Genomic DNA, 52,249 nt, shown 5'->3' on the forward strand with positions numbered 1-52,249 from the left:
GAGTTCATAGGGAATCTCACTTTTAAAAACGAACTTGATTGCGAAGTTTTGAGACAGCAATAGAAAAGAATTTTTAGCGCGGATTCGAACAAGAAGAGTTCTTAAACGTAAAAGCTATACGTCAGAAACCAAAAAGCCCGAACATTTCTGTTCGGGCTTTTTAATTTGGAGCGATACATCGGGTTCGAACCGATGACCTCAACCTTGGCAAGGTTGCGCTCTACCAACTGAGCTAGTATCGCATTTGCTTTATCGAGATAAAGACTTTAATAGATGGTGCCCCGGGCCGGACTTGAACCGGCACAGCGCGAACGCCGAGGGATTTTAAATCCCTTGTGTCTACCAATTCCACCACCAGGGCACGCAATTCTTTATTGCGATGCCGATTACTGAAAAGTAAAACACCATCTTAATGCTGACGCCAATCAACATTACAAAATTTGGAGCGATACATCGGGTTCGAACCGATGACCTCAACCTTGGCAAGGTTGCGCTCTACCAACTGAGCTAGTATCGCATTTTCATTCAAATTCTTTCTAGAAGAAAGAGAGAATGGAGGCGCCTCCCGGAGTCGAACCGAGGTCCACGGATTTGCAATCCGCTGCATAGCCACTCTGCCAAGGCGCCTTAGTAACTCCAATTGAATCGCTCATTGCCATCCTCTTGGGTACGGGATGCATTCTACGGATTCAGGCGATTGAGTCAATATTATTTTTGTATTTTTAATTCGTTTGAATAGATTTCATACGAAACAAGCCAAATAGCTGACTTTATGTTCAAAACACACTGTGAGCGGGTTATTCAAAGGAGATCTATATCACATTAGATATCCACTATTGATAACTTAACCTTAGGTTAAAGATCAAAAAAGCGAGCCTCAGCTCGCTTCTTCATCAATGATGTTTTTCGTCCAACAAATCGTCTTTGGCGGCCATCAAGTATTGTGCCATTGACCAGTAAGTAAGTACGGTTGCGACATAGAGCGCAATGTATCCGACCCATACCATCCAATCGTCATAGCGCCAGATAAGTACCCAAAGGGCGAACATCTGAGAAACCGTTTTTACTTTACCAACCCAAGATACCGCAACACTTGCGCGTTTACCGATTTCAGCCATCCATTCACGAAGCGCTGAAATGATGATCTCACGAGCAATCATGGTCACGGCTGGAATAGTTATCCAAATAGAGTGGTAATGCTCTGTAATCAGGATAAGAGCCGTAGCGACCAACACTTTGTCAGCCACAGGGTCAATGAAGGCACCGAAGCGAGACGTTTGCCCTAACTTACGAGCTAGCATGCCATCTAGCCAATCAGTGAAACCGGCTACCCAAAACACCATCGCAGCAGCGAAAGGAGCCCATTGATAAGGTAGATAGAAAACGACAACGAATACTGGGATCAAAAATAGTCTCAGTAAGGACAAAATGTTAGGTATATTCAAACGCATATTATTGGGCTCTTATTAATTGCGCTTTAATGGTGCGGGATTTTTACTATTGTTTCAATGCTTGATAAATGTTTTCTGCCAAAGAATGACTAATGCCCGGCACTTTGGCTATTTCTTCGACAGTTGCACGCTTAAGTTCTTGTAAGCCACCCATATATTTCAGCAAAGCTTGACGACGTTTAGGTCCTACCCCTTCAATTCCTTCCAAAGCACTGGTTCTGCGCGTTTTACCACGTTTCGCCCTGTGCCCTGCAATCGCATGATTATGGCTCTCATCACGAATGTGCTGGATAAGATGCAGCGCTGGTGCATCGCTAGGTAAATTAAACTCTTCACCTTCAAGGGTTACCAAAGTTTCTAAACCCGGTTTACGCGTCACGCCTTTCGCAATACCCATCATTCTTGGTCTAAACGGCCAATCACCCCAATATTGAGAAATGATCTCATGAGCGCGGTTTAGCTGACCTTTACCACCATCGATAAAGATGATGTCTGGGATCTTGTCGACATCGAGTTGCTTCGAATAACGTCTCTCAAGCGCCTGAGCCATCGCTGCATAATCATCGCCACCTGTAATGCCGGTGATGTTGTAACGACGGTACTCTGGTTTAACCGGGCCTTCTTGATTGAACACCACACACGACGCAATCGTGCTTTCACCCATGGTATGACTGATATCAAAACATTCCATGCGCTTGATAGCATCCATCGACAGCACTTCTTGGAGCTCTTTGAAGCGCTGATTAATCGTCATCTTGTGATTAATCTTGGTGGTAATAGCCGTCAATGCATTGGTATTAGACAATTTAAGGTAACGACCTCGAGTACCTGAAGGGTTGGTATTGAAGTGAATCTTACGACCCGCTACTTCACACAAGGCTTCTTGAATCGGTGTGACATCTTCCATCAAATCGGCATTGAGAATCAAACGGGTTGGGATGGTTCTCGCTTCACTATGCGCAAGATAGTATTGGCTTAAAAAGCTCGAAAAGACCTCTTCTCGCACCGTATTGTTGGGAATTTTAGGGAAATGGCTTCTACTGCCTAAAACCTTGCCTTGGCGAATCATCAAGATATGAATACACGCTACGCCATTCTCTTGAGCAAATCCCAACACGTCCATATCTTCCATTGAATCGTCAGATACGTATTGTTGTTCTTGCACACGTCGAATCGCTTGGATTTGATCACGGAAAGCGGCAGCTTGTTCAAAACGAAGCTCACGGCTTGCCTTGTCCATTTTGTCGATGAGCGTCTCAAGGACTAATTTGTCTTTCCCTTGCAGGAACAGACGAACGTAGTCGATAAGTTCACTGTACTCTTCATCAGAGATGATTGAGCTAACACATGGCGCAGCACAACGACCAATCTGATACATCAAACACGGGCGCGTTCTATTGGCATAAACCGTATCTTCACACTGGCGGGCAGGGAAAATCTTTTGGATTAGGTGTAGCGTCTCACGCACAGCGCCGGAATCAGGGTAAGGACCAAAGTATTCGCCCTTTTTCTTCTTAGCACCACGGTGCATCGACAAACGAGGATGCTTGTGACCGCTAATAAAAATATAAGGGTACGACTTATCATCACGCAAAAGTACGTTGTATTTAGGCAAGTACTGCTTGATGTAGTTGTGCTCAAGAATGAGCGCTTCTGTTTCCGTGTGCGTTACAGTGACATCGATCTTGTCAATATTACTAACTAGAGCGCGTGTTTTTTCACTGTCGACTTTTTTACGGAAATAACTGGAAAGGCGTTTTTTGAGGTTCTTAGCTTTACCGACGTAAATAACGGCAGCCTCGGCGTTATACATTCGATAAACGCCGGGCTGCTCTGTTACTGTCTTGAGGAATGAGACTGAGTCAAACAAGTTGGTCACTATACGATCTCAGTGTTAAAGGGTCTCAGTGTCTAACATTCCATGTCTAATCGCTAAATGCGTCAGCTCTACATCGCCACTGATATCCAGCTTACTGAACAAGCGGTAGCGGTAACTGTTGACTGTTTTAGGACTTAGATTGAGTTGTTCTGAAATATCCGTCACTTTCTGACCTTTGGTAATCATCATCATGATTTGAAGTTCACGTTCAGATAAGTCTGCGAATGGATTTTCAGACGCAGGCGAGAATTGGCTCAAAGCCATCTGCTGCGCAATTTCTGGTGAAATGTATCGTTGGCCACTATTAACCACTCGAATTGCATTTACCATTTCATCCGGACCTGCCCCTTTAGTAAGGTAACCAGCAGCTCCAGCTTGCATCACTTTAGTTGGAAACGGATTTTCCGTATGAACAGTTAAAACGATGATTTTAACATCAGGGTTGAAACGCAAGATCTTCTTGGTTGCTTCTAAGCCACCAATACCAGGCATATTCATATCCATCAAAATAACGTCAGTATTGTTAGTACGACACCATTTTGCAGCATCTTCACCGCTTTCAGCTTCCCCTGCTACGTTCATTCCACGGACGTCTTCAATAATACGTCGTATCCCTGTGCGAACCAGCTCGTGATCATCTACAAGGAAAACATTTATCAAACTTGTATCTCCACACTATTAATTGGCTCTGCAACCACTGTGTCATTTCATCTGTTTGAAACAATTGAACAAAGGAACAGTGGATCGCAGCATTGAGTACATCTTAACTTAATTACTAAAAAAAAGCTCTGTTGAATATGTGCTGAAACACGAACTTTAGCAAGTACTTATTAACAAATAAGCTAACTAAAACAACAAGCTTTTTCTAAAAATCAACCAGTTAAAACAACACCCAATAAAATTACATAAGATAAAGATATTTTCAATACCATTGAATAACCATTCGCGACAATTTCACTTATTTGCTTATAGAGTCCCGTTATTTGCCTCTACTAACTAGAATTTAGTTAGTATTTTTACTGCCTTTTGTGCGCAGAGGGTCGCTAGATGGTAGTATTCGATTCCCCATTTCAATAGGTTACTACATTGGATATTCAGCAAGGCTTTGTACTCACAAGACAAGCAAGAGATTTTTCAGGGCGCACACAAATCGACTTGTGGTTAAGCACCCCTCAAGGCCCTACTCTGCTGACGATTCAAAATGAAAAACCGGTATTTTTTGTCGCTCAATCTGACGTTGAGGCATGTCAGGCAATCGCAGCGAAAGAGTCGATCGATTGCCAATTTAAGCCTCTAGAATTAGCCACATTCGAGCAAACACCTCTCGCCGCGTGTTACACCTCACTGTCGAGAAGCAGCTTTGGTTTAGCGCAAGCCTTTCACAACGAAGAAATCCAAACCTTTGAAAGCGATATTCGACTCGCCGATCGATTCTTGATGGAACGTTTTATCAAGGGAAGTATTGAGTTCACCGGATCTGCTGTGCAAAAAAATCAGCATCGTCGAGTCTCAAACGCAAAATGCCGAGCAGGTGATTACTTACCCAGTCTATCTGTGGTCTCGCTTGATATTGAGTGTTCGGAAAAAGGCGTGCTTTATTCAATTGGCCTAGACAGCCCGATGGACAGCCAAGTAATCATGGTCGGTGAAGCACAACAAGCTGAAACCAATATCCAATGGGTTGCCAACGAGAAAGCGCTACTTGAAGCCATGATAGCTTGGTTCTCTGAATTTGATCCTGACATCATCATTGGCTGGAATGTTATCGACTTCGATTTTAGGCTGCTGCACAAACGTTCAGAATGGAACGAAGTGAAGCTCAACATCGGCAGAGACAACCAACCGAGCTTTTTCCGCAGTTCTGCTCAAAATCAGCAAGGTTTTATCACGATTCCGGGACGCGTTGTCTTGGATGGTATTGATATGCTCAAGACAGCGACCTACCACTTCCGTTCTTGGTCTCTTGAGTCGGTATCGCAAGAGCTGCTTGGGGAAGGCAAAGACATCCATAACGTTCATGACCGTATGGATGAGATAAACCGAATGTTTAAGTTCGATAAACCCTCACTCGCTAAGTACAACCTTCAAGACTGCGTACTGGTAAACAGCATCTTCGAGCACACTCACCTACTCGACTTCGCGATTGAGCGCTCTCGATTAACCGGTGTTGAGCTGGATCGCGTTGGTGGCTCTGTTGCGGCCTTTACTAACTTATATCTGCCTCAAATCCACAGAGCGGGTTATGTCGCACCGAACTTAGAGCCAGAGAATTGGATTGCGAGCCCCGGCGGTTATGTGATGGATTCAATTCCCAATCTTTACGACTCGGTTTTGGTACTCGATTTTAAGAGCCTGTATCCATCGATCATTCGCTCGTTTCTGATTGACCCTATGGGACTAATTGAAGGGTTGAAGCTTGAACTAGGCCCAGCAGAAAACCAAGCCGTTGATGGCTTTCGAGGTGGGCAATTCCACCGCTCTAAACACTTCTTGCCCGAGATGATCGAAAACCTTTGGGCTGCACGTGATGTGGCGAAGAAGAACAACGAGAAAGCGTTCTCTCAGGCGATTAAGATCATCATGAACTCATTCTATGGTGTGTTAGGTTCGTCTGGTTGTCGTTTCTTCGATACCCGGTTAGCGTCTTCAATTACCATGCGTGGACATGAGATCATGAAGCAAACCAAGGTTCTGATCGAAGACAAAGGCTATCAAGTGATTTACGGCGATACCGATTCAACCTTCGTGTCTCTGAACGGCAGTTATGATCAGCAAAAAGCAGACGAGATCGGGAACACACTGGTCGCTTACATCAACGATTGGTGGACGAATCACTTAAAAGAGACCCACAACCTAACCTCAATACTCGAATTGGAATACGAGACTCACTATCGCAAGTTTCTAATGCCGACCATTAGAGGTTCAGAAACCGGTTCGAAGAAACGTTATGCCGGATTAATCACTCAAGGCGATAAAGAAAAGATCATATTTAAAGGGCTTGAGAGTGCACGCACCGATTGGACACCTCTCGCACAGCAATTCCAACAAACCTTGTATGAGATGGTGTTTCACGATCAAGATCCAACCGACTACGTCAGACAGTTTGTTGATGAAACCTCTGCTGGCAAACATGATGATTTATTGGTGTATCAAAAGCGCTTACGCCGCAAATTACATGAATACCAAAAGAACATTCCACCACAAGTTCGAGCAGCTAGAATGGCAGATGAGGTCAATGCAAAACTAGGGCGCCCACTTCAATACCAAAATAAAGGACGTATTGAATACTTAATTACCTTGAATGGCCCAGAGCCTAAAGAGTATTTGAAGAGTGCTATCGATTATCAGCATTATATCGATAAGCAGATTAAGCCGGTGGCTGAAGCGATTTTGCCTTTTATTGGATTAGATTTTGAGAGAGTTAGCGGGCAGCAATTAGGTTTATTCTAAGATTCTTGTCTGAGTTTAATCAGAACAAAAAAAGCAGAGGAGTGTTCAATTCGCTCTGCTTTTTTGTATCTGTAGAGTATGAAGATCTACCCTATTCGAAATTCAGTTTTCTGATACTGCTTAACCAGCCATTCCCCAAACCCATCCAGAATGCCTATCACTGAACGTTTCGGAATCGGTCGACCTGAAAGTAAAATACCCAACCTTTGAATTTCGACTTCTCGATCTGGGTGATACTTCAAGAACTGTTGGCCACATTCAACAGGATCATCGTACCAATATTTATCGCGGTACATCACCAGTGAGTAACTCGCCCGTAGAAGCTTCTTGGCAATAATCACCTGCGCAGCGACTTGTTGTTCTGGCGTTGTCGCTCGTGCGATCTTGTTGCGATACACCGCCAACCAGTTTTCCGCATCCATATTCCAGTGCTTAGCGATTTCCCAACTTGTTTCAAAATCACCATAGCAGTCTGATAAGTCTTCACCATGCACACACACGGCTAAATGCTTGAGCATAAAACCCCAAGTGAAGATATTGTCGAAATCGACTATCTCACTCACTAAGGTAGTTTTTATCGCCACTTGAGTTACCTGCGGGAAGCTCTTTTGGAAACGCCATTTGATGGTGTTCAACAAAGTGGTTCGTTGGTCAGGAAACGGTCGATGGGTCACCACAACCACATCTAGATTGGAGCGACCGAAGACGGCTTGCTTACGAGCCACACTGCCATAAATATAAATACTGTGCAGATTAGATCCTAACCCACCTTTTAGAAAGGTAATCAGATCGTTAACCACAGGTTGAAATTCAGGTTGAAAAGGCTGTGTTGGGTCAATAACGGGTAGCTGCATAGGTCGTTTCGGTAAATAAAATAATGATTTAACTATAACTCTATGATCGCCTAGGTGACTTTATGATTCAAGCTATTCCTATTTATAGCATCTCCGAGATATAATCAGCGGATAGACCCACTAAGGACAAACACAAAATGCCTAGAGCAAGTGAAATTAAAAAAGGTTTTGCTATCACAGTAGAAAGCAAAACAGTGATCGTTAAAGATATCGAAGTAACAACACCAGGCGGCCGTGGCGGCCAAAAGATTTACCGCTTCCGTGGTAACGATGTAGCAACTGGCGTTAAAACTGAAGTTCGCCACAAGGCTGACGAAATTGTTGAAACTATTGACGTAACTAAGCGTGCAGTAATGTTCTCTTACGTTGATGGCAACGAGTACATCTTCATGGACAACGAAGATTACACACAATTCATCTTCAACGGTGAGACTATCGAAGACGAACTACTGTTCATCAACGAAGAAACTCAAGGCATGTACGCGATCCTTATCGACGGCAACGCTGCAACGCTTGAGCTACCAACATCTGTTGAACTAGTTATCGAAGAGACTGATCCTTCAATCAAAGGTGCATCAGCGTCTGCTCGTACTAAGCCTGCTCGTCTTTCTACAGGTCTTACTATTCAAGTGCCTGAATACATCGCGACTGGCGACAAAGTAGTAGTAAACACTGCTGAACGTAAATACATGAACCGCGCAAGCTAAGATACTTATTATGACCGAAGCTAACGACCTAATGTCTTATGACGACGCAATTGACACTGCATACGACATCTTCCTAGAGATGGCACCTGACAACCTAGAGCCTGCAGACGTGATTCTTTTCACTGCTCAGTTTGAAGATCGTGGCGCAGCAGAGCTTGTTGAAACTGGCGATGATTGGGTTGAACATGTTGGCTTTGAAGTCGACAAAGAGATCTACGCTGAAGTGCGCATTGGTCTTGTGAATGAAGCTGATGACGTTCTAGACGACGTATTTGCTCGCATGTTAATCAGCCGTGATCCAGAACATAAGTTCTGTCACATGCTGTGGAAACGCGACTAATACCGCTGTTGACGCTCATCTGCATGAGTAAACAAGTATTCATGTAAGCGAGTTAAAAGTTAGCCGAGCCCATTGCTCGGCTATTTTTATCACGCTATTTTCCATCGTGATTCATCACTTTCATCATCAACGTTAGATTCACTGATTATGACCAAAGCAAAAACAGACACACAATCAAAAGGCTATGCCTGCATTGGCCTAGTTAACCCAAAGACGCCAGAAAACGTAGGCTCAGTGATGCGAGCAGCTGGCTGCTACGGCGCCAACTCTGTGTTTTACACTGGCACACGCTACGACCATGCGCGAAAATTCCATACCGATACCAAAGAAAAGCACTTAGCCCTGCCTTTGATTGGTGTTGAAGAGCTGAAAGATATTATTCCAGTAGGCTGCGTGCCGGTTGCTGTTGATCTGATTGAAGGTGCTAAGCCTCTACCTGATTACAAGCACCCACCACGCGCGTTTTACATTTTTGGCCCAGAAGATGGCACGCTAAAGAAAGAGATCACAGATTTCTGTCGTGAGACGATTTACGTTCCGACCAACGGCTGCATGAACCTAGCAGCATCAGTGAATGTAGTGCTTTACGACCGATTAGCGAAAGGCGATAACTTCTCGAATCATAAGTAAATAGAACGAGATACGAGATGCGAAAAGATTTATAGATACGTGTAAACGAGATAAGAGATGCGAAGAGCATGCTTACTGCCGATTATGGCAGTATGTTTTCGATACTCGATTACTCGCATCCCGCATCTGCTATTTCTCCAGACGTAAAAAAACCTGCTCAATGAGCAGGTTTTTTAGTATTCAGTGCTTTCAGCTAATGAAGCTTTACGCGTAAGAAATTACGTAATTACTGACGTGTTCTTGGCTTAGCTGGTTTAGCCGGACGACCGTTGTTCAGTTTAGGCTTACTTTTGTTAGCCTGAGGTTTGCCTTTGTTTGCAGCTGGAGCGCTACGACCTGAATCAGGTGTTGTAGAACCGCGAGTTGCAGGCTTCTTACGCTTAGTTTGGTTGCTACGGCCTTTTGGTGCGTTTGCACGCTCTTCGTGACGTTTAACAGCACGACGAATTTTTTGGCTACGAGAACGCTCACGCTTACGAGAAGTGTTTGAAGGATCAAGATCCAACAGTGTCTCTTTCTCAGGCTTAAGCTCAACAAGCTCACGCAAGTAGTTAACTTCTTGAAGATCTAGCTCTTTCCAACCGCCACGAGGCAGTTTCTTATCAAGGTAGATATCACCGTAACGTACACGTTTCAGGCGGCTTACTGTTGTTTCTTGTGATTCCCAAAGACGACGAACTTCACGGTTACGACCTTCGTTAATCGCTACATAGAAAGTATGGTTCATACCTTCACCACCAGCGTAAACCACATCTTCAAAACGAGCCATGCCGTCTTCTAGTTGTACGCCACGAGTAACGTTTTTAACTTTCTGCTCAGTCACTTCACCGAATACACGTACTAGGTACTCACGTTCAACCTGACGGCTTGGGTGCATTAGACGGTTTGCAAGCTCACCATCAGTAGTGAAAAGCAAAAGGCCTGATGTGTTTGCATCAAGACGACCAACTGAAATCCAACGAGAACCACGGATCTTAGGTAGACGATCGAAAACAGTACGGCGGCCTTCAGGATCGTGACGAGTACAAAGCTCACCTTCAGGTTTGTAGTAAGCAAGTACACGACAAACCACTTCTTCAGAAGCCTTGCCTGAAACAGTATGGCCATCGATACGGATCACTGAGTTCTCGTCTTCAAGACGCTCGCCCAGTTTCGCAACTTGACCGTTAACACTTACACGACCAGATTTGATTAAACCTTCTAGTTCACGACGAGAACCGTGACCAGCTCGCGCTAAAACCTTCTGTAATTTTTCGCTCATTTACTCTTTTCTACCTAATTGTCGTCTTCACAGACGTCGAATGAATTTTTCGCGACCAAATCGCGGTCGCGTATTATCGCAAATAACCTGCCAAAAAGCACTTGTTATTTACTGTGGCAGGTTTGCTGTATCGTTACAGACTGTTAATCAGTAAAGCGATTATTCAAACGGCGCAGGATCGCCAGCACCACGACGTAGAACCACGGCATCATCGTCACTGAAGTCAATAACCGTCGTCGGTTGCTCACCTAAGTAACCGCCATTCAAAATGACATCAACCGCATGTTCTAGGCTGTCACGAATTTCTTCTGGATCCGACTCCGTAGTCTCGTTACCCGGCAGAATCAGAGACGTCGACATTAATGGTTCACCCATCGCTTCCAAAAGGTCGAGTGCAATCTTGTTGTCTGGGACACGAATACCAATCGTTTTACGCTTGGCGTTCATCAAACGCTTTGGCACTTCTTTGGTTGCTTTAAAGATAAACGTGTAAGCACCTGGTGTATGTGCTTTCAGTAGACGGAAAGCCACGTTATCGACGCGTGCATACAGTGATAATTCAGAAAGATCACGACATAACAAGGTGAAATTGTGCTTGTCATCGATGCGACGAATTTTACAGATACGTTCAAGTGCTTGTTTGTTTTCAAGCTGACAGCCCAGCGCATAACCGGAATCTGTTGGATAAACCACAACGCCGCCATTGCGAATAATCGCAACCGCTTGAGTAATTAAGCGTGCTTGTGGGTTATCTGGGTGTACATAAAAAAACTGGCTCATTGTTGATCCTCGTTATCGAATCTCTCGACTCTATCATCAGAAGGAGCTGGCTCACCTAAAGACTATTCAGATGGTGAAACCGTTTGAAACTCCCAATCTTTCCATACTTCTTCGACCCCAGAAGGTAGCCAGAGATTGCGTCCAAGTTCCATCCACGGAGATGGGTAATGGAAATCACTGCCTTGGGAGGCTAATAGTTTGTATTGTATAGCATAATCCGCGAGTGTGCGTCTTTCTTGTTGCGCTTGCTGAGGTTGAGCTACTTCCATCGCATCCCCTTTCGCTTCAACAAATGCCGCTAGCAGGCGCTTAACCCACTTGGCTGTAAGTCCATATCGCCCAGGGTGAGCGAGTACGGCTTGTCCACCAGCAGCATGAATAGCCGTGACAGCATCACTCATTGAACACCAAGTTGGCGGCACATAACCTGGGTTATTACGAGTAAGAAACTTTTTAAACACCTGCTGCATAGTTTTCGCATAGCCATTGTCGACTAGCCACTTAGCAAAGTGAGCGCGAGTGATTGGTGCATCACCCGCAATCAATTTAACTTCTTCTAACACCCCTTCACGAGTCGCTTTCTCAAGACGGTGAGCGATCATCTCAGCACGCCCAATACGGTGTTGCTTCTGTTGTTCAATGAGCGCTTTGAGTTCTGGTGACTCAGGATCAACGTTTAACCCAACAATATGGATATCTTTGTTTTGCCAAACAGTCGAAATCTCAATGCCGTTGATCAGCTGAATAGGAAGATTGTTATCAGCAATATAGTTGCGTGCTTCAGCAAGCCCATCAGTCGTGTCATGATCTGTAATCGCTAGCGCTTCGATGTTAAAGCCAAGCGCTCGGTCAATTAGCTCAGGTGGAGTAAGTCGGCCATCTGAGGCTGTTGTATGACTATGTAGATCAATTCTCATATATTCTTTTTCATTGTTTTCAATTTTTATCGTTATATTTGTGTCAACACACTTGACCCGCAAGCATAAAACTAGTTAACTAGTACACAAATACGAAGTATCACATTTGATAGGTTCACCATGTTACAAGAATTTAACCAAAACCATAAAGATAAAGTTTTAGAACTTTCTTCAGTAGAAGCAAGTTCAGAGCTTAATTGGTGGCGCACTTGGACAAGTTCTTGGTGGGCTAACGTGTACTTCTAGTTAAACAGTTTGTTTATAAAAAAGTTATCACTAAGCCCGCTTTAATAGCGGGCTTTTTAATTTGTCGAACATCTCACATTCAACTGACTAACAAATCATCGAATTGACCATATTCTAGATTGGGTGAAAGGTATCTTTATGCGACTATGTACGGCAGGAAATTTAAAGAATCATAAAGGAGGTCTTGTGAACAAGGCCATTGAAATCAAAAAGCTGGGAACCATTGAGGTCATCAATTCCTCAGTTCCTTACTCGCAAGATCCAACCAGCGTTTTTCATACTTTGTGTGAAAACAAAACTGATAGTCTTTTGTTGGAATCTGCCGAGATTGAATCTAAACAGAACCTGACAAGCCTACTCCTTATCGACTCTGCTGTTCGCATCGTATGTCGCGGACATGAAGTAACCTTTCAAGCATTGACTGAAAACGGTCAAGCGCTTATCGAACATCTCACTCAAAACGTGAAAGCAGAAATTAAATCTGACCTTACTGATAACGTTTTGACGCTGACTTTTATCGAACCAAGCAACGAATTAGACGAAGACTCACGTTTAAGAGAAGCCTCTTCATTCGATGCACTGCGTTTGGTTCAGCACAGCTTTGAGCAAGACGCGGATAACAAACACGCATTATTCATGGCGGGCTTATTCGCTTACGACATCGTGGCAAACTTTGAGCCACTAGGTGATGCTGAAGCAACCAACAATTGTCCTGACTTTGTATTCTACGTAGCTGAAACACTATTGCGTTTCGATCACCAAGAGAACGAAGGCCTACTTCACGCGAGCTTATTTGCTCAAGATGACAACATCAAAGTGCAATTAACTGACCGTCTAGCCGACATTCAAACTCAGTGTCAGTCCCTGAAAGCCATCACTGAAGTAACGCCGTTAGACAACGTTGAAGCTGTACCTAGCGTTTCAGATGAAGACTTCTGCCAAACGGTTCGTGATTTAAAAGAGTACGTAGTTAAAGGCGATGTATTCCAAGTGGTACCTTCACGCCGCTTCACTCTACCTTGCCCTGCCCCACTGGCGGCTTATAAAGAACTCAAACAAAGCAACCCAAGCCCTTACATGTTCTACATGCAAGACGAGCTGTTTACTCTGTTCGGTGCATCTCCAGAAAGCGCGCTGAAATACGAGACAGAAACCAACCAAATCGAGATCTACCCGATTGCTGGTACTCGTCGTCGTGGTAAGCGCCCTGACGGTCAAATCGATTTCGACCTAGACAGCCGTATCGAGCTTGAACTGCGTACCGACAAGAAAGAAAACGCCGAGCACATGATGCTAGTTGACCTAGCGCGTAACGATGTGGCACGTATTGCCGAAGCTGGCACTCGCCACGTAGCAGACTTACTGAAAGTAGACCGCTACAGCCATGTAATGCACTTGGTTTCTCGTGTTGTTGGTCAGCTCCGTGAAGACTTAGATGCTCTGCACGCTTACCAAGCTTGTATGAACATGGGCACGCTAACGGGCGCACCAAAAATCCGCGCAATGCAGCTTATTCGTGACGTAGAAAAAACGCGTCGTGGTAGCTACGGTGGTGCAGTCGGTTATCTAACCGGTGAAGGGACTCTAGATACTTGTATCGTAATTCGCTCTGCTTACGTTGAAGATGGCGTAGCACAAGTACAAGCTGGCGCTGGTGTGGTATTCGATTCAGACCCACAAGCAGAAGCCGATGAAACTCGCGGCAAGGCACAAGCGGTTATCTCAGCGATTCAAGCAGCTCATACTAAGAACCTAACAAATAAGAAGGAGTCGTAATCATGGCTGATATTGTATTCATCGATAACTTCGACTCGTTCACTTACAACCTTGTAGACCAATTTCGTTCATTAGGTCACAGCGTAAAAATTTACCGTAACAACATTCCTGCAAAAGTAGTTGAAGCGGCGATCAACGAACTAGACAACCCTGTTGCACTGCTTTCACCAGGCCCTGGCGCTCCAGCAGATGCGGGCTGTATGCCAGAGCTGATTCAGCTTCTAAAAGGTAAAGTGCCAATGATTGGTATTTGCTTAGGCCACCAAGCGATTGTTGAAGCCTATGGCGGCACCGTTGCAGGCGCTGGCGAAATCATTCATGGTAAGGTGTCGATGATGGAACACCAAAACCATGCGACTTACCAAGGCTTACCTTCGCCATTGGCTATCGCTCGCTACCACTCTTTAGTGGCAACGCATGTATCTGATAGCCTAACGGTGACCGCTGAAGTAGATGATTTGGTGATGTCTGTGGTTCAAGAACAAGACAAGGTGTGTGGATTCCAATTCCACCCTGAATCAATTATGACGACCTACGGTGCAACGCTTCTAGCAAACGCTATCGAATGGGCTCTTGAGAAAAAGACGATATAGGAAACGATCATGGAACAGATTAATAAACTTTACGAACAGCAGTCTCTTACTCAAGAAGAAAGCCAACAGTTATTTGATGTGATCATCAAGGGTGAACTAGACCCAATCTTGATGGCTTCTGCGCTAACTGCACTGAAAATCAAAGGCGAAACGCCCGATGAAATTGCAGGTGCAGCAAAAGCACTACTTGCGAATGCAAACCCGTTCCCGCGCCCTGATTACGATTTCGCAGACATCGTAGGTACAGGTGGCGACGGTCACAACACCATCAATATCTCGACGACTTCTGCATTTGTTGCCGCAGCGTGTGGCTTAAAAGTCGCGAAGCACGGTAACCGCAGCGTATCGAGCAAATCAGGCTCTTCTGACCTACTGGATTCGTTCGGTATCAACCTAGCGATGACAGCTGAAGACACACGTACGGCTGTTGATGAACTTGGCGTAGCATTCCTATTTGCTCCGCAATATCACGTTGGTGTACGTCACGCGATGCCGGTTCGTCAAACAATGAAAACGCGCACTATCTTCAATATTCTTGGCCCACTGATTAACCCTGCTCGCCCTAACATCGAGCTAATGGGTGTTTACAGCAAAGAGCTGGTACGCCCTATCGCAGAAACCATGCTGCAAATGGGCATGAAGCGCGCGGCGGTTGTTCACGGTAGCGGCCTTGATGAAGTAGCGATTCACGGCGAAACCATGGTTGCTGAAATCAAAGATGGCACAATTCACGAATACACAGTGACACCAGCAGACTTTGGTTTGAACACTCACCCTCTTGAAGCAATCAAGGGCGGCGAGCCAGAAGAGAACAAAGCCATCACAACCGATATCCTGACGGGTAAAGGCACTGATGGTCAAGTTGGCGCAGTGGCAGTCAACGTTGCTCTACTGATGCGTCTGTTTGGTCACGAAGACCTAAAAGCCAACGCACAGCAAGCAATTGACGCGATGAACTCTGGCAAAGCATACGAGCTTGTACAAAAGCTTGCTGCACACGCCTAACGAACGACGAATCGAGACAAAGAACATGACACAGACTACCGATAAACTGTCGACCCACGTTTCAGTCAAAGAAGCTGAAATGGCGGAAGTATTAGCAAAAATCGTTCGTGATAAATACCAATGGGTTGAAGCACGTAAGCAGACTCAACCATTAGACGAGTTTAAAGCGTCACTAACTGCAACAGACCGCAGCTTTTATGACGCTCTGAGCGGAGAACAAACGGTTTTCATCACTGAATGTAAAAAGGCCTCTCCGTCAAAAGGTTTAATCCGTGACGAGTTTGACCTCGACTACATTGCTTCTGTTTACAACAACCACGCAAACGCGATTTCTGTGCTGACAGACGAGAAGTACTTCCAAGGTGACTTTGAGTTTTTACCTAAAGTTCGCAGCATTGCTAAGCAGCCTATCCTGTGTAAAGACTTCATGGTTGATACCTACCAAGTGTATCTAGCTCGTCATTACTCAGCTGATGCTATCTTGTTAATGCTATCGGTATTAGATGACGAAGAGTACAAAGCGCTGGCGGAAGTCGCTCACTCACTCAACATGGGTGTATTGACCGAAGTCAGCAACGAAGAAGAGCTTCACCGTGCAGTCGCTCTAAACGCTAAGGTGATCGGCATTAACAACCGTAATCTTCGTGACCTTTCGACTGATTTGAACCGTACTAAAGAGTTGGCGCCGCTGATTCGCGAACTGGCTCCAAACGCAGTTGTGATTTCAGAGTCTGGCATCTACACACATCAACAAGTTCGTGACCTTTCAACGTTTGCAGATGGCTTCCTAATCGGTAGCTCTCTAATGGCAGAGAAGAACCTCGAGCTTGCGGTACGCAAAGTAACACTGGGTGAAAACAAGGTGTGTGGTTTAACTCACTCTGACGATGCAGCAAAGGCTTATCAAGCTGGTGCGGTATTCGGTGGTCTGATATTCGTTGAAGCATCTAAGCGTCATGTGGATATCGAAGCGGCTCGTTTGACTATGAGCGGCGCACCTTTGAACTACGTGGGTGTGTTCCAAAACCACAGCGTTACTGACGTTGCGAAAACGGTTTCTGAGCTAGGCCTGTTCGCTGTGCAATTGCACGGTGATGAGTCTCAAGCGTTTGTCGATGAGCTAAAACAGTCACTACCTGAAAGCGTTGAGATTTGGAAAGCTTACGGTGTTTCTCCCGATGCTGAGAGCTCGCTACCAGAATTACTGGAAAGCAACGTGACTCGTCACCTGCTAGATACTAAAGTGGGTTCTCAAACTGGTGGCACAGGCCAAGTGTTCGATTGGAACCTAATCAACAACCAAAGCGCAATCATGTTGGCGGGTGGTCTAACCCCAGAAAATGCTAACCAAGCGGCTAAGTTGGGTTGCTTAGGATTAGACCTAAACTCTGGTGTTGAATCTGCTCCAGGCAAAAAAGACGCAGACAAACTGCAACGTGCTTTTGCTGCGATTCGTAATTACTAGTCCAAGCTCGGCGCTAGAAATTAGAAAGCAGAAACTAAAAACATATTTGTGAGCTTTGCCTTTTGCGAAGCTCAAACAAGATTAAATGACTTGGTGTGAATACACATCAGTAGAATTGAAGGAATAACACAATGGCTAAACTCGATGCCTACTTTGGTGAATACGGTGGTCAATACGTACCGCAGATCCTAGTGCCAGCACTAGACCAACTTGAACAAGCATTTATCGATGCACAAGCCGATCCTGAGTTCCGCAGCGAATTCATGACGCTTCTTCAAGAGTACGCTGGTCGTCCAACGGCACTAACGCTAGCACGCAACCTAACAAAAGGTACAAAAACAAAACTGTACCTAAAGCGTGAAGATCTACTTCACGGCGGTGCTCACAAGACAAACCAAGTTCTTGGTCAAGCATTGCTAGCAAAACGTATGGGTAAGCAGGAAATCATCGCTGAAACTGGCGCAGGCCAACACGGTGTGGCAACGGCTCTAGCGTGTGCTCTACTAGGTCTTAAGTGTCGTGTTTACATGGGTGCAAAAGACGTTGAACGTCAAAGCCCGAACGTGTTCCGTATGAAGCTAATGGGCGCAGAGGTTATCCCTGTTCATTCTGGCTCTTCAACGCTAAAAGATGCGTGTAACGAAGCGCTACGTGACTGGTCTGCAACTTATGAAGACGCGCATTACCTATTGGGTACTGCAGCGGGCCCTCACCCATTCCCAACGATTGTTCGTGATTTCCAACGCATGATTGGTGAAGAAACGAAGAACCAAATTCTAGCTCGTGAAGGTCGCCTTCCTGATGCGGTTATCGCTTGTGTCGGCGGTGGTTCGAACGCTATCGGTATGTTTGCGGATTTCATTGAAGAAGAAACTGTTCGCCTAATCGGTGTAGAGCCGGCTGGTAAAGGTATTGATACCGACCAACACGGCGCGCCGCTTAAGCACGGTAAAACCGGTATCTTCTTCGGCATGAAAGCGCCACTGATGCAAGATGAGAACGGCCAAGTAGAAGAGTCTTACTCTGTATCTGCGGGTCTAGACTTCCCATCAGTTGGTCCTCAACACGCGCACCTAAATGCTATTGGCCGTGCTGAATACGACAACGTGACCGACGACGAAGCGCTAGAAGCGTTCCAATTGATTGCACGTAAAGAAGGTATTATCGCAGCGCTAGAGTCATCTCATGCTTTGGCTCATGCTGTTAAAATGGCTCACGATGACCCAGAGAAAGAACAGCTATTAGTGGTTAATCTATCTGGTCGTGGTGATAAAGACATCTTCTCTGTACACGACATTCTTAAAGAGAAAGGAGCATTATAATGGATCGCTATCAATCACTCTTCACTCGCTTAGCTGAAAAGAATCAGGGCGCATTTGTACCATTCGTAACGGTTGGCGATCCTAACCCTCAGCAGTCTCTTAAGATCATGGAAACACTCGTTGAAGCGGGTGCTGATGCACTTGAACTTGGTATTCCATTCTCAGATCCGCTTGCAGATGGCCCGACAATCCAAGGTGCAAACATTCGTGCGTTAGATTCAAAAGTAACGCCAGATGTGTGTTTTGATCTTATTGGTCAAATTCGTGCTAAATACCCAGATCTGCCAATCGGCCTACTGATGTACGCAAACTTGGTGTACGCACGTGGTATCGAGAACTTCTACAAGCGTTGTGCGAATGCAGGTATCGATTCAGTATTGATTGCTGATGTACCAACCAACGAGAGTGGCGAGTTTGTTGCTGCAGCTAAGAAGTTTGGCGTTCACCCAATCTTTATTGCTCCACCAACAGCAAGTGATGAGACGCTTCAATCGGTTTCTGAGCTAGGTGGTGGTTACACTTACCTACTTTCTCGTGCTGGCGTAACGGGTGCAGAAACCAAAGCAAACATGCCTGTGACTGCCCTACTTGATCGTTTGAACAAGTTTGATGCGCCACCAGCACTGCTTGGTTTCGGTATCTCGGCTCCTGAACAAGTGAAAGAAGCAATTGTAGCTGGCGCTGCTGGTGCTATCTCTGGCTCAGCAGTTGTGAAAATCATTGAAAACAACGTTGAACAACCAGAAGCAATGCTTAAAGCACTTGCTGAGTTTGTTACACCAATGAAAGCGGCAACGCAAAAATAATAAATAGGCTCCCACTAGTGCGATAATTTGCGCTGTGGGAGTTTTTCTCCGAGAACACGTCCAAACCCTCTCAATTGTTAAATTTCTGATAAAAACAACACCTCATACAAACCTGTAGCACATCTATAATACCCCACCCAAATATCACTACCATTTATAAAAATAATGATAAATCAAAAAGCAATCGTTTGCTTTAGCGTAAAAAATCATCAAATGACATTTGATTACTGCTTTTTGGTGTTCTTTCATCTCTGCTCATATTGATAAATGTAAAGGATACGTGTAAAACTTCTCGCGAAATATTAATCCAATGGTACATCGTACATTGGTGAGTAGTTCTGGGATTTTTATATTTAGTAGCACAGAGGTTATGGAAGTGTTAAAAGAAAAGAGTTTACTAAGCAACATCGGCGTTCAAGTCGTTATTGCAATGATCATCGGTACCCTAGTCGGTGCGATGATGGGTGACAGCGCAACTATGTTCGCTCCACTGGGTGCTATCTTCATCAATTTGATCAAGATGCTGGTTATCCCTCTAGTCGCGGTTGCCCTAATTTCAGGTGCTGCTGGTCTAGGCAACAGCTCATCAGCAGGTAAAGTGGGCGTGACCACTCTAGGTTACTTTGCACTAACGTCTGCACTTGCTGTAGCACTAGCGCTAGTAATGGGTGAAATATTCGAACCAGGTCGTGGTATCGATGTTTCTGGCGTTGAAGGCATGTTCTCTTCTGAATACGCTGCGAAAGGTGAACTTCCAACGTTCTGGGCAACCATCACAGGCATGATCCCGACCAACGTTTTCCAATCACTGAATGAAGCAAACATTCTGCAAATTCTAGTTTTCTGCTTATTCTTCGGTATTGCGATTTCTAAACAAGCGAAAGAGAAACGTGACCCTATCATCAATGGCGTAAACGCGATTGTTGACGCTATGGTTTGGATGATCAACAAGGTTATGATCATTGCACCACTAGGCGTATTCGGCCTAATGGCAGAAGCTGTGGGTACATTCGGCTTTGGCGCACTTATGGTTGTGTTCAAACTGTTCGTTGTCTACATCGCTGCGATTCTGATCTTCGGCTTTGTTGCTTACCCGCTAATGATTCAAATCTTCACTAAGACTTCTGCTAAGAAGTTCCTAGTGGCAATGAAGAAGCCTCAAGCGGTTGCACTATCAACAGCATCTTCAATGGCGACACTGCCAGTAACAATGGAAACGGTAGAGAAAGAACTTGGCGTTCGTAACTCTACGGCTTCATTCGTTCTGCCACTTGGTGCGACGATCAACATGTCTGGTAACGCAATTTACTATGGCCTAGTTGCTATCTTCTTCGCACAGCTGTTCAACATCGACCTGTCTATGGGTGCTTACGTTGCTATCATCGTAACGTCTACGCTTGGCGCAGTTGGTCAAGCGGGTGTGCCAGGTCCTTCTTTCCTAGTGGTTGCGGTTCTTCTAGCAGCTGGTATCCCTATCGAAGGTCTACCTCTGTTGTTCGCTTTAGACCGTATCTTCGACATGATTCGTACTGCTCTAAACATCACTGGTGATGCTGCATGTGCAGTCATCGTTGATTCTCTAATCGAAGACGAAGCGAAAGAAGCTGAGCTACAAAAACAGCAAGCGTAATATTAAGCTTCAGTTTGATTGATAAATAAAACCGCCTTCATGAGGCGGTTTTTTTATTAGGTAATGATCGATATTGATTCGGTAAATCTTACCCTTGTCAGGCTAATTGATGAGTCCAAACGCACGAGGCAGAGCCAAACTAATTTCAGGAATAAAAGTAATGGCCAACAGTGTGACGATCAATACGGCACAAAACGGCATGATACTTCTTATAACGTTTTCAATCTTAGAGCCACTGACACTACAACCCACAAATAGCGCCGTACCAACGGGTGGCGTTGCAATGCCAATACATAAGTTGAAGATAATCATCATCGCGAAGTGAATTGGATGCATGCCTAAATGCTCAGCAATCGGCATAAAGATAGGGGTAAAGACCAATACGGCTGGCGTAAGGTCCATAAACATACCCACAATCAGTAGAATCAGGTTCATCAGAATAAAGATGATAATTGGATTGTCTGAAATAGAGAGCATCCAATCGCTGATCATGGTTGGTAGACCGGTAAACGCCATAGCCCATGACATGATGGTAGAAGCACCAATCAAAAACAGCATAATGCCAGTGACCTGAACGGTTTCTCTACAAATTATCGGGAAGTGTGCCCATTTGAGGGTTCGGTAACAGAGTGACAGTATAAAAGAGTAAAGAACCGCTATACATGCCCCTTCTGTTGCAGTGAAAACACCACCAATAATACCGCCAATAACCACTACAATAAGCCCTAAGCTGGGCGTTGCTTGCCAAACAATATTCAGCACATCTTTCGCTGTGAAGCCGTCATTGGCACTTGTTTTATAGCCTTTCTTTTTAGCGATGAAATAGGCGACGACCATACAACTTAAGCCCATTAGAATACCTGGGACATAACCTGCGATAAACAACGCCGCAACGGATGTTCCGCCCGATACTACTGAAAATACGATCAGTGAATTACTCGGCGGTATTAGTAAGCCTGCTGGGCAGGATGCAACGTTTACTGCTGTTGCTAAGTTTTTATCATAACCATCTTTTTCTAATTCAGGACCTAAGGTTTTACCAACCGCAGCCGCTGCTGCAACGGCTGATCCTGAAACCGCGCCAAACATCATATTGGCGAAGATGTTGACGTGAAAAAGTGAGCCCGGAATCCAACCAACCAAGAGCTTTGCAAGGTTGATGAGTCGACTCGCGATGCCACCTACATTCATTATATTCCCCGCGAGGATAAAGAAAGGGATGGCTAATAAACTGAAACTATCAATACCGGTAATGATTTTTTGACCCGCAGTAATACTGGCGACTTCAAACGGTAAGATGAAATACATGATGGTTAAAGATGACATGGCAATTGCAATCGCAATCGGCATGCTTATCGCGATCATGAATAAGAATAGGCCTAGCAGCCAAACACCAATGGACAAATCCATAATATAGAGTCCTTTTAAAACTTATTTTTTGTTGGGTTCACAAAAAAGATCAAACGTATTCATGACCAAATAAATGAGGATAATAACGGCTGAAATCGGCAATATTGAATACACCGTCGACATCGGTAATTGCAGTGCTGGAGAGAGTTGTTGTGTGGTTCTTCCCATTAGGGCGATGCCACCTTGAAGCATTGCTAGAAATACAAATGCGCCAGAAATGATATTGATGAGTACATGTAATGCGATATGTGCTTTACCCTTAAGATAACCATCCAATAACGTTATTGCTAAGTGTCCTTTGATACCGAATAAGTAGCTTGCTCCTAATAAGCCAAGCCATACCATCGCATAACGAGCAAGTTCATCAGTCCAGTTACTTGGATCATTCAAAACATAACGACTAAAGACCTGCCAAGTGACAGTAACGACAAGTAACATTAGTGCAAAAGAAGAGACAAAAAGAATCAGCCTATCAAGTAGGTTTCTGAAAGTTGCTAACATGGTGTGATACCTCAAAAAATTTTGCCTTAGCAAAGCCAAGGCAAAATTATATTTTCACTAAGACTGATTAAAGAGCTTCAATTTTTTCAATGAATGGAGCTAGTTTTGGATCTTTTTTCGCCTCATCAATCATAGGTTTAACAGCTGCACGGAAAGGGGCTTTATCAACTTCAACAAACGTGACACCTTCTTTCATTCCTTTCTCTTTGTTCATGTCATCTGTTGCATCCCAGATTTTGATCTGCTCTTCAAGAGACTCAGCAGCAGCTTCTTTTAAGATCTTTTGCTCTTCTGCCGTTAATGAACCCCATTTGTATTCTGAAATGATGATCACGTCAGGTGTCATCATGTGCTGGTCCATAGAGTAAAATTTGGCAACTTCGCTGTGTTTCATTTCAACTAAGCTAGAAATATTATTTTCAGCACCGTCAATTACGCCTTGTTGCAGCGCCGTGTATACCTCATTGAAAGGTACAGGCGTTGCTTTACCACCTAATAGGTTAACCATTTCCATCATGGTTGGAGAACCCGGAACTCGAACTTTCATACCAGCGAGATCAGCCGGTGAGTTAATGGCTTTTTTAGCGTAGAAGCTACGTGTGCCTGAGTCATAGAATGTAAGACCGATGAAGCCTTTACCTTCGCTTGAAAGCAGCATCTCTTGTGCAGCTTCACTTCGCATGAAGGTTCTCATATGTGGAACGTCACGGAATAAGAAAGGCAGTGCATTAACCTTAAACGTTGGTTCAAAAGATTCGGCTAACCCACCATTGATTTTGGCCATATCAATCGCGCCAGTAACAACTTGCTCCGCTTGGTCACGTTCAGAGCCTAATTGACCGTTTGGAAAGATCTTAATCGTAAGTTCACCATTCGATTTTTCTTTAACTTTATCAGCCATGATCACCATGCCTTGGTGAGCTGCGCTTTCTAATGACATTGCATGCCCTAACGTCAAAGTTTTTGCTTGAGCGCCAAATGCCATAAGAATTGAAGCCGCTGCAATCGTCAGTAGGTGTTTTTTCATGTTCTTCTCCAGAATCCATTTTGTAAGAGGTACAGTTTTTATATGCAACGCTATAGCTAAGTTTGAAATCTAACGTTCAATTGCACATCGCTCATAGCAGTAACGTTTCATTACAATATTCTTACCCTATGAATTTTGTATTACAATACTATATGTATATTTTGTGAACTAAGGTTTATCTATTGGCCTGAGAACCTAATTGATTGTGATACCAATCATATTTGGGACTAATTAGACCATTAATCAGTTCTACTTTGGATTTTTTTGTAATTTCGATTACTTTCAACTGCTTTAAGAACAATCTCTTAGTAAAAGAGTATCGATCTATTTATGTTATTTTAAGACATTAAATTCAGTTATGGAGCACGACAAAGAAGGTCTCCTCGCTCGAAAACGCGAGTCGTGAACAGTGCTTTGTGAGGTGATGAAGGCAAGGTTTTCGGTTGGATTTAGGTAACAAGAATAGATAAAGGCAATAGAGAGAAGCTTGAGAGGATGAATTGTTTGTAACAAAAATCCGAGAGCCTTACAGCCCTCGGATTTTTGTTTTTGGTGTTCTAATTTTTAGGCGTTAAACGAATTACAAATCAGCGCCATAGATATCAAACGTGAAGTACTTAGCGGCGATCTTGTCGTAAGTACCGTTTGCTCTGATCTCTTCAATCGCAGCATTGAATTGTTTCGCCAATTTTGAATCCTGCTTTCTTAATGCTAACGCCGTACCCTCACCGATGTAGGCTTTGTCGGTAACGGCTTTGCCTTTGAACTCAAAACCCTCGCCTTCTTTCTTATCTAAGAAAGCCAATGACAGTTGATCTGAGTTGCCGAAGGTTAGATCTAAGCGACCATTTTGCAGATCCAGATACACTTCATCTTGCCCTGTGTAACGCTTAATGTTGGCCACACTGCCAAACTTGTCGGTTACGTAGCGATCGTGAATCGTACCTTGTTGAACACCTATAGTTTTGCCCGCCAAGCCCGCCTCATCAACGCTGAACTCCGCGCTTTTAGCAGCAACAAACACGGCTGGAGTTTGGTAGTACTTATCAGTAAATAAGATCTTACGCTTACGCTCTTCGGTGATACGCATTGACGCCATAATCACATCTGACTTTCTTGCCAACAAACTTGGAATTAGCGAATCCCAGCTTTGTGAAACCCAAGTACAATCGAGTTTAGCTTGCTCACACAAGGCATCAGCTATCTCAATATCAAACCCGACAGGCACACCGTCGCTGTTTTTATAGTTGAATGGCGGATACGTAAAGTCCGACGCCAAACGGATTTCTTTCGCCTGTACCGTTGTACCAAGTAAAGCGACCGCACAAGCGAGTCCTAGTATTATCTTTTTCATCATTGCCATCCTAGATATGATCTTTATCGAGTTGAGATTGAGTTTCTTTATGTTGAGCTTGTTGAATGTGTTTGCCTTGTTGACTCTGTTCTAATTCGGTTTGGTAACGTGTTAGTGACGTTATCACTTCTAGCATGCTCTCTTGGCTACCAATACTGATTCGAACACAGTTACGCAAAGCCGGTTCATGGTTTTGGTTCCTTGTCACAATGCCGTCCTTCGCCAAGACACTGAACACTTGATGCCCAGCTTTTTGACGCAGCAAAATGAAGTTTGTCGATGAAGGGTAAACAGACTCGATGAAATCAAACTGCGTTAACTCACAAGCAAACCAGTTACGCAGCTCAACCAGATTCTGCGTCGCATCTTGCATCACTGAGACTCGTTCATCAGACAACGCGTCTAATACAATTTGAGATGAGCAATCTGGCATCGGATAAGGTGGAATCAGCTTCGCGACATACTGCATCACATTTTGACTCGCTAAGATAAAACCACAACGAACTGCAGCCAGTCCAAATGCCTTAGACAAAGTGCGAATCACAACCAAGTGCGGATAACGCTCAATAAGGCTAACGGCTGACGTTTGTGGTTCAAATTCGATATACGCTTCATCGACGACCACTAGAGATTTTCCAGTCGTGCCTTCCAGTACCTGAATCAAATCCGATTTAGGAATCACATTGCCCGTTGGATTGTTTGGTGAGCAAAGAAACACGATATTCGCCAGTTTTGCCTTATTCACAATATCAGCGACGTTCAGGCTAAAGTCTTCCTGCAATGGAGAGTCCAAGGTATTAATCGCCAATGCATCAGCGCAAAACTCATACATCGCATACGTTGGAGAGCAGATAAGTATGTTGTCGCACGCCGGTTTACAGAATGTTCTGATCAGCAAATCAATCGCTTCATCTGCACCACGAACAGCCACAGTCGCGGCATCGGTACTACAGTAATCTTGATAAGCCTTAGCAATATCTTGTGGTAAGAAGTCTGGGTATCGGTTGTGACTTGCTTCTCCTTGAAACAGCGAGCTTTCCAATTCATTGGCGTTTAGCCAGACACGTCCATCACCACCAATTCTTCTTGCCGATTGATAAGGTATTAATTTTTTTACAGCCTGAGGCACTAAACTATCAATAAAAGATGTCAAGAAGCTATCCCTTTCACAAAATCACAATGTCTTCATCATTGCCTTCATATTCAAAAAATGTGACTTATACACATATTGAATCACAAATGATGATTAAGTATTTACATTCAAACAGAACACTATTGATAAATGAATCGAAATAATCACATAATAGCCATGATAAAAAGTCATAGGTAAAGATATGAATCGCACACTTCCTTCTACCAAAACCTTGCTCGCGTTTTTGTCTACGGCAAGGCACCTCAACTTTACACGCGCGGCACATGAGCTCAATGTTACGCAAGGTGCAGTGAGTCGTCAGGTATTGTCGTTTGAAGAAAGCCTTGGCTGTGATCTCTTCTATCGCCATGCTCGCGGATTGTCTTTAACGCCGAAAGGAGAAGAACTGGTTCCCCTGATACAAGGAACGATTCATCAGCTGCAATCGGCTCTAAATCAAGTGGCTAGCTCTCCGTCTAAGATCAAACTCAACGCACCGAGCTGTATTACCTCTTGGCTACTACCTAAGTTGATGTCTTTTCAGCAAGCCTATCCTGAAATTGATGTCGAACTGACGTCGACCATCAAGCACGTCTTCGAACCAAGCTTTGATCCGTTTGACGCCGTAATTACCTATGGTAAGAAGCCAAACCAACAATCGATTATCAGCCAATTATTGTTTAACGAGCAGCTAGCGCCCGTTTGCCAAGCACAAAGCATTACACAGAGCCATCTTGTCGACGACGCATCGACCATCATCAAGCCACACAAGCTTGCCCAATACACTTGGCTACACGCCAACAATGAGCAAAGTGATTGGCGACTTTGGTTAGAGCACATAGGCAGCCACGACCTTTCAAGCAAGAACAACCAACAATTCGCAACACTCGATCAAGCTATGAACGCCGCCATTCAAGGGTTTGGCATTGCCATAGGCGACATCACACTGGCCAAGCAAGATATTGATTTAGGTAGATTGGTAAAAGTGAGCGAAGGCAGTGTTTTCTCTGGAAATGGTTACTTCTTGCTGCAACCCAAGAATCGACAAAATACATCCTTATCTACGCTTGTTGATTGGCTCGTCGATTAGCGGCAATCATTGTTGGTAGGCCTCTTTATAAGCGGCAGGAGAGCGTCATAATGAGAATTTTTCCGTTCTCAAAATGAAACTATTTGATGTCTGTTTCGTATTGATTGTCAGAGAATAGAACGTACCTTCCTTTAACTATTTGAAAAGAAGTTCAATTCTATTTAGCCGGGAATTTATTCTGTTCCGTTGGAGAAAATGGCATTCGAGTTGCTTTGTCATAGATAACCCAACCAATATACAGCAGGTTGCACCAGTTTCACTGCAGCTTGTCACGGAGGATAGGCTATGACCTTACAAAGACATACGTATTACGGCTTGATTCACCATGGAATTAAAACCCTATTAATGGACAGAATTGGCCACTTCACAGAGCGTGAATATCACGAGTATCTCGACTTAACGACCGGTAAATCGACATGTTTTGCCATGAGTGAGCAAGAGCTCGAAAACACCTTAGACAGCTTAAAGAGCGAAGGTTACCTTGAAGATATCAAAAAGCTGATACCTCGCTATCAAACCTCGTCAATGCGATAACCTACTTCAACTCTTTAAACACGATGAGTGGTTAGATTGAATTAATTGGCACCCAATTGTCTCGAGCTATTTAGCATCGAGACAGTTTTCGTTAGACTGTCAGCAACTCAACTAACTGGATAGTCAGTGTCTCATGAAACAAATTCTTGATTTCATTCCTCTCATTATTTTCTTTGCGCTTTATAAGATGTACGACATCTATACCGCGACCGGCGCTTTGATCGTTGCCTCTGCAGTTCAAATTATTTTGACTTATTTCATCTACAAGAAAGTCGAAAAAATGCAGGTCATCACCTTTCTAATAGTTGCCGTATTTGGTGGCATGACCATCTTCTTGCACGATGACAACTTCATTAAATGGAAAGTCACCATCGTTTACGCACTGTTTGCGATTGGCCTGACGGTCAGTCACATCATGGGCAAATCAGCGATTAAAGGTATGTTAGGCAAAGAGATCACACTGCCTGATTCGGTATGGGGCAAGATCAACTGGGCATGGACGCTGTTCTTTACCCTATGTGCCGTTCTCAACGTTTACGTTGCTTTCAGCCTACCGTTGGATGTTTGGGTCAACTTCAAAGTGTTTGGTCTACTCATCGCGACCTTGCTCTTCACCTTGCTCACTGGTGTTTATATCTATAAGCATCTACCAAAAGACCAGCAGAAAGAGTTAACGGATAAAAATACCGACGAGAAATAGCCCTTAGGGATGAGTCCTCATACCCTATTTGATACAATTATTATCAATATGCGATTGGCCAATGATACTCGTGATCATTGGCCGCTGATTATTTGTGTTCGGTGAAGACGTTAAAAATTAGACCACCACGAGTCTCGTAAACACATCTATTTAAATTTAAAACAATCAATACCATTAAGAGTACGACAATGACTATTCAATCAACTTTGAACCCGATTGGTTCTTTACTTCTTCGCACATTAGCGATGCCTTCTGATACAAATGCAGCAGGCCAGATTTTCGGTGGTTGGATAATGTCACAGCTTGACCTTGCTGGCGGCATACTGGCAAAAGAGATATCTAACGGCAAGATAGTCACGGTTTCAGTATCGAGTATCGAGTTCAAACAGCCGGTTTCAGTGGGTGATGTTGTGTGTGTTTATGGTGACTGCACTAAGATTGGTCGCAGCTCGATGAATATCGACCTAGAAGTCTGGGTTAAGCCTGTACTTGATCACGGTATCGGCGACCGCTACAAGGTTTGTGGCGCGACATTCAACTACGTTGCGGTTGATGAAAGTGGTAAGCCTCGCCCAATCAACAAATAACACCTTTTATTAAGCGTGTGGCACCGATGGTCTTTAGTTTTTATAAATGAAATTACTAGGGCGTATTGACCTTTCGAGCTGACTTTTGCAGCGAATTGCTGGGTATTTATACAAGGCAGAGGCTTTGATGTGTAGCTAGCCTCCATAAGAAGCCGATAACGTAGTAGAAATGACCAGCAAACGCTGCCCGAAGGGTTCAGCTAAAAGCGTTTTACTCTTTGTTGAGGGAGATTTGCTTAGAATGACTAGGCTACTTCCCCCTCGCCGCGATTAAAACGCTTTTGACTAGGCGTCCCCACCCGAACAAAATTTAACCACGAAAGGTCAACACGCCCTAACGACCATACAACTCTCTCGCACCAATTCACAATTTCTTATCATTAGCCCTTCCAATACCAATTAGTTCGCGTAAATTAGCAAGATAGCGAATTTAAACGCCCCAAATTTAGTGAAGTAAAATAAGGATATCTCAATATGTGGTACGTGATTTTTTCTCAAGACGTCGAAAATTCATTAGAAAAACGCCTAAGTGTTCGCCCACAACATCTAGAACGCCTACAAACACTTCACGATGAAGGCCGACTGTTAACAGCAGGTCCAATGCCAGCGATTGATTCAGATAACCCTGGCGAAGCAGGCTTTACAGGTTCAACTGTGATTGCTGAATTTAACTCTTTGGAAGATGCACAAGCATGGGCAGACGCTGACCCGTACATTGATGCTGGCGTTTACCAAAATGTGATTGTAAAACCATTCAAGAAAGTATTTTAACGTGAAAAAATGGATTATTGGCTCACTGGCTTTAGCTCTGCTTGCAGGCTGTGCTTCAAGTGAGCAAGACGAACAAAGACAGCTAGAGATGATGGCGCAGCACCGAGCTGGCGTTTTATCTGCAGGCCTGCCGATTGAGTATGGCCCACTGTCGGTCATGCGCGTGCTAGCAAAAAACACGGTTATCGAAATCATGATGATCTACAACCAAGATGCAAAAGGTGCTAAGCCTTTAAACCAAGTTGTAGACATGAGTGTGAATAGCTACTGCACCAACTCTGAAGTGAGAGCAAACCTTGATATGGGCTTGGCTTACAACATCAAGATTCGCAACACTCGCGGACAACTGATGGTTGAGAAGTTGATCAGCAAAGAGACGTGTCAGAGCAGCAGCTAGATTCTAGCTCGAGATTCGAACAAGTATAAAACCAGAAGGCCTCGCAAATGCGAGGCCTTTGTTTTATGAAGCAATCAAAATCCTAAGCTGAATTATGCCTCGGTTGATTCCCACTCTTTACGCAGTGCTTTAGTTGCCGAAACTAAGTTAGTCAGCGCCGCTTCCGTCTCTGCCCAGTTCCGTGTCTTCAGCCCACAATCAGGGTTTGCCCACAAACGTTCCGCTGGAATTTTCTCTGCCGCTTTCTTAAGTAAATCAACAATCCACTCTTCTGACGGGATGTTTGGTGAGTGAATGTCATAAACGCCAGGTCCAATCGCATTCGGGTAGTTGAACTCTTCAAATGCTTTCAGCAGTTCCATGTTCGAGCGAGAAGTCTCAATGGTAATCACATCGGCATCTAGCGCGGCTACTGAATCAATGATCTCGTTGAACTCGCTGTAACACATATGGGTATGGATCTGAGTTTCAGGTTTCGCACTTGCCGCTGAAATCTTAAAGGCATCGACCGCCCACTCTAGGTATTCTGCGTGGTCACGCTTTTTCAGTGGCAAACCTTCACGAATGGCTGGTTCATCGATTTGGATAATGTTGATGCCGGCGTCTTGCAAATCAGACACTTCATCTCGCAGCGCAAATGCCAATTGATTAGTGATCTCTTTGCGTGAAATGTCTTCACGTGGGAATGTCCAACATAAGATAGTGACTGGGCCTGTCAGCATCCCTTTCATCTGCTTCGAGGTCAGAGATTGGGCATAGGTCGACCATTCTACGGTCATCGGCTTCTCACGCTCTATATCCGCGACCACAATCGCCGGCTTCACGCAGCGTGAGCCATAGCTTTGTACCCAACCAAACTTAGTGGTTTGAAAGCCTGCTAGGTTTTCTGCAAAGTACTCCACCATGTCGTTACGTTCAGCTTCGCCATGAACAAGCACATCCAAATCCAGTGCTTCTTGACGTTTAACGGCATCCGCAATATGGCCTTTCAATGCAGTGTTATATTCCGCTTCACTCAGTTTGCCAGTGCGGTAAGCGCTACGTTGAACACGGATCTCGCCTGTCTGTGGGAATGAACCAATGGTTGTGGTTGGTAACAGCGGTAAGCCTAACACCTCAGACTGGTGCGCGGCACGTTCTGCGTATGGAGCAGTGCGCTCTGCTAGCGCTTTAGTTATCGTGTTAATACGAGCTTGAACTTGCGGCTTATTCACATGAGTTGCACTCTTGCGTGCAACAATCGGGTGGCTATACGTCTCACACGCTAAAATGGCATTTTGGTCGCCGTCTAACGCCGCACCCAATAAGCTCACCTCAGTGACTTTCTGTTTTGCAAAGGCAAACCAACTCTTCACTTCTTCGCTAAGCGTCTCTTCTAACTCAAGGTCGACTGGGCTATGCAGCAATGAACATGAACTTGCGACCCATAGTTTATCGCCTAGCTTTTCTTTCACTGGTTGCAGCAACTCAAGCTGCGCGGCTAAGTCTGCTCGCCAAACATTGCGTCCGTTGATTGCTCCTGCAGAAAGCACCCAATCTTCAGGTAGCTTGTTCACCACTTGATCGAGTTGCTGGGGTGCGGCAGCCAAATCGATGTGTAAGCCGTTGACGGGCAGTTCCATGATTTTATCTAACGTGTCAGTCACAGAATCAAAGTACGTGGTAAGGAGTAGCTTCACATCACCTTGAATCACCTGATAAGCCAATTTGAATGAATCTGCCCACTTAGTCTCAAGTTCCAGAGAAAGGATAGGTTCATCGATTTGTACCCACTCAACGCCCAACTTGGCCAGTTTTGCCAGAATCGCTTGGTAAGCTGTAAGCAAACGTGGGAGCAAGGTTAAACGGTCAAATCCCTCTTCCACTTCTTTGCCGAGATATAAATAAGATAATGGGCCTAGAAGAACTGGCTTCACCTTATGCCCCGCTTTAATCGCTTCACTCACTTCGTCAAACAGTTGTGGCCAACTCACTTCAAAGGTGTCGTCTTTACTGAACTCAGGAACAATGTAGTGATAGTTAGTGTTGAACCACTTCGTCATATCTGATGCTGCTGCACCATCTTTAGCGCTTTCAGAGCCGTGCTTAGCGCCACAACAAGTTGGCTGCCTTTGAGATTGTATTTGAGTTTGAGATTGACCGCGACCAATGCGGAACAAGGTATCTAAATCTGGGAAGGCTTTTTCACCTTCTGATCCACCAGCGTGACGCTCAGGTACATGACCTAGAAGTAACGTCGTTGTTAGAACATGGTCGTACCATGCGAAGTCACCCGCAGTTGCAAAGCTTAGATTCGCCTTAGCTTGTACATTCCAGTTACGATTTCTTAGTTCGCTACCGAGTTGCTTTAAATCTGATTGGTTAATCTCACCGCGCCAGTATTTTTCTAAAGTGAATTTGAGTTCGCGTTTTTCGCCGATACGTGGGTAGCCTAAAATATGCGTTGTCGTAGTCATGAACCTGTTCCTTATTCAATAATTTTTAGTGTTCGATCAAACTGCCTAGCTTATGGTTTAAGTTCTTTACAAGGCGTCTAGATGGCTAAACTATCTCCCTAATCTGAACGATGAACAACGTCCAAATATTCATCTTGTTTATTAAAAATATTCATCTTGAATAATCTAAAGCTGAAAAATTAAATCCATCTGGACATCTAGACGTTTACAAATGAAAGAAAACCCCGTAGGGTGATTATTAAGAAATATTAAATTGGCTTAGGGAATATGAGGAAAACTCATGATAGAGCTTAAACACCTTCGAACATTGACTACCTTAAGAGACAGCGGCTCGCTAACAGCGACGGCAACTTCTCTTCACTTGACTCAGTCGGCGCTTTCTCACCAACTGAAAGACCTTGAGGCGCGTATCGGTGGTCAGCTTTTCCTACGTAAAACTAGACCAGTTAAGTTCACCTCTGAAGGTGAGATTTTGCTTAGGCTTGCCGATGAGATACAGCCAAGAATAGCTAAAGCGGAGAACGAACTCGCGAGCCTGAAAGAGGATGTGAATGGTCGTTTGCACATGGCGATTGAATGTCACTCATGCTTCCAATGGTTAATGCCTGCTTTGAAGGAATATCAAGTGGCTTGGCCAAGCGTAACGCTAGATTTCTCGTCAGGCTTTGGGTTTGAGCCGCTACCCGCGCTAATGGCAGGCGAGCTAGATTTGGTGATCACCTCTGATATACAGCCTCGCTCTGAGGTTCACTACGAACCACTCTTTGATTTTGAGATGCGTTTGATCACCGCGATCAACTCGCCTTTGGCCGATAAAGCGAGCATTGATCCGCAAGATCTTAGCGATCTCACCATGCTCTCCTATCCTGTTCAAAAACAACGTTTAGACGTCGTGAAACACTTTTTGCAACCAGCAGGTGTAGAACCTAAGAAGTGGAAACAAGCAGACAACACCTTAATGTTGGTGCAAATGGTATCGGCAGGATTAGGTGTCGCGGCATTACCAAATTGGGCGATCAGTGAGTTCTCAAGACAAGGTTTGATAGCCAGCAAACCGTTAGGTAAAGGGCTTTCAAGAAGACTGTTTGCCGCAGTAAGAAACTCAGAAAAAGACAAACGTTACCTACAGGCTTTCTTTAGCACAGCAAGACAGCAGAGTAAGAGTCACTTAGATGGTATTGAGGTCGTTTAAGAGGTTCATTATTGAGCTAGCTTAAGCCTGTATTAAATCGGAAAGGCAAACGCCAGAAACAAAAAAAGTCACAGATAATCTGTGACTTTTTAGTTTCAGTATCGATGATTTTCGATATCTGTTGATTCGCGAAAATAGACTATCTTGGATAAGACTTAAACTGGTTAGTCAATGGGTCGTATTGATAGCCAAGCATATCGAGCTTGCCCACGACACTTTCTATATCCATTTCATACATACTGATCAGCTCTTCAAAGCTATCGCACTCTAGGCGAAGTTTCTCATTCACGATTCCCAGCAAGATAATGCTATCGAAACCTTTGACGTTGCTTAAATCCATCTCGTACTCCTTACGAACACACCGACTAAAATTAAGTTTAGAACGCTTACCAAGGCCATGCTAAAAAACTGATCACACTTCTTAAAGAGAATGCGTGATTAATGAGCGCACGTAATTAATGAAAGTGCGCGATTAAAGTGCCCACACTGGCGTTAAACCCACAGCCGCAGCCAATAACATCAGTAACGAAACCGTCAGTTGAAGTTTTTCCGGGGTTTTAACGAACAGTAGATGCCAACACCACACCACGATAGCTGAGATTAGCAAAGCAAAGCTGAACAGTAGCGCTGAAATCACTGGTTCTAGTTGAGCTTCAGACAAAGAATAGACACTCACGACTGTTGCCAAAACCACCAACATGCCCGTCAAAACACCAACAACAGGCAGAACACGGTGAAATGCCTGTAAGCGTGTTCTTGCAATCGTCAGCAGTAAATGGCCAAACGCTGAGCCTAACAGTGCCACTAGCAATACAGTAGTGATGATACCAACGGTAGTTGCTTGTTCCGTCGCTTGGATAGCAACGTAAGACAATGCCAAACCACAAGCTAAGTACATCACCCAAATAGGGCCAGAATCGCGTGTCTTCTTAGTTTGAACTTGAGAATAGAAATAAAAGATCGCAAACACGACCAGAAAGGCTTCAATTTTTACTGAGGCAACGGCAAGCCACAGCACGCCAATCGCAGGTAACATCTTGTGGATACGACCACGCTGCCCCGGACAAATATCCCCTTTCACCAAGATGAGGGTTAAGATCAGTTGGGCTCCTAAAAGCATCGGAGCAAATTGTACTAATAACGTTTCGACCATTGTGGATCTACTTCTTCAGACTTATTTTCGCGAATAATATCAAAAACTGCTGCGAACACTAATCAAAATCACAAATTAGCGACGTTATTCAAGGCTTCAACTATGCTGTTGTATGGTTCTTTTGTCGCCATTTACCGTAAAAAGACGAAAGACACCAGAACTAACAGGGGCATGTTCTACTGGCTAGTCTAGGCTCATGCCGCTATAATTCCCGCCTCAAAAATCAGAGGTTGAAATATGTACAGCGATATCACTCCTATTCACGAACACAAAAAATACTGGGCCGAGTGCTACGGAACTGCACCCTTTTTGCCTACCAGTAGAAAGGAGATGGATGCTCTTGGATGGGATAGCTGTGACATTATTATTGTAACTGGTGACGCTTATGTCGATCACCCGAGCTTTGGTATGGCTATCATCGGCCGTCTGCTTGAAGCTCAAGGTTTCCGCGTGGGCATTATTGCTCAACCAAAGTGGGACAATAAAGATGCCTTCATGAAGCTAGGTAAACCTAACCTATTCTTCGGCATCACAGCGGGTAACATGGACTCCATGATCAACCGCTACACCTCTGATCGCAAATTACGTCACGATGATGCTTATACTCCGAACAATGAAGGTGGTAAGCGTCCTGATCGTGCAACTCTGGTTTATTCTCAACGTTGTCGTGAAGCTTACAAAAGCACGCCAATCGTGCTTGGTGGTATTGAAGCGAGCTTACGTCGTGTAGCTCACTACGACTACTGGTCAGATAAAGTTCGCCGCTCTGTATTGTTTGATGCAAAAGCTGACATTCTTCTTTTTGGTAACGCTGAGCGTGCACTGGTTGAAGTAGCACACCGCATTGCCGATGGTGAAGACATGTCTACGCTGACCAATATCCGCGGTACTGCTATCAATCTTCCTGCGGCCCCTGAAGGCTTCAAGATCATTGACTCTTCTCGTATCGAAAAGCCGAACAAAGCGTATGTTCCGGTTAACCCGTACGAAGTTGAAACTCAGTGTGATACCAAGAAAGACGAAAAAGAAGAAGTAAAAGCGCAACCTATTACTATTCGCCCTTCTCGTCACGATGCAAAAACTACAGCGGTTCGTATCCCAGGTTACGAAAAGCTAAACAATGACCGTATTCTTTACGCTCACGCTAGTCGTATTCTGCACCTTGAGACAAACCCGTACTCAGGTCGTGCTCTGATTCAACGTCACGGTGATCGCGAGCTTTGGATTAACCAAGCGCCTATTCCATTGACCACAGAAGAGATGGACTACGTGTTTGGCCTTGCGTACAAGCGTGTTCCGCACCCGATGTACGGCAAAGCGAAAATCCCAGCATACGACATGATCAAAACCTCGGTTAACATCATGCGTGGTTGTTTTGGTGGTTGTTCTTTCTGTTCAATCACAGAGCACGAAGGTCGCATCATTCAGAACCGTTCGAAAGAATCTATCTTGGATGAGATCGAAGACATTAAAGATAAAGTACCGGGCTTCACAGGTACTATTTCTGACTTGGGCGGCCCAACGGCGAACATGTACCGTTTAGGTTGTTCAGATCCAAAAGCTGAAATTAACTGTCGTCGTCCATCATGTGTGTTCCCGAAAATCTGTGAAAAGCTAAACACAGACCATCAACACACTATCGACCTGTACCGCTCTGCGAGAAAAGTACCGGGTGTTAAGAAGATCATGATCGCTTCTGGTGTACGTTACGACTTAGCGATTGAATCTCCAGAATACGTTCGTGAGCTTGTGACTCACCACGTTGGTGGTTACTTGAAGATTGCTCCAGAGCATACTGAAAAAGGCCCACTGGATCTGATGATGAAGCCGGGCATGGGCACTTACGATCGTTTCAAAGAGATGTTCGAGAAGTACAGCGCTGAAGCCGGTAAGAAACAGTACTTAATTCCTTACTTTATCTCTGCTCACCCGGGCACAGAAGATGAAGACATGCTTAACCTAGCAATGTGGCTGAAAAAGCACAACTACGAGTGTGACCAAGTACAGAACTTCTACCCATCGCCAATGTGTAATGCAACGTCGATGTACTACTCAGAGACTAACCCTCTGAAACGCGTGAAATATAAGAAGCGTGAAGATGTTCCTGTGCCGAAAGGTGATCGTCAACGTCGTCTGCATAAAGCACTGCTTCGTTACCACGATCCTGAAAACTGGAAAATCATCCGTGAAGCACTGATCAGCATGGGTAAACAGCACCTAATTGGTGACAAAGCAAACTGCCTAGTACCAGCAGAAGACTTTGATGCACAAACACCGGCACAACGTCGTAAGTCTGGTCGTCACGGTTCACAACGCTTTGCGACTAAGCACAGTAAATCTCAGCCAGGTCTTGGTGGCGAAAGCCCACGTAACCACTCTGGTAAGAAACCGGGTGGCAAGAAGCCGAATGGTAACGGCAACGGTAGCCAAGGTAATGCTAACCAAGGTGGCGGTAATGGCAATGCTCGTAAACCAGCGACTGGCTTCATTAAGAAAGGTCCTGGTGGTCAGCAATCACAAGGTAATGGCGGCGGAAATGGCAAACCAAACCGTAACAAAGCGGGCAATGGTCAAGGTGGCAAACCTGCAAGTAACGGCAAGAACCGCCAGCGCGCAGCACAACGCTAATATCGCGAACCGATTGACTTCGCTATCGTAAAAACACAAAGCGCAGCTATTTAGCTGCGCTTTTTTGTGTCTGTTACAAGATAGCCTAACGAGCAAACACCCAATACTGACTAAGCAAATAGTTACTGACCATGCCCACCAAGATGCCAACCGCCATTGCGATAAACACTGCCCCAGTAAATGCAGGCAGCAATTCAGTCATCAACTTAAAGCACAGCAAATTAGGTATCGCCGATATTGATGCAGAGAACATGAACTTTTGCCATTGAATCAGCTTTTCGGACCAATTCCCCTGCCCTTTGAATTCAAAGGTCAACACTCGATTTCCAAACCAGGTTGTCGTTGCTGAAACGATGAAAGAGCCAATTCGAGCACTCATCAAAGGCAGCCCAATAACGTAATGCAGCAATGCAAACACGGCACAATCGACAACAAAGCCACCCGCCCCCACCATAGCGAATTTAATCATCTTATGGTGAGGTTGTAGTTTTTTGTTTAGCGCGTCGAACTTGTGGCTAAACAGTCTCGATGACGAGTTAAAATTGAACATCGCCATCACTTCGAATATAGCTCAACGATAGATTTGGTTTGATATTTTGGCTATGACAACTAAATAGAGCGCGCTTGATCTTCACCGTCGGCTCTAAAATACAGGTTAACGCGTTGTCTTTAATCTTGGTTTCTACTTCCGCTCTTTTACCAATCAGATAGAACTTGTCGATACCATCTAACTGTTCAACATCGAGTAACTTTTTCGCTTGTCCATGACTGTAAAACTGCCCGGAGAACGGTCGTTTACCGACATAAAAGCTCGGCGCTTCATCCGTAATCTGTTCGAAGATAATACGGTCACTTTTCTCATTCGCTTTGCCTAAGTTGAGGTAGACCATTGCAATCATTAGCAACACAGGTAGCACTAAAGCCACACTCGAGAACCACTTCTTATCTTTTTCTACTACAAGCATTGCCACCAACAAGCCAAGGGCAGGAATGCCTGGCAACACATAGGCAGGAAGAATATTACCCGCCATGGTAAAAAGAATCAGAGGAGAGACCAACCAACACACGAGGAATGAAAACAATCCACTATGTTCAGCGTTAACTTCTGCGATTTTCTTACGACGGGCGAAAGTCAAAATAGGCAACACAATCGACCACGGTGCAGCCGCTTGAAGCCAAAACAACCAGATCATGCCTCTTGCTTGGTCATGGGCAGAACCGTATAAATCGCCCTCCCAGCCACTCACAACAAAACGCTTAAAGTGCTCGCCAACAATAAAGTAATCAATAAAACCCGGTGTTGCCATTTCAGCCATGATGTACCAAGGTAGAGCAATCGCTAACATCACACCTAAACCAGACAACAATGGGAAACGTTGCCAAAGCGCTTTGAAAGCACCAAAGAAGCCGTGTTGTAATACCAACCAAGGGAAAACTGCGATACCCATGATGACAATCGCTACCGGCCCTTTTGCCAGCAAGCCTAATGCTAAACCAATGAAACCAACATAACCCCAAGACCGATTAGTCTTCGCACTCCCTTCACCCTTCCCCGCTTCTCCTCCTAGCCAACATAGGTAGAAACCCAGCATGGCAATAGTCATCGCTAAGGTTAACGCGATGTCTGTCATCACAGCACCTGCCGCAATAGAGAAAATACCACATGTCGCCAACACTACCGCGGCAACCAACGCACTTTGCCCTGTTCGTTTCGCCATGTAAGCGGTCAACAAAATCGTTGCTACACCCGCTAACCAATGTGGTGCGCGAACGGCAAACTCACTCAGGCCGAACAACTCAATACCGGCAGCGCTCATCCATGTAAACAACGGTGGCTTACCCCAGAAAGGGATGCCGTAATCAAATTGAGGGGTTAACCAATTGCCGGTTTCTACCATCAAGCGAGCCATTTCTCCATAGCGCGCTTCCGTAGTATCCATTAAAGGGTATGTCGCCAGAGATAAGAGCCTTAGAACCAATGCAAAAGCCAACAAATACCATAGGTGCGTTCGGTTCAGGCTCATGCTGACTCCTCTAATTTAAAATGTGTTTTTAATGCTGGGGTATCGACCACCGATTGAATCAGATACAAAGGGCGGTTCTTGGTTTCAATGAAAATACGACCTATGTATTCCCCCATTAAACCAATACTCAGAAGTTGAATGCCGCCAAGGGCAAGTTGAACCACCATCATGGATGGGTAGCCAGTAATAGGCTCACCAAACATCATGGTTTTGAACACGATGAAGACGCCATACACAAAAGCGGTAAGCGCCACTAATCCACCAACGGCCGTCGCAATACGCAGTGGGCGGATAGAAAATGATGTGATGCCATCCATCGCCAATCCGATGAGTTTCAGGTAGTTCCATTTCGTCTCGCCACAGAAGCGAGCATCGCGCTTAAACTGAATCGTTGCTTGTCTAAAACCTGGCCATGAAAAGATGCCTTTCATGTAACGGTTACGTTCAGGCAGTTGGTTGATATGGTCGACAACCTCTCGGCTTAACAGTCGGAAATCACCCACATTTTCTGGAACATCGATCTTCGCTGCCACGTTCATGACTTTGTAAAAGCTTGCTGCTGAAAACTTCTTAAACCACGTTTCACCATCACGTTGGCTACGCTGCATATTGACGACGTCATAACCTTCGCGCCATTTGGCAATCATTTGAGGAATCAGCTCGGGTGGGTCTTGTAGATCGGCATCGAGCAAGATCACAGCTTGTCCTCGGCAGTGTTCGAGGCCAGCACTCATCGCTGATTCTTTACCAAAGTTACGGCTTAAACCGATCACAGAAATTGAGCTATTGATTGAAGTGAATGAACTCACCAAATCCAAGCTGTTGTCTTTGCTGCCATCATCGACATAAACAATTTCACTGGTGATGGGTAAGCTATCCAGTACCTTGGTTAAGCGAGAATGAAACTCTTCTAACACCTCTTGTTCATCGTAAAACGGCACAATGATCGATAGTGAAACGGCGGGATTGATCCGTGATGTGGAGACTTTAGGTCGGCTAATATGAAGTTCAGACATAATACGTTCTTCTATTTTTTAATCTGAATCCAATCTACCCCCTCATAAGTGAAAGTTATGTTATTGACATATTTTTCACGCTCACTCAGGATAATGTTACCGTCTATTTCTGTATGAGAATCAAAATGAAACGAGTTCTATTAGTCGAAGATAACCGTGAAATCGCAGGTGTCTTGTTTGATTATTTTGAGTGTATTGGCATGGAACTCGATTATGCGGACAACGGCGAACTCGGCCTGCAACTCGCGTTGGAAAACTCATTTGATATCATCATATTGGATCTGATGTTGCCAAGAATGGACGGCCTCACGGTTTGTAATAAACTGCGAGACCAAGGCAACGCGACACCTATTTTGATGTTGACTGCGTTAGATAGCCGCGATGATATGTTAAAAGGGTTTGAGCATGGTGCCGATGACTATCTAACCAAACCTTTTGATTTGGATATTTTGGAAGCCAGAATGAAAGCGCTTGTTCGTCGTTACCGAGGAAAAGTGGCTTCTTCTAAATTGCAGTTTGATGAACTCACCATCGACCAAAAAACGCGTAAAGCTTACCGTCAAGATAAGTTACTCGCACTCAACCCAACCACTTACACCATCCTTGAGATGTTGTGCCAAAAAGCACCAGAAGTGGTTACTCGCGAAGATATTTCCTACAAACTCTGGGAAGAAGACGAACCCAACAATGACGTGTTGCGCAGTCACATCTATCAATTACGTAACCAACTCGACAAGCCGTTTGATACTCAGATGTTGATTACCGTCCCTAAAGTTGGATTCCGTCTGGAGTCATCGAATTGATTTTAAATGTTCTCACGAGCACCAAAACCCTAACCGGCCGCTTAGCGGTTTTCTTTGGGTTAATGGCCGTGATTGTATCGACCTTTGTCTATTTAGTCTTTGTTGCCGCACTCTACATGTCAGAAGATCGCGTCGGTGAAAGACGCATCCTGATCGACCGTAACTATGCGGTTGGTTTATTCCAAGCAGGGGAAAGCGGTACGTTAAGAATTGATGACCTGACAATCGCCTACAATGATCTTTCATTGATACCTGCCGAATACCTCAAATACATTAAAGGCAAAGAAAGCTTTGTTGGCGAGGTAGGTGAAGAACCTAACTCTCGCATGGTGTATGTTGGTGAGTATTCTGATAAAGGTCAAACCCACCCAATCGTTCTGCTTTCCGAGATCGACCGCGTCGAGTTTGAGATTTACGAACTGGTTTATGCGACCACCTTTGTACTAACATTACTCTCTATTCTAATTTTTAGCTTTGGTGCTCTGCTCTATCGATTATCTAAACGACTGATTGAACCCTTCAATTCTATTTCCGAACAATTGGAATCCAATAAGCTCAACCTCAATGAAGAATTTAGTGTCAATGACGACGCCGCAGTTGAGTTTCGTCAGCTCACAGATCAACTCAATCAGTACCGAAGAGAAATCAATTCCTTACTCAAACGTGAACAAGCCTTTGCTCGCTACTCAAGTCATGAACTAAGAACACCGTTAACGGTCGCTCGTGGCGCAAATAAATTACTGCTAAGAAGCGAAACCACCGAGTTTCAATCTCGCCAGATTGAGCGCATTGATGAAGCCATTGTTCAGATGTCAGAGATGGTCGATGCCCTACTCGGCCTCGTGCGTTACGAAAGAAACAGTGACGATGCGCCACTGCGATTGTTTAGCCAACAAGAGTTAGAGACTATCGTCTCAAAAAACTCAGCACAGGCGGATGAGAAAGACGTCGACATCTCCATGTACGTTCAATCAGAACCCACAATTCAGGCCACCAGCGCGATAATGAATATGTTGGTCGGTAACTTGTTAAGAAACGCGATTGCAGCCACTAATAGCGGTACAGTAACTATTACCCTTTCTCAAGACAGTCTTATTATTGAAGACCAAGGCGAAGGCCTGCAGGAGCAATACAATCCAAATGGGCATGGGTTAGGTTTATTGATTGTCGAGGACTTATGTCAACGCTTCCAATGGGGCTTTGAATTGGTCAATCGCAGCTGTGGTGGATGTACCGCTAAGATCACCTTTCAAACCGATCTATCCGCATCCACCCCAGAGTAAATGAGTTCATAGTTCGAAGCTCAATATCGAACGAAAACTTGATTTAGTTGGTTTACAGCGGTCCCTAGCTACTAGATACTCGTCAGTCCTATTTGAACTATAAATGCTGGCTCTGAGTCAGCATTTTGTCTAAGTGCGATGAAACTAAATAATAGCCCTGTAACTCAACATCAATACAACGAGCACACCTTTTTCTTAAAGCGTGACGATCAGCTTCACTCCCACTTTTGCGGCAACAAAGCCAGAAAGTTCATGAAGCTACTGGAAGACGATAGCCCAAACACCACCACTCTAATAAGCTATGGTTCCGCTCAGGCTAACTCCTTGTTCTCACTCGCCGCACTTGCGAAAATCAAAGGCTGGACGCTTGAGTTTTACGTTGATCACCTACCTCGATGGCTACAAGAACGCCCACTCGGCAACTACCGTGGCGCTATCGATCTCGGGGCTGAGGTTATTTCAGTCAAAGAAACAGGCTCTGAGCTTCATCCACAAGAGTATATTGAGCAAGTAAGACAACCTGACTCACACTGCATTGTGTTACCCGAGGGTGGCCGCTCTCAGCTTGCTGAGTATGGTGTTAAGCAATTGGCAATGGAAATACTGAGCTGGACTCGCTTCGAAAACCAACACGATTTTGTGATCGCACTCCCCGCAGGGACTGGCAGTACTGCGCTGTACCTTCATAAGCATTTAAAAATGCACAACATCCCAGTGTTAACCTGTGCTTGTGTTGGTGGCAGTGACTATTTAACGCAGCAATTCAATGAGCTTGGCGAAAGTGAACATCCGCAGATATTACCGCTTAAAGCCAAACACCACTTTGGAAAATTGTATCAACAGGATTATCAAACTTGGTTGGCTCTACAAGAACAAACTGATATTGAATTCGACCTGCTCTACGACCCATTAATGTGGCAATGCTTAGAACAATGGCAAGAAGATAACCCAACCAAAACTGTCATCTATATCCATCAAGGTGGTATCTTAGGTAATGAGTCGATGTTGCCGCGCTATCAACGTAAGTACCCAGAACTTCGAAGTAGTCACACCGCTGATAACGCTACTTGGTAGTAATCCGTTCTTTTCTACTCTAATGCCCCGCGTTTCTGCGAACTGAGAATTTCTCAGCGCATCATGAACAGCCATCGCACTCCCTTTCGATGGCTGTTTATCAGTAATAGCCACCTGCTATCCCTGCCAGACATTTCAAGTTAGAGACAGAAATCTGGCGAGAATCATCGCGTTATCTATACTTTCGATTGGAACGTCAATTGTCATCGAAAGGAATTACGCATGCGAAAACTCACTACACTCGGCCTGTTTTCAGTTTTACTGCCCTTCTCTGCGATATCAGGAGAAAACGTCACTTACCAAGTCGATGGGATGGATTACGAAGGTTATTGGAGTGAGGCCAGTGACCAAGCACCTTTAGTACTGCTAATACACGATTGGGATGGCTTAACCGATTACGAAAAGAAACGTTCTGAGATGCTCAACGAACTCGGTTACAACGTGTTCGCCATCGACCTATTTGGTAAAGGCATTCGCCCAACCGAAGTGAAAGATAAAAAGCAACACACAGGTGAACTGTACAAAGACAGAGAGAAAATGCGTGCGCTACTCAACGCAGGAGCCATGGAAGCGAAAAGACTTGGCGGCAACTTAGATAACAACGTAATAATGGGATACTGCTTTGGTGGAGCTGCTGTATTGGAAGCTGCTCGTGCGGGAATTCCTTCGAAGGCTTACGTAACCTTCCATGGCGGTTTATCAACACCAAAAGGCCAAGACTACTCGCAGACTAAAGCTCCCGTAGTCGTGTTCCACGGCACGGCTGATGCCATGATTTCAATGCACGACTTTGGAAGCCTCGCCGCTCAACTTGAATCAACCAAAGTTCCGCATGAGATGATCACTTATAGTGGTGCGCCACACGCCTTCACAGTATTCGGATCGAATAACTATCAACATGAAGCTGACCAAAAATCTTGGCAACGCTTTACTCAGTTGTTAAGTTCGGTATCTCGTTAACTTTCAATCTAGGTAACAGCCCAACGGCAGCCTGTTACCTAATTCGTACTAATTATTAGCGAGTATTTCTTTAAATTTGGTGTTCGTCACTCAAAAAGAAAGCGCTTTCTTGTAGTGTATCTCTATTATCAATCAGGCACTCTGAATCAGATATGCTTTTTTAACTGTGAGAAATTATGAAATATTTAGCAATTCTACCAGCGGTATTCGCACTAAGCGCCTGTTCAACAGTGACAGAGTCACCGGTTAGCTACCACAAAACTTCTCCGGGGCTAGAGTCACTACAGAACAACGAAAACTGCTGTGAAAACCTGAGTACAATTCAATATCAAAGCGTTACGAACCCAGAAGAAACATCTGTTTCGATCACCACAGCAAGCCCTAAGATCGAGTTCAAATCGGGCCGATCCTTTGCTGGAGGGCTAAAGCTTCCTGCAACACTAGATGCTATTCGTTTTTCAGTGACTTCAAATGCTAGTTATTCAGCATTCGTTCCGTCACTTTTAGTCTTAGACAAAAATTACCAGCCGCTAGATGTCATTGGCAATGAAAGTATTAAGTACCAACCACTTAGCCTGCTTGATGGTGCACAATATGGCGCGCAAATCGAACTGCAAGAACGTTACTTAAACGGCGAGGCTCCTGCTTACTTGGTCGTATTCACAACCAGCGAAGCACTCGCGGAAACAACTCCTGTCGAAAAACCAAGTGATATGGCGATACGTTCTGGTGATATCCAGGCAAACATCGCTCATAACACGGACTACGCCATCCCTCATTCTGCAATCGGGAAAGTCTCCTTTGATTTTAAATTCACAGCGGTAACCACCGTTGTTGAAGAACAAAACCGTCAAAAGCGAGTTCAACAAATTATTCCAGAATCAACCGTAGCCCAATCAGATTTATTAACGGAAAATACACTGAATAAGAAAGAGGTTTATCAAACTCTTATAGAAAACTCGGTTTCATCTGGAGATTTTAGTGCAGCACTGGCTTACGTTGAAGAATCTGAGCGATTAGGAATCGAAGGGATGCGAAACTCCTTTGTTGACGCGATGAAGCAATATCAAAAAGCACAATAACTCAACCTCAAAGTAGTCGTTTATTTTCTCTCACTTTACCTCTTTTTTGAGCAACGAGAGTTAAATAAACGACTGTTATCCCTTAGCCCTATTCAGGCATAAACGAAAATACTAATTGCTCCAATTCTAAGCCTAATTTGATGAATTCAATATCCAAAGAATAAAAGCCTTTATCAAGCTTAACGGAGAGCCCCTCAACTGAAACTGTCTCGCCATTAGTACCATTCACTGATAGAGACATCGCGTACACGTTATTGAGACTTAAACTACACGCAGATTGAGCCAAAGTGCCACTATCGTAGTTAACAATACCTGCACATCGATACACACCAGCCTGTTTAACTTCCAAAACAATGCTACGGTTTTCTCTGATATTAAGTGGTAATACTATTGCATGTTGCTCTGCCGTCAGAGAGCAAAAGTCTCCATCAGTTTTACTCTGTTGTTTATTAAGATTTTGGGTCGCCTCAAAGCTCTTAACTGGATCAAAAGCGACTAATGGGCGACCCATTGCTGGAGAGTCCATAATAAAACGACAAATATTCATCGCGCTTCGTTGCAACTCCCCTAAGCTCAACGTTCCGTTTTCAAGCGCCTGTAACGTATCGTCATTCGACACGTTATTTTCCGCACCATCATGCTCAACAACCATATAAAGATCATTTTGAGAGCGAATCATAAAGGATGTGTAACTTCGACTTTCAGAGCCACCTTTGATTGGGTCATTCATTTTTGCCCACCAATCCGTCATCACTATCCCTTTATAACCCCACTCCCCACGAAGAATCGTAGTATTGAGGTCGTAATTGGATGCAGCCCAGTGACCATTAATAGGGTTGTAGGAGGTCATAACACTCGAAGCTCCTCCTTGTTTTACCGCTATTTCAAAAGGCTTCAGATGAATCTCACGAAGTGCTCTTTGAGATATAACACTATCAACATCAAACCGTGACGTTTCTTGATCATTCGCCACCAAATGCTTGATTGTGCCAGATACTCCTGCAGCTTTAAGACCAAGAGTTTGAGATGCAGCTATTACCCCTGAGAGAAATGGATCTTCTGAGAAATACTCAAAATTTCGACCATTCAAAGGGTGGCGGTGGATGTTAATCCCAGGACCAAGCAACGTATCAATATGATTGGCTTGCATCTCTTTCCCCACTAAATGAAATAGTTTCTCATTCAGTTCTGGGTTCCATGTACAGCCTAATAATGTACCAATTGGGACTTGAGATGCTTTATGTCCGCTGTCCATTCGGATACCAGACGGACCATCAGCAGCTGCAACGACAGGGATACCTAAATCAAATAAGCTCGGCGAAACACCCCCAAAAGCAGCAGCAGTACCTGGCGTCACCTTAGGGCTGCACATACCTTCCCCACGAACAATTGTCGCTAACTGCTTTACGGTCATTTGCGAGATAAATTCGTCAATGTTCGCTCGCCCCTGCTTAACATCCAGTAAACGAATGCCCGTATCTTCACCAAGAGGAATAGAGCTTGGAAGCTCACTCAGAATACGTTTACTCAAATCAATAGTTCGCAGCGGCACAGATTCGTAATCGCAACTGTAAACACCATTTTCCTCGTTGCCTTTTGGGATCAACCTACTAAATCCGGTGACAGGAGCAAGTGCTTCCGTTAATTGCTCAACAACTAACAGCTCTTCTATTTTAACGCTCTCACTAACAAGCTTTGCCTGGCGAACACTTCCTCCTAGATAAAAGTGATATTCTCCAGCTTCAAGTACGTAACTATTTGGGTGTCCCGTTTTACCGGAGTCATCAAATGATGCGAAGGAAGATAGAGGACATGAAATAGTCAAACACACCGTATCTTGCGGGTCCAAGGTCGGTGTTTTCACAAAACCGATCAGTGCTCGTGAAGGCTTACCAAGGTGACCTTGAGGCGATTCAACATACAGTTGAACCACATCCTTACCACTGTATTTCTCGCCTATGTTTTTAACTTCAATATCGAAGACCAACTCTTGTTCAGAGCCAGAACCAAGAATCGTTAGCGCATTTAATTGATTGGAAAAGCGGGTGTAGGACAGCCCAAAACCAAACTCAAATTGAACAGCTTTAGGATTGAAAGTTTCAAAATACCGATACCCGACATAGATATCTTCTTGGTACAGATTACGCTCTTTATTTCCGAAGCTAGCGCTGGAAGGATAATCAGATAAAGAGTGCGCAATAGTGTCGGTCAAACGTCCACTCGGGCTAACATCACCTGATAAAACATCAGCTAAAGCATGCCCACCTTCCATACCTGCGGCCCAACTATACAGAACAGCCTTAATCGCAGCAGAACCTTTAAGTGAACTTGTCCATGACATATCGATTATGTTGGTCACGTTCAGTATCACAATGACATCATCAAAATATTCTGTCACTTTCTCCAACATTTGTATTTCTAGCGCGGTTAAATTGTAACTACCTTGCTGCTGTGCATTATCTTGATCTTCACCCGCCGTTCGACCGATAAAAATAACGGCTTTGTTAGATTTGGCAACGGCATCCATCACAACTGAATTTGAAAGAGGCATTTCATCTTGAAACCAAGGTTCTGCTGCCCAACCACCTCCTCCGTCATTGAACGGGTTGTCCTTGACCCAACGTTTGTATACCTCCACCAAACTGAGATTAAGATTGATGTTTGGATTCTCATACAAGCCCTGTAATGCATTAACGGAATAAGGGACATTCACAGCTCCACCAGATCCAGTGCCACTTCGGTAGGTATCAATCTGACAGCGACCAAAAAGAGACACCGTATCACTAGCCTGCAATGGCAATATTGAATCACTATTTTTTAGTAGCACAATGCCCTCAGTAGCCGCTTGTCGACTTATGGGTGCAAGCTGCTTCTGTGCTTCGAGAATTTCCACAGTATTCATTTAAAGTCCTACTATTTTTTTACTTAGAGCAAAAATTTGACCTCTCGCTCTAAAAGTTAATATTGTCTTTGTTCAAAAAATAGTAATCTTAACCACGGCGTTTAACTACCAAATAAGCGACAGAAATAGGTAAAATAGCGACATGAAAACCAAGTTTAGACTCCAAAGTCATCAGAGATATCCTCAGATAAAATTTGCCTATGTCGATGGTCATCACGATTTCGACTTTGACGTACATAGCCATGACTTTTCTGAACTTTTCTTAGTTGTGAGTGGTAGTGGAAAGCATACGGTAGCTAGCCACACTTACCCTTTAAGTACAGGAGATGTATTTGTTATTAATGGGGATATTGAACATGGATTTTGTGAAGTAAATAAACTGAAGATTGTAAACTTGATGTTTGATACGGCATTGCCTTTTTTTGAGGTCCCTTCAATGCGTCAAATGCCAGGCTATCAAGCGCTTTTCAAGGTAGAACCAATTGCTCGACAAGCATCTGAATATCAAGCAAAGCTTACGTTATCACTTTCTCAGTTGAAACGAATTAATGGACTTCTACAACAAATCAAATCGGAATACGACAACGCAGAACAGGGGTTTGAAATCATATTGACGAGCACAATGCAGCAACTTGCGATAGAACTTTCTCGGCGATATCAAGAACAGACCCATAGCTTACCAAAAACAACCTTGGCATTGAGCCGTGCTCTCGCACATATTGACCGTCATTACAAAGACGTGGGATTGGATACAGAAGCTATCGCGCAAGCGGCTTATATTAGCAAGCGGCAACTAGAAAGGTTATTCAGGCAGTTTTTAAATACATCCCCAAACCAATACGTCAAAGACCTTCAAATTCGACACTCGGCATCCTTATTATTAAACGACAACAAAAGCATCCAACACATTGCTGAGTCTTGCGGCTTTTCTGACAGCAACTATTTCTCCAAATGTTTTAAGGCCCAAAATGGATGCAGCCCTCGCGAATTTAGAAAGCAACATTCTTCCCATAACTCATAACCCTTTCCCCCTTAAACCTTAAGCCTTAAGCCTTAAGCCTTAAGCCTTAAAAGATTAGATATGTCACACATAAAAAAACCGCTTCTTTCGAAGCGGTCGATGAGTATCTTTGGCAAGAACACATTTGAAATGAAATTCAAATATGGAAGACTCATAGCAATAAAAATGAAACTCTTTGTGCTGCTAGGAAAGAGCTCAACTATTGCAATAAATAGGGATATCGAGAGCCTTGCCCGCCCTAAAGGCAAGGCCGTCATACCACTCCCCCGGTATGCTCGATATCACTTAAGACCCGAAGGTAAAAATTCTACCACCACATGTCAGCTTGAATACCTACAACAAAGTCACCCTCTTTACCCGTGCCGTCTTGCATTTCACCATCAAGGTAAGATGCCATGAAGCGAATTTCTGGAGATGGACCGAAGCCAGAGTGCACAACTAGAGTCGGTGCTACTGTTAGCTTGTAATCATAAGAATTCTTTGACTCACCATTACGGTCTTCGTAGTTGTACATATAACCAGCTTCGGTAGCGATAAAGAAGTTTTCTGAAATTGGGAACGTTGGTCGCACCATTGCTGATACCCAGCCGTCTGTGTCACCATTGTCAAAATCGTTGTACTGGGTTTGAAGAGAGTGGAAAATATTCACACCATTTTCAAAAAAGTACCCACCCCATGCTAAAGCACGTAGTGATACATCGTTTTCATCAACAGCCTTCAAACAAGACGTACCACAACCCGTGCCTGTCGTTAACCAACTTTGATAGTCACTACCAGGCTTGTACGTGTTGTAAGTCGTAAGAGTACCGCCTAAAAGGTTACCCGAACCTAAGCCTTTACCAGCCTGCGCGATGTATTTTGTAAAACCTTTATCTGACAACCCAAAGACAGACTCAGTGTGAACAATTGCCGTCATTTCATAGCCATTCTCAGCGAATGCTTCTGGGCCATTACCAAAACCTAAATCGACCATATTGTCTGGCATATACTTAGCCATAGCGTGAAGCTCAACACTGCCAAAGTTCACGCCAGCATGAAGTGCATGCATGATGTTGTTGCTGTCACCCCAGAAACTTGTATCGCCAGAGTCATCGCTTGCAATATAAGCAAAGTCCCACTTATTGCCACCTAGCTCAACACCTTCAATACCAACACCAGTACCTGACATATCCGTGTAGAAAAAGTCGGTCATAAAGATGTAATTATCTTTACCATAAAAGCGCTTACCACCCCATACAACACCGGTTTCAGATACACCTTCAAACTCGACAAAAGTTTCTGCCATACCAATTTCGCTGTTGGTTGCATCGGCATTGGCACCAAGTTGGTTAGTTGCATATTCCGCATTATTGGCTGCAGCTCGTGTTTTGATTCGAATTTTCTGACCACCGTCATTCTCAAAATTTTTCTGCAGTGCTACTTCAAAGTGGCTATCCGACTCAACACCCAATCGACCTAAACGCTCTTTAGATGCTGGGAACTTTGCACGTTTAAAATCGTCATTTTCACTGAATAGAACACCAGCACGGAAATAGCCGTGAAATTCAAATCCATCCGATTTTTCGGCATATGCAGTAGGTACAGTAGACAAGCCAGCAGTAGCGACTAAACAAGCAAGGGTAAGCTTAGAAAGTTTCATAATAACTCCATGTTCCAAATTATACTTTCAAAAAGAAAGCGCTTTCTTTGTTTTTCTTAAAAAAACCAATCGAACAGATTTAAAGAAGATCAAATCTAAGCCCACATTCACTATGCACTCTTAACCTTATTGGCTTTAACCGCTCAGTTGGTATGGAAAGAGTATAAATGGATCTTGTGAATATAAACCGTGATCAACCCCACCAAAGAAAGCGCTTTCTTATGCATGAGTCACAAAAATAGAGATGTTAAGTATTTTGTTTGAACAATCATGGAACCAAGTAAAATATCACTGTTCACATATTAAGGACGAATTACTCCGTTCAATCACTCAGAACCTGTTTCGGAATACATCGTCGATTATCTTCCTCGAATGCTCGTCGAATCGAGTAGGAGGAGGCC

The 52,249-nt window shown here is 44.3% G+C and carries 46 protein-coding genes, 4 tRNA genes and 1 other annotated feature; of the genes, 26 read left to right on the forward strand and 24 right to left on the reverse strand.

The features are described 5' to 3' along the window. Positions 1 to 166 precede the first annotated feature (166 nt). The 7 genes from AB4371_RS03440 to uvrY all read right to left on the reverse strand — a co-directional run bounded on the left by AB4371_RS03440 (position 167) and on the right by uvrY (position 3,990). A tRNA-Gly gene (locus AB4371_RS03440) sits at positions 167 to 242 on the reverse strand. Positions 243 to 274: 32 nt separating this feature from the next. Further along, positions 275 to 361, reverse strand: a tRNA-Leu gene (locus tag AB4371_RS03445). An 80-nt stretch (positions 362 to 441) separates the two neighbouring features. Beyond that, positions 442 to 517: transfer RNA gene (locus tag AB4371_RS03450), tRNA-Gly, on the reverse strand. 36 nt (positions 518 to 553) lie between these two features. After that, a tRNA-Cys gene (locus AB4371_RS03455) sits at positions 554 to 627 on the reverse strand. A 266-nt stretch (positions 628 to 893) separates the two neighbouring features. After that, positions 894 to 1,451 (reverse strand): CDP-diacylglycerol--glycerol-3-phosphate 3-phosphatidyltransferase, encoded by a 558-nt coding sequence (gene pgsA, locus AB4371_RS03460; protein WP_017061490.1) that lies wholly within the window; start codon positions 1,449 to 1,451, stop codon positions 894 to 896. 46 nt (positions 1,452 to 1,497) lie between these two features. Then, a complete protein-coding gene (gene uvrC / locus AB4371_RS03465) occupies positions 1,498 to 3,330 on the reverse strand; it encodes an excinuclease ABC subunit UvrC (RefSeq protein WP_029235668.1) in 1,833 nt (610 codons plus the stop codon). A gap of 15 nt (positions 3,331 to 3,345) precedes the next feature. Continuing rightward, a complete protein-coding gene (gene uvrY / locus AB4371_RS03470; RefSeq protein WP_004729778.1) occupies positions 3,346 to 3,990 on the reverse strand; it encodes a UvrY/SirA/GacA family response regulator transcription factor in 645 nt (214 codons plus the stop codon). Between the two features lie 426 nt (positions 3,991 to 4,416). On the opposite strand from uvrY, the gene AB4371_RS03475 reads away from it, so the two are divergent. Continuing rightward, positions 4,417 to 6,780 (forward strand): DNA polymerase II, encoded by a 2,364-nt coding sequence (locus AB4371_RS03475; protein ID WP_372148946.1) that lies wholly within the window; start codon positions 4,417 to 4,419, stop codon positions 6,778 to 6,780. Positions 6,781 to 6,866: 86 nt separating this feature from the next. Here the strand turns inward: AB4371_RS03475 and AB4371_RS03480 are convergent, their stop codons facing one another. Continuing rightward, positions 6,867 to 7,634, reverse strand: coding sequence for a nucleotidyltransferase domain-containing protein (locus AB4371_RS03480; RefSeq protein WP_372148949.1), 768 nt, complete (start codon positions 7,632 to 7,634; stop codon positions 6,867 to 6,869). A gap of 137 nt (positions 7,635 to 7,771) precedes the next feature. On the opposite strand from AB4371_RS03480, the gene yeiP reads away from it, so the two are divergent. The 3 genes from yeiP to AB4371_RS03495 all read left to right on the forward strand — a co-directional run bounded on the left by yeiP (position 7,772) and on the right by AB4371_RS03495 (position 9,311). Further along, complete coding sequence (yeiP, locus tag AB4371_RS03485) at positions 7,772 to 8,341, forward strand: elongation factor P-like protein YeiP (protein ID WP_017055115.1); 570 nt, start codon at positions 7,772 to 7,774, stop codon at positions 8,339 to 8,341. Between the two features lie 10 nt (positions 8,342 to 8,351). Then, positions 8,352 to 8,681, forward strand: a complete 330-nt coding sequence (locus AB4371_RS03490; protein ID WP_004741258.1) for an HI1450 family dsDNA-mimic protein — start codon at positions 8,352 to 8,354, stop codon at positions 8,679 to 8,681. A gap of 147 nt (positions 8,682 to 8,828) precedes the next feature. Next, positions 8,829 to 9,311 (forward strand): RNA methyltransferase, encoded by a 483-nt coding sequence (locus AB4371_RS03495; protein WP_017061495.1) that lies wholly within the window; start codon positions 8,829 to 8,831, stop codon positions 9,309 to 9,311. 226 nt (positions 9,312 to 9,537) lie between these two features. On the opposite strand, the gene rluB is transcribed toward AB4371_RS03495, so the two are convergent. The 3 genes from rluB to rnm form a co-directional block, all read right to left on the reverse strand. Further along, complete coding sequence (gene rluB, locus AB4371_RS03500; protein WP_372148951.1) at positions 9,538 to 10,572, reverse strand: 23S rRNA pseudouridine(2605) synthase RluB; 1,035 nt, start codon at positions 10,570 to 10,572, stop codon at positions 9,538 to 9,540. Between the two features lie 159 nt (positions 10,573 to 10,731). Then, the gene (locus AB4371_RS03505; RefSeq protein ID WP_009848751.1) at positions 10,732 to 11,352 is read right to left on the reverse strand and encodes an L-threonylcarbamoyladenylate synthase; all 621 of its coding nucleotides are present in this window, start codon (positions 11,350 to 11,352) and stop codon (positions 10,732 to 10,734) included. Between the two features lie 62 nt (positions 11,353 to 11,414). Further along, positions 11,415 to 12,269 carry an RNase RNM gene (gene rnm, locus AB4371_RS03510; RefSeq protein WP_017063546.1) on the reverse strand — a complete coding sequence of 285 codons (855 nt, stop codon included), beginning with the start codon at positions 12,267 to 12,269 and terminating at the stop codon, positions 11,415 to 11,417. A gap of 120 nt (positions 12,270 to 12,389) precedes the next feature. Here rnm and AB4371_RS03515 point away from each other — a divergent pair, with 120 nt between their 5' ends. The 8 genes from AB4371_RS03515 to AB4371_RS03550 all read left to right on the forward strand — a co-directional run bounded on the left by AB4371_RS03515 (position 12,390) and on the right by AB4371_RS03550 (position 21,112). Continuing rightward, positions 12,390 to 12,515: a trp operon leader peptide gene (locus AB4371_RS03515; RefSeq protein WP_009848753.1), complete on the forward strand. Its 126-nt coding sequence runs from the start codon at positions 12,390 to 12,392 to the stop codon at positions 12,513 to 12,515. Beyond that, positions 12,462 to 12,576: a sequence feature (Trp leader region), on the forward strand. Its footprint overlaps the gene before it by 54 nt. 125 nt (positions 12,577 to 12,701) lie before the next feature. After that, positions 12,702 to 14,291, forward strand: coding sequence for an anthranilate synthase component 1 (locus AB4371_RS03520; RefSeq protein WP_372148954.1), 1,590 nt, complete (start codon positions 12,702 to 12,704; stop codon positions 14,289 to 14,291). 2 nt (positions 14,292 to 14,293) lie between these two features. Next, complete coding sequence (locus AB4371_RS03525) at positions 14,294 to 14,884, forward strand: aminodeoxychorismate/anthranilate synthase component II (protein WP_010438041.1); 591 nt, start codon at positions 14,294 to 14,296, stop codon at positions 14,882 to 14,884. Between the two features lie 9 nt (positions 14,885 to 14,893). Further along, positions 14,894 to 15,889 (forward strand): anthranilate phosphoribosyltransferase, encoded by a 996-nt coding sequence (gene trpD, locus AB4371_RS03530; RefSeq protein ID WP_017063543.1) that lies wholly within the window; start codon positions 14,894 to 14,896, stop codon positions 15,887 to 15,889. A gap of 25 nt (positions 15,890 to 15,914) precedes the next feature. After that, positions 15,915 to 17,354 carry a bifunctional indole-3-glycerol-phosphate synthase TrpC/phosphoribosylanthranilate isomerase TrpF gene (gene trpCF, locus AB4371_RS03535; RefSeq protein ID WP_017063542.1) on the forward strand — a complete coding sequence of 480 codons (1,440 nt, stop codon included), beginning with the start codon at positions 15,915 to 15,917 and terminating at the stop codon, positions 17,352 to 17,354. Positions 17,355 to 17,485: 131 nt separating this feature from the next. Further along, a complete protein-coding gene (trpB, locus tag AB4371_RS03540) occupies positions 17,486 to 18,676 on the forward strand; it encodes a tryptophan synthase subunit beta (RefSeq protein ID WP_017063541.1) in 1,191 nt (396 codons plus the stop codon). Next, positions 18,676 to 19,482 (forward strand): tryptophan synthase subunit alpha, encoded by an 807-nt coding sequence (gene trpA, locus AB4371_RS03545; protein WP_372148956.1) that lies wholly within the window; start codon positions 18,676 to 18,678, stop codon positions 19,480 to 19,482. Before trpB ends, trpA begins: the two co-directional genes overlap by 1 nt. Before the next feature lie 310 nt (positions 19,483 to 19,792). Further along, positions 19,793 to 21,112 (forward strand): dicarboxylate/amino acid:cation symporter, encoded by a 1,320-nt coding sequence (locus AB4371_RS03550; protein ID WP_321163247.1) that lies wholly within the window; start codon positions 19,793 to 19,795, stop codon positions 21,110 to 21,112. A gap of 102 nt (positions 21,113 to 21,214) precedes the next feature. On the opposite strand, the gene AB4371_RS03555 is transcribed toward AB4371_RS03550, so the two are convergent. The 5 genes from AB4371_RS03555 to hisC all read right to left on the reverse strand — a co-directional run bounded on the left by AB4371_RS03555 (position 21,215) and on the right by hisC (position 26,557). Next, a complete protein-coding gene (locus tag AB4371_RS03555; RefSeq protein ID WP_372148959.1) occupies positions 21,215 to 22,522 on the reverse strand; it encodes a TRAP transporter large permease in 1,308 nt (435 codons plus the stop codon). Between the two features lie 21 nt (positions 22,523 to 22,543). Further along, positions 22,544 to 23,023, reverse strand: coding sequence for a TRAP transporter small permease (locus AB4371_RS03560; protein ID WP_004736522.1), 480 nt, complete (start codon positions 23,021 to 23,023; stop codon positions 22,544 to 22,546). Between the two features lie 67 nt (positions 23,024 to 23,090). Beyond that, positions 23,091 to 24,050: a TRAP transporter substrate-binding protein gene (locus AB4371_RS03565; protein WP_017063537.1), complete on the reverse strand. Its 960-nt coding sequence runs from the start codon at positions 24,048 to 24,050 to the stop codon at positions 23,091 to 23,093. 580 nt (positions 24,051 to 24,630) lie between these two features. Further along, complete coding sequence (locus tag AB4371_RS03570) at positions 24,631 to 25,404, reverse strand: ABC transporter substrate-binding protein (RefSeq protein ID WP_102393430.1); 774 nt, start codon at positions 25,402 to 25,404, stop codon at positions 24,631 to 24,633. Positions 25,405 to 25,414: 10 nt separating this feature from the next. Further along, positions 25,415 to 26,557 (reverse strand): histidinol-phosphate transaminase, encoded by a 1,143-nt coding sequence (hisC, locus tag AB4371_RS03575; protein ID WP_017067399.1) that lies wholly within the window; start codon positions 26,555 to 26,557, stop codon positions 25,415 to 25,417. Between the two features lie 181 nt (positions 26,558 to 26,738). Here hisC and AB4371_RS03580 point away from each other — a divergent pair, with 181 nt between their 5' ends. From AB4371_RS03580 to AB4371_RS03605, 6 genes are all read left to right on the forward strand, one after another. Beyond that, on the forward strand, positions 26,739 to 27,626 hold the full coding sequence (locus AB4371_RS03580) for a LysR substrate-binding domain-containing protein (protein ID WP_017063534.1): 888 nt from the start codon (positions 26,739 to 26,741) through the stop codon (positions 27,624 to 27,626). Positions 27,627 to 27,911: 285 nt separating this feature from the next. After that, the gene (locus AB4371_RS03585; RefSeq protein WP_017069991.1) at positions 27,912 to 28,160 is read left to right on the forward strand and encodes a hypothetical protein; all 249 of its coding nucleotides are present in this window, start codon (positions 27,912 to 27,914) and stop codon (positions 28,158 to 28,160) included. A gap of 133 nt (positions 28,161 to 28,293) precedes the next feature. Next, a complete protein-coding gene (locus tag AB4371_RS03590; RefSeq protein ID WP_372148962.1) occupies positions 28,294 to 28,860 on the forward strand; it encodes a septation protein A in 567 nt (188 codons plus the stop codon). A 188-nt stretch (positions 28,861 to 29,048) separates the two neighbouring features. After that, positions 29,049 to 29,447 carry an acyl-CoA thioester hydrolase YciA gene (gene yciA / locus AB4371_RS03595; RefSeq protein WP_017061510.1) on the forward strand — a complete coding sequence of 133 codons (399 nt, stop codon included), beginning with the start codon at positions 29,049 to 29,051 and terminating at the stop codon, positions 29,445 to 29,447. A gap of 474 nt (positions 29,448 to 29,921) precedes the next feature. After that, complete coding sequence (locus AB4371_RS03600) at positions 29,922 to 30,218, forward strand: YciI family protein (protein WP_004741234.1); 297 nt, start codon at positions 29,922 to 29,924, stop codon at positions 30,216 to 30,218. A gap of 1 nt (position 30,219) precedes the next feature. Then, positions 30,220 to 30,615: a GspS/AspS pilotin family protein gene (locus tag AB4371_RS03605; RefSeq protein WP_017062026.1), complete on the forward strand. Its 396-nt coding sequence runs from the start codon at positions 30,220 to 30,222 to the stop codon at positions 30,613 to 30,615. 92 nt (positions 30,616 to 30,707) lie between these two features. Here the strand turns inward: AB4371_RS03605 and metE are convergent, their stop codons facing one another. Then, positions 30,708 to 33,071: a 5-methyltetrahydropteroyltriglutamate--homocysteine S-methyltransferase gene (gene metE / locus AB4371_RS03610; protein ID WP_372148965.1), complete on the reverse strand. Its 2,364-nt coding sequence runs from the start codon at positions 33,069 to 33,071 to the stop codon at positions 30,708 to 30,710. Positions 33,072 to 33,351: 280 nt separating this feature from the next. Between metE and AB4371_RS03615 the strand changes: the two genes are divergently transcribed. Beyond that, positions 33,352 to 34,263 (forward strand): LysR substrate-binding domain-containing protein, encoded by a 912-nt coding sequence (locus AB4371_RS03615; protein WP_102393596.1) that lies wholly within the window; start codon positions 33,352 to 33,354, stop codon positions 34,261 to 34,263. A gap of 139 nt (positions 34,264 to 34,402) precedes the next feature. Here AB4371_RS03615 and AB4371_RS03620 read toward each other — a convergent pair whose 3' ends face one another. Together AB4371_RS03620 and AB4371_RS03625 are read right to left on the reverse strand one after the other, a co-directional pair. Beyond that, positions 34,403 to 34,603 (reverse strand): DUF4250 domain-containing protein, encoded by a 201-nt coding sequence (locus AB4371_RS03620; protein ID WP_004736508.1) that lies wholly within the window; start codon positions 34,601 to 34,603, stop codon positions 34,403 to 34,405. A gap of 132 nt (positions 34,604 to 34,735) precedes the next feature. Continuing rightward, the gene (locus tag AB4371_RS03625; RefSeq protein ID WP_372148968.1) at positions 34,736 to 35,416 is read right to left on the reverse strand and encodes a hypothetical protein; all 681 of its coding nucleotides are present in this window, start codon (positions 35,414 to 35,416) and stop codon (positions 34,736 to 34,738) included. Positions 35,417 to 35,746: 330 nt separating this feature from the next. On the opposite strand from AB4371_RS03625, the gene AB4371_RS03630 reads away from it, so the two are divergent. Continuing rightward, entirely contained in the window at positions 35,747 to 38,044 is a 2,298-nt protein-coding gene (locus AB4371_RS03630; protein WP_408063617.1) for a YgiQ family radical SAM protein, read from the forward strand. Between the two features lie 85 nt (positions 38,045 to 38,129). Here AB4371_RS03630 and AB4371_RS03635 read toward each other — a convergent pair whose 3' ends face one another. The 3 genes from AB4371_RS03635 to AB4371_RS03645 are packed head-to-tail and all read right to left on the reverse strand — an operon-like array spanning position 38,130 to position 41,084. After that, entirely contained in the window at positions 38,130 to 38,594 is a 465-nt protein-coding gene (locus AB4371_RS03635) for a GtrA family protein (RefSeq protein ID WP_102427837.1), read from the reverse strand. Beyond that, positions 38,581 to 40,068 carry an ArnT family glycosyltransferase gene (locus AB4371_RS03640; protein WP_372148974.1) on the reverse strand — a complete coding sequence of 496 codons (1,488 nt, stop codon included), beginning with the start codon at positions 40,066 to 40,068 and terminating at the stop codon, positions 38,581 to 38,583. Before AB4371_RS03640 ends, AB4371_RS03635 begins: the two co-directional genes overlap by 14 nt. Next, positions 40,065 to 41,084 carry a glycosyltransferase family 2 protein gene (locus AB4371_RS03645; protein WP_050634924.1) on the reverse strand — a complete coding sequence of 340 codons (1,020 nt, stop codon included), beginning with the start codon at positions 41,082 to 41,084 and terminating at the stop codon, positions 40,065 to 40,067. Before AB4371_RS03645 ends, AB4371_RS03640 begins: the two co-directional genes overlap by 4 nt. Before the next feature lie 125 nt (positions 41,085 to 41,209). On the opposite strand from AB4371_RS03645, the gene AB4371_RS03650 reads away from it, so the two are divergent. The 5 genes from AB4371_RS03650 (at position 41,210) to AB4371_RS03670 (ending at position 46,286) form a co-directional block, all read left to right on the forward strand. Beyond that, positions 41,210 to 41,887, forward strand: a complete 678-nt coding sequence (locus tag AB4371_RS03650) for a response regulator transcription factor (RefSeq protein WP_065585153.1) — start codon at positions 41,210 to 41,212, stop codon at positions 41,885 to 41,887. After that, positions 41,884 to 43,170 carry a sensor histidine kinase gene (locus AB4371_RS03655; RefSeq protein WP_372148976.1) on the forward strand — a complete coding sequence of 429 codons (1,287 nt, stop codon included), beginning with the start codon at positions 41,884 to 41,886 and terminating at the stop codon, positions 43,168 to 43,170. Before AB4371_RS03650 ends, AB4371_RS03655 begins: the two co-directional genes overlap by 4 nt. Positions 43,171 to 43,308: 138 nt before the next feature. Continuing rightward, on the forward strand, positions 43,309 to 44,244 hold the full coding sequence (locus AB4371_RS03660) for a 1-aminocyclopropane-1-carboxylate deaminase/D-cysteine desulfhydrase (protein WP_372148978.1): 936 nt from the start codon (positions 43,309 to 43,311) through the stop codon (positions 44,242 to 44,244). A 222-nt stretch (positions 44,245 to 44,466) separates the two neighbouring features. Continuing rightward, positions 44,467 to 45,204, forward strand: a complete 738-nt coding sequence (locus AB4371_RS03665) for a dienelactone hydrolase family protein (RefSeq protein ID WP_372110734.1) — start codon at positions 44,467 to 44,469, stop codon at positions 45,202 to 45,204. A 176-nt stretch (positions 45,205 to 45,380) separates the two neighbouring features. Continuing rightward, entirely contained in the window at positions 45,381 to 46,286 is a 906-nt protein-coding gene (locus AB4371_RS03670) for a MalM family protein (protein WP_372148980.1), read from the forward strand. A gap of 88 nt (positions 46,287 to 46,374) precedes the next feature. On the opposite strand, the gene AB4371_RS03675 is transcribed toward AB4371_RS03670, so the two are convergent. Next, positions 46,375 to 49,188, reverse strand: a complete 2,814-nt coding sequence (locus AB4371_RS03675) for a glycoside hydrolase family 3 C-terminal domain-containing protein (RefSeq protein ID WP_372148982.1) — start codon at positions 49,186 to 49,188, stop codon at positions 46,375 to 46,377. A gap of 142 nt (positions 49,189 to 49,330) precedes the next feature. Here AB4371_RS03675 and AB4371_RS03680 point away from each other — a divergent pair, with 142 nt between their 5' ends. After that, positions 49,331 to 50,209 (forward strand): helix-turn-helix domain-containing protein, encoded by an 879-nt coding sequence (locus tag AB4371_RS03680; RefSeq protein ID WP_372148985.1) that lies wholly within the window; start codon positions 49,331 to 49,333, stop codon positions 50,207 to 50,209. Positions 50,210 to 50,516: 307 nt separating this feature from the next. Here AB4371_RS03680 and AB4371_RS03685 read toward each other — a convergent pair whose 3' ends face one another. Beyond that, positions 50,517 to 51,848 (reverse strand): carbohydrate porin, encoded by a 1,332-nt coding sequence (locus AB4371_RS03685; protein WP_048659629.1) that lies wholly within the window; start codon positions 51,846 to 51,848, stop codon positions 50,517 to 50,519. Positions 51,849 to 52,249: the final 401 nt, after the last annotated feature.

Origin of the sequence: Vibrio sp. 10N.261.51.A3 (assembly GCF_041471965.1) — a bacterium.
Taxonomy (GTDB): Bacteria; Pseudomonadota; Gammaproteobacteria; order Enterobacterales; family Vibrionaceae; genus Vibrio; species Vibrio crassostreae_C.

Bases quoted from the DNA above. Each gene is read 5' to 3' on its own strand.
- AB4371_RS03645 (WP_050634924.1), bottom strand. From the start codon at position 41,084: ATGTCTGAACTTCATATTAGCCGACCTAAAGTCTCCACATCACGGATC.
- AB4371_RS03680 (WP_372148985.1), top strand. From the start codon at position 49,331: ATGAAAACCAAGTTTAGACTCCAAAGTCATCAGAGATATCCTCAGATA.
- yciA (WP_017061510.1), top strand. From the start codon at position 29,049: ATGACTATTCAATCAACTTTGAACCCGATTGGTTCTTTACTTCTTCGC.
- AB4371_RS03525 (WP_010438041.1), top strand. From the start codon at position 14,294: ATGGCTGATATTGTATTCATCGATAACTTCGACTCGTTCACTTACAAC.
- AB4371_RS03640 (WP_372148974.1), bottom strand. From the start codon at position 40,068: ATGAGCCTGAACCGAACGCACCTATGGTATTTGTTGGCTTTTGCATTG.
- AB4371_RS03685 (WP_048659629.1), bottom strand. From the start codon at position 51,848: ATGAAACTTTCTAAGCTTACCCTTGCTTGTTTAGTCGCTACTGCTGGC.
- AB4371_RS03580 (WP_017063534.1), top strand. From the start codon at position 26,739: ATGAATCGCACACTTCCTTCTACCAAAACCTTGCTCGCGTTTTTGTCT.
- yeiP (WP_017055115.1), top strand. From the start codon at position 7,772: ATGCCTAGAGCAAGTGAAATTAAAAAAGGTTTTGCTATCACAGTAGAA.
- AB4371_RS03600 (WP_004741234.1), top strand. From the start codon at position 29,922: ATGTGGTACGTGATTTTTTCTCAAGACGTCGAAAATTCATTAGAAAAA.
- AB4371_RS03585 (WP_017069991.1), top strand. From the start codon at position 27,912: ATGACCTTACAAAGACATACGTATTACGGCTTGATTCACCATGGAATT.
- trpB (WP_017063541.1), top strand. From the start codon at position 17,486: ATGGCTAAACTCGATGCCTACTTTGGTGAATACGGTGGTCAATACGTA.
- AB4371_RS03480 (WP_372148949.1), bottom strand. From the start codon at position 7,634: ATGCAGCTACCCGTTATTGACCCAACACAGCCTTTTCAACCTGAATTT.
- AB4371_RS03495 (WP_017061495.1), top strand. From the start codon at position 8,829: ATGACCAAAGCAAAAACAGACACACAATCAAAAGGCTATGCCTGCATT.
- AB4371_RS03670 (WP_372148980.1), top strand. From the start codon at position 45,381: ATGAAATATTTAGCAATTCTACCAGCGGTATTCGCACTAAGCGCCTGT.
- AB4371_RS03665 (WP_372110734.1), top strand. From the start codon at position 44,467: ATGCGAAAACTCACTACACTCGGCCTGTTTTCAGTTTTACTGCCCTTC.
- AB4371_RS03515 (WP_009848753.1), top strand. From the start codon at position 12,390: ATGTTACAAGAATTTAACCAAAACCATAAAGATAAAGTTTTAGAACTT.
- AB4371_RS03615 (WP_102393596.1), top strand. From the start codon at position 33,352: ATGATAGAGCTTAAACACCTTCGAACATTGACTACCTTAAGAGACAGC.
- AB4371_RS03565 (WP_017063537.1), bottom strand. From the start codon at position 24,050: ATGAAAAAACACCTACTGACGATTGCAGCGGCTTCAATTCTTATGGCA.
- metE (WP_372148965.1), bottom strand. From the start codon at position 33,071: ATGACTACGACAACGCATATTTTAGGCTACCCACGTATCGGCGAAAAA.
- AB4371_RS03555 (WP_372148959.1), bottom strand. From the start codon at position 22,522: ATGGATTTGTCCATTGGTGTTTGGCTGCTAGGCCTATTCTTATTCATG.
- AB4371_RS03590 (WP_372148962.1), top strand. From the start codon at position 28,294: ATGAAACAAATTCTTGATTTCATTCCTCTCATTATTTTCTTTGCGCTT.
- AB4371_RS03560 (WP_004736522.1), bottom strand. From the start codon at position 23,023: ATGTTAGCAACTTTCAGAAACCTACTTGATAGGCTGATTCTTTTTGTC.
- AB4371_RS03635 (WP_102427837.1), bottom strand. From the start codon at position 38,594: ATGTTCAATTTTAACTCGTCATCGAGACTGTTTAGCCACAAGTTCGAC.
- AB4371_RS03625 (WP_372148968.1), bottom strand. From the start codon at position 35,416: ATGGTCGAAACGTTATTAGTACAATTTGCTCCGATGCTTTTAGGAGCC.
- trpD (WP_017063543.1), top strand. From the start codon at position 14,894: ATGGAACAGATTAATAAACTTTACGAACAGCAGTCTCTTACTCAAGAA.
- AB4371_RS03505 (WP_009848751.1), bottom strand. From the start codon at position 11,352: ATGAGCCAGTTTTTTTATGTACACCCAGATAACCCACAAGCACGCTTA.
- AB4371_RS03620 (WP_004736508.1), bottom strand. From the start codon at position 34,603: ATGGATTTAAGCAACGTCAAAGGTTTCGATAGCATTATCTTGCTGGGA.
- AB4371_RS03490 (WP_004741258.1), top strand. From the start codon at position 8,352: ATGACCGAAGCTAACGACCTAATGTCTTATGACGACGCAATTGACACT.
- AB4371_RS03630 (WP_408063617.1), top strand. From the start codon at position 35,747: ATGGATGCTCTTGGATGGGATAGCTGTGACATTATTATTGTAACTGGT.
- AB4371_RS03650 (WP_065585153.1), top strand. From the start codon at position 41,210: ATGAAACGAGTTCTATTAGTCGAAGATAACCGTGAAATCGCAGGTGTC.
- AB4371_RS03570 (WP_102393430.1), bottom strand. From the start codon at position 25,404: ATGAAAAAGATAATACTAGGACTCGCTTGTGCGGTCGCTTTACTTGGT.
- AB4371_RS03675 (WP_372148982.1), bottom strand. From the start codon at position 49,188: ATGAATACTGTGGAAATTCTCGAAGCACAGAAGCAGCTTGCACCCATA.
- trpA (WP_372148956.1), top strand. From the start codon at position 18,676: ATGGATCGCTATCAATCACTCTTCACTCGCTTAGCTGAAAAGAATCAG.
- rnm (WP_017063546.1), bottom strand. From the start codon at position 12,269: ATGAGAATTGATCTACATAGTCATACAACAGCCTCAGATGGCCGACTT.
- AB4371_RS03660 (WP_372148978.1), top strand. From the start codon at position 43,309: ATGAAACTAAATAATAGCCCTGTAACTCAACATCAATACAACGAGCAC.
- rluB (WP_372148951.1), bottom strand. From the start codon at position 10,572: ATGAGCGAAAAATTACAGAAGGTTTTAGCGCGAGCTGGTCACGGTTCT.
- trpCF (WP_017063542.1), top strand. From the start codon at position 15,915: ATGACACAGACTACCGATAAACTGTCGACCCACGTTTCAGTCAAAGAA.
- pgsA (WP_017061490.1), bottom strand. From the start codon at position 1,451: ATGCGTTTGAATATACCTAACATTTTGTCCTTACTGAGACTATTTTTG.
- AB4371_RS03550 (WP_321163247.1), top strand. From the start codon at position 19,793: ATGGTACATCGTACATTGGTGAGTAGTTCTGGGATTTTTATATTTAGT.